Origin of the sequence: Brevundimonas sp., assembly GCF_046293315.1 — a bacterium.
Lineage (GTDB): Bacteria > Pseudomonadota > Alphaproteobacteria > Caulobacterales > Caulobacteraceae > Brevundimonas.
In genome coordinates this window covers 107,188-155,148 of record NZ_JBKBPF010000008.1, presented here as the reverse complement: position 1 = coordinate 155,148, position 47,961 = coordinate 107,188, and the positions used below count along the sequence as shown (strand labels likewise).

Below are 47,961 nucleotides of genomic sequence, written 5' to 3'. Positions count from 1 at the left end.
AGGCGGCGGGGGAGGCGGCGGCGGGGGAGGCGGCGGGGGCGGCGGGGGCGGCGGCGGCGGCGGCGGCGGCGGGGGAGCCGCCGTCGGGCCGAACGCATAACGCAGGCCCAGCGTCACCGTGTGGCTGAAATCGTAGTCGCCTGCGAAATTGCCGAGCGCGGGAGCGCCGGTGGTCGTCGTATCCCAGTCCGCTTCGCCGGTCAGGTAACGATAGGTCAGGTCGATGTTGGCGCGTTCACCCACAGCCCAGGCAAAGCCGGCAAGGCCCTGAAACGCTATGTCATAGGACCGGTCGTTGGCTTCGAGGGTCGCGCCACGATTGCCGCGCAGGCTGCCGAAGGTGTCGATGGAAACGCGGTTGACACCGACGCCCAGGCCCACGAACGGACGGAACGCCCAGTCAGACGAACCGAAATCATACAGAGCGTTGAGGAAAACGGTCCGCGATACGATGTCGCCTTCGGGCGAGTGGCACGGGCCGGCGGCCGGCGACAGGTTGCACAGACCGGACGGAACGGCGTCGGTGAACCGGCGAACGGTGCCGATGTCGCCCGAGCGATGCCCGGCCTCAAGCTCAACGCGCCAGTTGGGGTTCACCCGATAGCCGAGGCGAGCGAACGCGGCCCAGCCTTGATTGACTTCCCATTCCCAAGCCGGTCCGGCTTCGGAGCGGGCGTTGATGCCGTCTTCCATCCAGTGGCCGCCCACGTCGAGGGCGCCGTAGACCCCACTGGACTGAGCCGACACGCTGGTCGCGCCAAATGCAAGCGCAGCTGCTGCGCCCGTGGCCATCATAAGATTCTTGAAGCGCATGGGTGCTAGCCCTCTCCGCAGTTTCATCGGCGGTCCTGCCGCCCCGATTTGGTCATAACAGCGTTGACGGGGGAGGTCGATACCGGCGACCCCTCGCGAGGGCTGCAAGGTCGATACCGTGGCCGTAATGCGACAGGAGGTTGCGTCGCGCGGGCCGAAGCGGCCAACTGCGCGCTAATGAAGCGACATCAATGGTGACGACCGACAGCTTTACGCCCCTGATACATAAATCTTATGACGTAACCTGTTCGACGCGGACAGTCAGGATTCCGATGAGCATTGCCTTCATAGACCTTCAGGCCCAGCGGGCGCAGATCGCCGATCGACTGGATGCGGCGGTGCTTCGGGTCATCGCGGGCGGCGCCTATGTCATGGGCCCGGAGGTTCGCGCCCTGGAGCAGCAACTGGCCGAATTCGGCCATGCAGGGCATGCCGTGTCCTGCGCCAACGGAACCGATGCCCTGGCGCTGCCGCTGATGGCGTGGGGGGTTGGAGCCGGTGACGCCGTCTTCTGTCCTTCCTTCACCTTCGCCGCCACGGCCGAGATCATTCCGTGGTTCGACGCCAGCCCTGTCTTCGTCGACGTCGACCCCATTACCTACAACATGGACCCGGATCATCTCGAGGCGGCCATTGAGGCCGTGAAGGCCGAAGGCAAGCTGACGCCGAAAGTGGTGATCGCCGTCGACCTGTTCGGTCAGCCCGCAGATTATCCGCGGATCGCCGAAATCGCCCGCAGGCATGGTTTGAAGCTGATCGCGGATACCGCCCAGGGTTTCGGCTGCACCTTGGACGGGAAGCATCCCGTTTCATGGGCCGATGTGGCTACAACCAGCTTTTTCCCGGCCAAGCCGCTGGGTTGCTACGGCGACGGCGGGGCGGTGCTGACGAATGATGACGACCTGGCCCAGTTGCTGGATTCCCTTCGGGTGCATGGCAAGGCTGTGGCGCGGGATCTCGAAGGGCGCTCGTTCGAGCATGATCCCAAATATCTGAACATGCGCGTGGGCATGAACTCGCGCCTCGACACCATCCAGGCGGCCATACTGATCGAGAAGCTGGCCATCTTCGCCGACGAAATCGAACGGCGAAACAGGATTGCGGAGCGATACAACCGCCTGCTGGGACCTCATGTGGCCTCGATTCCCGGCGTCATGGACGGCGGGCTCTCGGTCTGGGCCCAGTACACCATCGAACATGACGACCGCGACGGTCTTGCCGCCCACCTCAAGGCCCAGGGGGTGCCCACGGCGGTCTATTACCCCATCCCTATGCATCGGCAGCCGGCCTATGCCCATTATCCAGTTGGCCCCGGCGGTCTGCCGGTGACGGAGACAAAGGCAGACCGCGTGATCAGCCTGCCCATGCACGCCTGGCTGGACGAAGAGACCCAGGATCGCATCGTGGGGGCGGTGGCGAGTTTCGCCGGCTGAACATCGTCCCTTTCGGCTGAGCTATAGGCGGGGACCAGAAAATATCGGCCGCATCCGGAGGCCCCAGGCGCTAGGTCGCGGTTCCGTTCGTCCGCCCGCGCGATATGTATGTGAATGCGCTCGAGCCCTTTCGCCAGGAGGCGACCCTGACTACCGGCCTCTCATCTCATCGCCTCACCCACCTTGACCGGCTGGAGGCCGAGAGCATCCACATCATCCGCGAGGTGGCGGCCGAGATCGAGCGACCGGTGATGCTGTACTCTGTGGGCAAGGACTCGGCGGTGATGCTGCATCTGGCGCGCAAGGCGTTCTATCCGGCGGCGGCGCCGTTCCCGCTGCTTCACGTGGACACGACCTGGAAGTTCCGGGACATGTACGCCCTGCGCGACCGCATGGCGGCTGAGGCGGGCATGGACCTTCTGGTCTTCCGCAACCCCGAGGCCGAAGCCCGGGGGATCAATCCGTTCGACCACGGCGCGACCGTGCACACGGACCTCTGGAAGACTGAGGGCCTGAAAATGGCTCTGGACCAGTATGGCTTCAACGCAGCCTTCGGCGGCGCGCGCCGCGACGAGGAGAAGAGCCGGGCCAAGGAGCGGGTGTTCTCTTTCCGCAATGCAGGCCATCGCTGGGATCCCAGATCGCAGCGCCCGGAGCTGTGGAGCCTCTACAACACACGCGTGAACACTGGGGAGTCGATCCGCGTCTTCCCGATCTCCAACTGGACCGAACTGGACGTGTGGCAGTACATCATGCGCGAGGCCATCCCCGTCGTGCCCCTGTATTTCGCCGCCGAGCGCCCGGTGGTGGAGAGGGACGGCGCGCTTATCATGGTGGATGACGACCGCATGCGACTGCGTCCCGGCGAGACGCCGGAGCTTGCCAGCGTCCGCTTCCGCACTTTGGGTTGCTATCCGCTGACGGGGGCGGTCCGCTCAGAAGCTTCCACCCTGGCGGACGTGGTGCAGGAGATGCTGCTGACCACCACATCCGAACGTCAGGGGCGGGCCATCGATCACGACCAGACCGCCTCCATGGAGAAGAAGAAGCAGGAGGGCTATTTTTGATGCCCCCCATCAGACCCGATACAGCCTACCGCCCTGCCGACCTCGCCAGCGAGGACATCGACGCCTTCCTGGCCGACCACGAAGCCAAGGGCTTGCTGCGCTTCATCACGTGTGGCTCGGTGGATGACGGCAAGTCCACCCTGATCGGCCGCCTGCTCTATGACTCGCGCATGGTCTTCGACGACCAGATGGCGGCGCTGGAGGCGGATTCGAAAAAAGTGGGCACGCAAGGCGGCGCCCTCGACTTCGCCCTGCTGGTGGACGGGCTGGCGGCCGAGCGCGAACAGGGCATCACCATCGACGTGGCCTACCGCTTCTTCGCCACGGCGAAGCGGAAATTCATCGTCGCCGATACGCCCGGCCACGAGCAGTACACCCGCAACATGGTCACCGGCGCCTCGACCGCCGATCTGGCCGTTGTGCTGATCGATGCGCGCAAGGGCGTGCTGACCCAGACCCGGCGGCACAGCTATCTGGTGTCGCTTCTGGGCATCCGGCACGTGGTGCTGGCGGTCAACAAGATGGATCTGGTCGGCTGGTCCCGCGAGATCTTCGACGGGATCGTCGCCGACTACCGCGCCTTCGCCGCCGAACTGGGCATCAAGGATGTGCTGTGCATCCCCATCTCGGGCCTGATGGGCGACAACATCACCGCACCCAGCGCCCACACGCCTTGGTACGAGGGCCCGTCACTGATCGCGCATCTGGAGACGGTCGAGGTCGACGACGAGCGCCTGGCCCGCCGCCCGTTCCGCATGCCGGTGCAGTGGGTGAACCGCCCGGACCTGAACTTCCGGGGCTTCGCCGGTCAGGTCGCGTCCGGCGTGGTGAAGCCGGGCGATCCCGTGCGCATCCTGCCGTCCGGCCGCACGACACAGGTCGCGCGCATCGTCACCATGGCCGGGGACCTTGATCAGGCCACGGCCGGGCAATCGATCACCCTGACCCTGGCCGACGAGGTGGACGTCTCGCGCGGCGACGTCATCGCGGCCGCCGACACCCCGCCTGAGACCTCGGACCAGTTCGAGACCACCATCGTCTGGATGGCCGAGGACGAACTGCTGGCCGGGCGCTCCTACTGGCTCAAGATCGGCGCCCGCACCGTCTCGGCCCAGATCACCGAGATCAAGCACCGCATCGACGTGAACACCCTTCAGGAGAGCGCGGCCAAGACCGTGGGCCTGAACGAGATTGCAGTCTGCAAGCTGTCCCTGACCCAGCCGGTGGCCTTCGAGCCCTATGAGATCGATCGCGGGCTGGGCGGCTTCATCCTGATGGACCGGATCACCAACGCCACGGTTGGCGCGGGCATGATCCGCTTCGCCCTGCGCCGGTCTCACAACATCCACTGGCAGGCCCTGGACGTGACCCGCGAATCCCGCGCCGCAGCCAAGGGCCAGAAGCCGGCTGTGGTCTGGTTCACCGGCCTGTCCGGATCGGGCAAATCCACCATCGCCAATCTGGTGGAGAAGCGCCTGCACGCGGAGGGCCGTCACGCCTGCATTCTGGACGGCGACAATGTCCGCCACGGGCTGAACCGCGACCTGGGCTTCACCGAAGCCGACCGGGTCGAGAACATCCGCCGCGTGGCGGAGGTGGCGCGGCTGATGACCGATGCGGGCCTGATCGTGCTGGTATCCTTCATCTCGCCCTTCAGGGCCGAGCGCCGCCTGGCGCGCGAGCGCATGGCCGAGGGCGAGTTCATCGAGGTGTTCATCGACACGCCGCTGGCCGAGGTCGAGGCGCGCGATCCCAAGGGCCTTTACGCCAAGGCCCGGCGTGGCGAGCTCAAGAACTTCACCGGCATCGACAGCCCCTATGAGCCGCCCGAGAACGCCGAGATTCACATCGACACCACGGTCATGAGCCCCGAGGGTGCCTGCGAGGCGATCATGGCCGCCCTGAAAGAGAGCGGCCGCCTGACGGGGTGATCCGGGCGTGCCTCCCAACGGCCGCCTGCAGCGGTCGGGAGGTTTCGCTTTCGCGTCAGGCCGGAATGCGTTGCTCGTATTGGGCCTTCAATGCCGTCCAGTGGTCCCAGAACGGGCCGGGCGCGCCGTCGCCCAGACGCGCGACCAGGACGTCAAGATGGGCGTGCCATCCAGCGCTGACGTTCACCAGGACCGAGCGATCGGGCGCCCGCTTGTGGGTGATGGTGAGCATGACCTCATCGCCCATGGGCTCGAGATCGAAGACGACCCCGGCGGACGCACCCCATTCGATGGCGAGGCGCTGCTGCGGGACCAGTTCCGTGATCCGGCTGGCCAGGCTGTGGCGGCCGTCGAATCCCTCGGGCGGGCGTCCCGGAGGGTCCGTCAGTTCGTTGTTGCGCCATTCCAGCTCAAAGGCCGAGCCGACCTTCATCTCCATGTCGCCGGAGGCGAGCCACTGACGGCGCAGTTCGCTCTCGGTCAGATAGGCCCACACCCGGTCGACGGGACCGGGCAGGAGACGCTGGATTCTGAGGGTGGTCGGCTCGATCAGGTCGGCATAGGCGTCGAGGGTGGCAGTGTCGGTCATTGGTCGTCTCCTTGCTTTTGGGGGGTGGTGGGGGCGTCGCGAAGGATCCGCTCCAGGTCATCCAGTCGCGCGGTCCAGAAGCGTTGGTAGACGCCCAGCCAGTCGTGGGCGTCGGCCAGAGGCCCGGGATCCAGTCGGCACAGGTGCACGCGGCCACGCACCTCGCGCCGGATCAGGCCGGCGGTCTCCAGCGTCCTGATGTGCTTGGATGCGGCGGCCAGCGAGATCGGATGGGGCGCCGCCAGCTGGCTCACCGTCCGCTCGCCCAGCGCAAGCTCGGCCAGCATGCCGCGGCGGGTGGGATCGCTGAGCGCGTGAAACACGCCGCTGAGTTCGGGGGAATTATATTCAACCATGTGATTGAATATAGATGTCGGTCAAAAATGGTCAACCGTGCGGTTGAATTTTTCTCTGAAGCCGATCACTCGCCTCGGCCGTATCTGTGCGACAAGACCGCAGAGGGAGCCTGCACATGAAAACCCCATCGGCCATCGCCAGCCTCGTCATGGCCTCGAGCCTGATGCTGGCGCCGCAACCGGTTTCAGCCCAGGTCGCGGACCTGAACCTGGAGCGGTTCTCGGGTCGCTGGTACGAGATCGCCCGCAACCCGAACCGTTTCCAGCGCGATTGCACCCGCCTGTCGGTGGACTTCACCGCGCGCGACGACCCGGGCCGTTACCGGGTGGTCCACACCTGCACCCGCCGCTCGGACGGCGAGATCGAGACCCTCAACGCCAATGCGCGGGTCACCGACTCCAACGCCAGGTTCCGCATGTCTCTGGCCGGAATCCCCTCGTTCGGCGGGCTGGCCAGCCAGAGCTACTGGGTCTGGCATCGGTCGGCCGACTACAGCTGGGCGATCATGGGCCTGCCGGACAAGAGCCATTTCTGGATATGGTCGCGGCGTGAAAACCCCTCCGCCGATGTCCGCCGCGCGGCCCTGTCCCGCGCGCGCGCCCTGGGTTTCGACACATCGGACGTGGTCAGCACGCCGGGTTGACGGCGGGAACACATGCGGAACATATGGCGGCATGCCATCCGCCGCCATTCATATCGAGCTGGTCTTCAGCCGGCCCGAGACCACCCAGTCCGTCACACGCGGCGCCGCACGGCTGATGGCGGACATGGGCTATGCGCCGCTGCTGGAGGTCTGCCTGCCCAACGGCCGCCGCGCCGACGTCATGGCGCTGGGCCCGCGCGGCGAGATCGCAATCTGCGAGGTGAAGTCCGGGGTCGAGGATTACCGGGTCGACCGCAAGTGGCATGAGTACGCCCCCTTCTGCGACGCCTTCTATTTCGCTGTGGCGCCGGAATTTCCCGATGGAATCCTGCCCGAGGAGCCCGGCCTCATCGTCGCCGACGGCTTCGGCGGCGCGGTGGTTCGCGAGGCTGCGACCACGCCTCTGGCGCCCGCCCGGCGCAAGGCCCTGACGCTGGCGTTCGCGCGGCTGGGGGCGATGAGGAGTCTGAGGGTGTAGCCTACCGCGGCGCGCGCTTGGCCAGGATCCGCTGCAGGGTGCGGCGGTGCATGCCCAGGCGGCGGGCGGTTTCCGAAACGTTGTGGTCGCACAGCTCATAGACCCGCTGGATGTGCTCCCAGCGCACGCGATCGGCGGACATGGGATTGTCCGGCGGCTCGGGGGCGTCGCCTTCCTCGCTCATCAGGGCCTTGACCACGTCGTCGGCGTCGGCGGGCTTGGACAGATAATCCACGGCGCCGGCCTTGACCGCCGCCACGGCGGTCGCGATGGCGCCGTAGCCGGTCAGCATGACCATACGGGCGTCGTCACGGCGGGCGCGGATGGCTTCCACGATCTTCAACCCGTTGCCGTCTTCCAGACGCATGTCCAGCACTGCAAAGGCCGGCAGGCCAGCGCGAAGGGCGTCCTGCGCCTCGGCGATGGAGCTCGCGGTCGTTACCTCGAAACCGCGCGACTCCAGCGCCCGGCCAAGGCGCGTCCTCAGCGCCTGGTCGTCGTCCAGCAGCAGCAGGGACTTGTCCTCAAGGGCGGCGATGCGGTCTTCCAGACTGGCCATATTTTCAAATACTCCTGAGTCCTCAAGTCGGATGCGGCGAGGCCGAGGTCAAGTCGGGTCGGCTTCCAGCGCCGCCCTGGGCCAGCGCACCGTGACCCGGGCGCCGCCGGTTTCTCCGGTTCCGGCCGACACCCGCGCGCCGGTCCGCTCCAGCAGGGTGCGGGCGATGAAGAAGCCCAGCCCCATGCCGCCGCCCACGCCCGTTCCCGCTGCCTGCTTGCCCTTGCGGGCGCGGCCCAGCGGCCGGCTGGTGACATAGGGTTCGCCGAGCCGCGCCAGGATCTCGGGCGAGAAGCCGGGGCCGTCGTCGGCGACGATCACCTCCACATGCCGTGCATCGACCCGGGCAATCACCTCGACCCGTTCGGCAGCGAAATCGGCGGCGTTCTCCACGATGGACGAAAGGCCATGGACGATCTCGGGCAACCGGCGCACGTGGGGCGCGTCGGTTTCTTCCACCCCTTCGATGCGGCAGTCCATGTCCAGATCGATGCCCCGGTGCGGCTGGACCACCTCCTCCAGCAGGGCCTTGAGGCCCACCTCTGCGTAGATGGCGTCCCCGTCCTCGGGCCGCTGGGACAGGCGCTTGAGGATTTCGCGGCAGCGGTCGGCCTGCTGGATCAACAGCCGCGCGTCCTCGGCCACGGCGGGGTCGCCGCTCTTGCGGTTGGCGGCGCGCAGCATCTCCTTGGCGACGACCTGGATGGTGGCCAGCGGCGTGCCCAGTTCGTGGGCGGCGGCGGCGGCCAGTCCGCCCAGGGCCGCCAGCCGTTGCTCGCGCTCCAGCACCTGCTGGGTCGCCGCCAGCGCCAGGGCCAGACGGTCGGCATCCTCGGCCACGCGCCAGGCGTAGCCGGCGGTGAAGATCACCCCCACGCCCACGGCCAGACCCATGCCTACCTTGTAGAGCGGCGGCAGGCTCAGGGTCGTGCCCTCGCTCCAGGGCAGGGGCATGGACCAAAGAAACAGCGCCATGGTGCAAAGCAGGGCCAACCCGCCCAGCATCATGGCCTTGCGGGCGGGCAGGGCTGCGGCGGCCACCGTCACCGGCGCGACCAGCAGCAGACAGAACGGGTTCTCCAGCCCGCCTGTCAGGCCCAGCAGCACCGACAACTGCACGATGTCGAAGCCCAGCTGGACCGTGGTCTCGCGCCCTGCGGATCGCCGGCCCTCGATGGTCTGGAGCCGCGCCATGGCGGTCATGTTCATCAGTGCGCTGGCCAGGATGACCACCAGGCAGGCGCCGATGGGCAAGCCCAGGTCCAGCACCAGAGACGCGGTCAGGACCGCCACCGTCTGACCGGCCACGGCCAGCCAGCGCAGGACGATCAGGGTGCGCAGCTCCAGCCCGCGCACCAGCCGCGGCAGGGCGGCGGCGTCCGGCGGATCAGACTGCGGCGACGGGTCGGCTTGGGACTGGCTCACGGGCCCTCTATAGACCGGGGTGACGCCTTCGTCTCGTCAGGGAGCCCACGCATAATGCCGCGCAAGTCCATCCTTCTGTTCGCCGGCGCCTGCATCGCCATCGCGGCGGCCCTCGCCGTCGTCACTGTGGTCGTGGTCGGCGGCCGTCAGCAGTCGGAAGCGGTCTCGACCGGTCAGGCCGATGTGGGCGGGCCGTTCCAACTGGTGGACCAGACCGGCCAGGCCGTGGATGAGTCCATGCTTGACGGGCAATGGACCGCTGTCTTCTTCGGCTTTACCCACTGCCCGGACTATTGCCCCACGACGCTGCAGTCCCTGAAGGCGGCCAAGGCGGCCATGGGCGAGCGGGGCGATGATCTTGAGATCGTGTTCATTTCCGTGGACCCGGAGCGGGACACGCCCGAACTGCTGGGCGACTACCTCCTGACCAACAGCTTCCCCGAAGGCGTCACCGGGCTGACTGGCACGCCCGAGCAGGTGGCCCAGGCCGCGCGGGCCTACCGGGCCTACTTCGAAAAGGTGGGAGATGGGCCCGGCTACACCATGAACCACACCCTGACGGTCTATCTGATGGGGCCCGATGGCCAGTTCCGCCGCGCCCTGACCCATGATCTGGCGCCGGACAACGCGGCGAGCGTCATCCTGAACGCCATGGAGCGCGGCTGATCCGCCTGCCTTCAGGGCCAGCCGTGTGCATGGCGCCCTCAGTGCAATTGGTGCAGTCCCCCCATCCGCTGCGCAGCGTGAAAATGCACGGTGCAATTAGTGCAATTGGTGCACTTCTCGCCTGAAGGGGTTCAGCTTCTCAGGGTCGCCCCGACCTTGCCGGCGGCCGTCACCACCTTGGCCGACAGGGCCTCGATTTCCTTGTCGGTCAGGGTCGTTTCGCGGGGCTGGATGACAACCTCGATGGCCACGGACTTGCGCCCGTCACCCACGCCCTGGCCGCGATAGACGTCGAACACGCGCACGTCCTGGATCAGGGCCTTGTCGGCGCCGGCCACAGCGCGGATCAGATCGCCCGCCGCTACGGCCTCGTCCACCACGAAGGCGAAGTCTCGGGTCAGGGGCATCAGGGCCGGCAGGTCGGCGGGACCGCGAGACTTGCCCGCCGTCTTGGCGGCGCGGGGCTCCGGCACGGACTCCAGCACGATCTCGAAGCCCAGCATCGGCCCGTCGGCGTCCAGCGCCTTGAGCACACGGGGGTGCAGGGCGCCGAAATGAGCGATCACGGTTCTGGGGCCGAGTTGCAGCCGGGCGGAGCGGCCGGGATGCCACCATTCCGGGTTCTGGCCCTGGACCATTTGCAGGGAAGTCACCGGTGCGCCCAGTTCGTCCAGCAGGGCCAGAAGGTCCCCCTTCAGCGCCAGCAGGGCGTCCTCGCCGGCGCTCGCCCAATGGCGGGGGCCGTGGGGCGCGATCAGGCCGGCGATCACCGTGCGCTGATCGTCGGGGCCGTCGCCCAGATAGATCGGGCCAATCTCGAACAGGGCCGCGTCCGGATGGCCGCGCGCGGCGTTGCGCGCCGCCGCCTCGATCAGATTGGGCAGGACCGCGGGCCGCATGCAGTCCAGGTCCGAGGCGATGGGATTTTCCAGCACCAGCCGCTCATCACCGCCGCCGAAGAGGGCGGCCTTGTCCCGGCGCATGAAGGACCAGGTCAGGGCCTCCGCATAGCCCATGGCGGCCAGGGCCCGGCGGGCAATGCGCACGCGCTTCTGGCGAGGATCCAGCACGCCGGACGCGGCGCGTGCCACCTCGGGCAGGGGGGTGGTTGGCAACTGGTCGTAACCGACGATGCGGGCCACTTCCTCCACCAGATCGGCGGGGCCTTCCACATCGCGGCGCCAGGACGGCGGCGTGACCCGCACGGTGACGCCATGGCCTTCCACGGTGAAGCCGAGACGGCACAGCACATCGACCACGCCCTCGCGGCCGATGGCCAGACCCGACAGGCGGCAGACCTGTTCCGGATCGAAGTCGAAGGCGGCGGGACTGGCCGGCGCCTCGCCCGCCATGGTGATGTCCGAAGCCTCGCCGCCGCACAGGTCCAGGATCAGGGCGGTGGCCAGCTCCAGCCCCGGAACCACGAAGGCCGGGTCCACGCCGCGCGCGAACCGGTACTGGGCGTCGGAGCCGATGGTCAGCATCCGCCCGGTCTGGGCGGTCGCCAGCGGGTCGAACCAGGCGCTCTCGATGAGGACGTCGGTGGTGGCCTCGTCGCAGCCGGTGGACTCTCCGCCCATGACGCCGCCGAGGCCGATGGGGCGTTCGCCGTTCGCATCGGCGATGACGCACATGCCGTGCGCCGCCGCATAGGTCTTGCCGTCCAGAGCGATCAGATGTTCGGGCTCGGCGGAATCCTTCGCCGCCTGACCATGGCGCGCCACGATCACATCGCCTGACAGCTTGGTCAGGTCATAGACGTGCAGCGGACGCGCCCGGTCGTAGGTGATCAGGTTGGTGACATCGACCAGGGCGTTGATGGGGCGCAGGCCGATGGCCTTGAGCCGATCCTGCAGCCATTGGGGCGAGGGACGGTTCCTGACGCCCCGGATCACGCGGCCGGCGAAGGCGGGGCACAGCTCGGGCGCTTCCAAGCGGATCGAGACCGGGCAAGGGAACGCGCCCTTTACCGGCGCGGGCGTGCGGTCGATGAAGCGGCCGATGCCGGTGGCGGCCAGGTCGCGGGCGATGCCGGACACGCCCAGCCAGTCGGGCCGGTTCGGGGTCACCTCGAAATCGATCACCGGCTCGGCGGCGAACACCGTGGCGGCTGGCGTCCCCACGGCCCAGTGTTCCGGCAGGTCCAGAATGCCGTCGCTGTCGCCAGCCTGCTCAAGCTCCGAGGCGGAGCACAGCATCCCGTTGGAGATCACGCCGCGCACCGGCTTCTCCACCAGGGTCACATCCAGTCCTGGCACATAGGCGCCGATGGGCGCGTAGATGGTGACGAGGCCCGCCCGCGCGTTAGGCGCGCCGCAGACGATCTCCTTGATCCCGTCGATGGTTTCGACCTGGCAGACCTGCAGGCGGTCTGCGTTGGGGTGACGCTCGGCAGAAACAATGCGCGCCACGCTGAACGCCGCCAAGGCGGCGCCGGAATCGAGAACCTCTTCCACCTCCAGCCCCGCCATCGTCATGGCGTCGGCCACGGCGTTGATGGAAGCGTCGGTCTCTAGGTGCTCCTTGAGCCAGGAGAGGGTGAATTTCATGAGCCGCTACCGCCCAGCACTTGAAGAAAGCTGTCGAGGAAGGTTGGACTGCCTGTAAAGCCGACAGCGTAGAATGAGCACTCGCGGAAGGTGCAGTCCTGAAAGGCGATCGTGCCGATCACTTTCTCGGGGCCGACGGGCCGCAGCAACAGATTGCGAGCGTCGCCCCCAGCATAACCCATATCGCAGGCGTCAAAGTGGACTCCGCCAGCCGCCAGCATGACTGCTGGGCCCTCCAGGCGGCAGCGCGTGAACGTCCTGCCCTTGATGGCCGCCGAGCCCGCAGCCATCGATTGCGCGATCAACTGGGGCAGCCAGATCTGCTGGTCTTCGTACTCGGGGCCGTCGCCGAGCGGCGGCAGGGTCATGGATTGGGCGGTCGCGGTCATGGAATTCTCAACTCAGGCCCGAGGCGGGGTTGGGGGCGACGAACGGTGAGAAGCCGTAGTGTGCCAACCACCGGGTATCGGCCTCGAACATGGGGCGCAGGTCGGTGATGCCGTATTTCAGCATGGCCAGACGATCGACGCCCATGCCGAAAGCGAAACCCTGCCATTCCTCCGGGTCAAGACCGCAGTTCCTGAGCACGTTGGGATGCACCATTCCGCAGCCCAGAATCTCCATCCAGTCATCACCCTCATTCAGCTTCAGAGAGCCGCCCGAGCGGTCGCAGCGGATGTCCATCTCCGCCGACGGCTCGGTGAACGGGAAGTGGTGCGGACGGAACCGCGCATGCACACCTGACAGTTCGAAGTAGCGCGCCACGAAGGTTTCCAATGTCCACTTCAGATGACCCATGTGAATGGCCCGGTCGATCACGAGACCCTCCACCTGGTGGAACATGGGGGTGTGGGTGGCGTCGGAGTCCTTACGGAAGGTCCGCCCCGGGGCGATAATGCGGATGGGCGGCTTTTCGCTCATCATGGTGCGCACCTGCACCGGGCTGGTGTGGGTGCGCAGCACCTTGCGCTCGCCGGTTTGCGGGTCCGCCTTCAGGAAGAAGGTGTCGTGCAATTCGCGCGCCGGATGCTTGGGCGGGAAGTTCAGGGCGGTGAAGTTGTGGAAATCGTCCTCGATGTCCGGACCTTCCGCCACGGCGAAGCCCATTTCGGCGAAGATGGCGATGATCTCGTCCATGGCCTGCATGGTGGGGTGCACCCCACCCTTGCGGCGCGGACGGGCCGGCAGGGTCAGATCGATGCGCTCGGCCTGAAGACGGCCGTCAAGCTCGGCAGCTTCCAGTTCGGCTTTCTTCGCGGCGAGGGCGCCGCCGACCCGGTCGCGCAGACCGTTGATCAGGGGGCCTTGTTCGCGCCGTTCGTCCGGGCTCATGGCGCCCAGCCCCTTGAGCAGGCCCGAGATGGAGCCGGATTTGCCCAGGGCGGCGACGCGGATGTCCTCGAGACCCGTCACGCTCTCGGCCGCGCCGATGGCGTTGATCAGGTCCAGTTCCAGTTGGTTCAGGTCGGTCATGACCGCGACCCTCTAGCCTCTGAGCGCGCGAGCGGGAACCCCATGGTGCGCGGTCGGGGGGCATTTCGGACGTTCAGTGTTTCGACGCGCTCAGAAAATGATCCGGCTACGGAGGTAACTATATGAAGATGTTGCAAAATCTTCTAAAACGGCAAAGCTGTCGTTAATCGCTCCGCGCCTAATGCCCTGTCCGGTCAGTAGGAGTTGTGCATGGCCCGGATCAGGGACTTTGTCGTGGGCGCCGCCCCGGTCGGGCCAGACGTCAGCGGCGCGGTCGTGTTCGACCGTTTCCAGAACGAACCGGACACCCTGGCCATTGCGGTGGTCGACGAGGGCATGCGGCCGCTGGGTCTGGTGGAGCGCAACGCGTTCACCCTGAAGATGGCCGCCGAGTTCGGTCGCGCCCTGTACGCTCGCCGCCCCATCTCGGCCCTCATGGACGCTTCCCCACTTGTCCTGGAAGGGGAAACCGTAGCCGAAGACCTTTTCCGCACTGTGGACGCCGCCGGACTGGGCGGTCTTCTGTCCGGGTTCATCGTCACCGAACAGGGCCGCTATGCGGGCGTCGGGTCGGGCGTGCAGGTGCTTCAGGCCGCCGGCGCCCTGGCGCGGCGCCGCGCCGACGAGATGGCGGCGCTGGCCAGCAATCTCTCCCGGGCCGAGGCGGAGGCCCGCGCCTCCAGCCGGGCCAAGTCGGAATTTCTGGCGGTCATGAGCCACGAGATTCGCACGCCCCTGAACGGCGTGCTGGGCGTCGCCGCCCTGATGGAGCGCCAGCTGGAGCAGGAATCCCTTCGACCTCATCTGCGCACCATCCTGGATTCCGGCAACAGCCTTTTGCGTTTGCTGACCGACGCCCTGGACATGTCGCGCGCCGAGGCGGGCATGCTGAGCCTCGAACCGGCGCCCATGCGCCTGACGAACCTGACCGACGATCTGCAGGCGCTGTGGCGGGCGCGGGCGGACGAGAAGGGCCTGGCCCTTCTCGTCGCCTGTGACGCCGGGGAGGCCGATTGGGTCGAGGCAGATGAAACGCGGCTGAAACAGTTGCTGAACAATCTGATCGGCAACGCGATCAAGTTCACCCCCGACGGCCGGGTCGAAGCGCGCATTACGGCGCGCCGCGAAGACGGGCGTGTGGCGCTGTCCGCCTGTGTGGACGACACGGGCCCCGGCGTGCCCCAGGAGCGGGCGGAAACAGTGTTCCAGCCCTTCAACACCGGAGATGCGATCCGGCAGGGGGCCGGCGCCGGTCTGGGTCTGGCCATATGTCGCCAGATCGTGGAGCGCATGGGCGGACGCATCGGCGCCGAAGCCTCCCCTCTGGGCGGCGCGCGATTCCGCTTCAACCTGTCGCTCACCCCGGCGAACCCGGAAGCCGAATCCGGGCGCCAGGCCATCGCCGCCCCGACCCCGCACGATACCCTTCACGTACTGGTGGCCGACGATCATCCCGCCAACCGGTTCCTCGCGGGCAAGCTGCTCGAAATGTTCGGCTGCAGCCATGACGCGGTCGAGAACGGTGCCGAGGCGGTCGAGGCCGTGCGGATGCGCGCCTACGATCTGGTGCTCATGGACATCAAGATGCCCATGATGGACGGGGTGGCGGCGACCCGCGCGATCCGCAGCCTGAACGGGGAGCGGGGGGGGCTGCCCATCCTCGCGCTGACCGCCAATGCGGACGAACGCGATGCGGCGGCCTATCTCGCCGCGGGCATGGACGGCGTGGTCCAGAAGCCTATTCAGCCCGATATCCTGCTCAACGCCATTCGACGGGCGGTGGCCGGGCGGATGCAAGCGGCGGCCTGAACGAAAAGAGCCCCCCGGCCTGGCCGGGGGGCTCTTTCAACAGTCAGGCTGCAAAGGCTTACGCCAGGGCGGCGCGAACCTTTTCAGCGACGGCCTTGAAGCCGGCGTCGTCGGCGGCGATGGCGGCCAGGACCTTGCGGTCCAGCTCGATGCCCGCCTTGCCCAGGCCGTGCATGAACTGCGAATAGGTGAAGCCTTCAGCGCGAGCCGCGGCGTTGATGCGCTGGATCCACAGGGCGCGGAACGAGCGCTTCTTGTTGCGGCGGTCACGATAGGCGTACTGACCGGCACGATCCACGGCGGCCTTGGCCGTGCGGATCGTGTTCTTGCGGCGGCCGTAGAAGCCCTTGGCCTGCTTCAGGACCTTCTTGTGCTTGGCGTGGGACGTTACGCCCCTTTTGACGCGAGCCATGATGATTTTCCCTTCGGGATGTCTCTAGCGCTCGGCCCGCGGGGCCTCGCTGCTTGAGGACATGATTTCAAACTGATGCGGTGGAGATCGAGGTTCGTGCCGACGCCGGTCAGGCGTAGGGCATGTAGGACTTGATCTTCTTGGCGTCCGCGGCGGCCATGACCTTGGTGCCGCGGTTCTGGCGGATGTACTTCGAGTTGTGGCTGATCAGACGGTGGCGCTTGCCTGCCACGCCTGCTTTGACCTTGCCCGTCGCCGTCAGTTTGAAGCGCTTCTTGGCGCCCGACTTCGTCTTCAGTTTCGGCATTTTCACTCTCTCTTTTTTGAGTGGTCTACCGCCTATCGGCTACGTGAGCCCATGGAAGCGACAGACCGTTGAGAACCGCCCAGGCATGCCTGTTAGCCCGGCGGTTCGGTACGCGAAGGCGGGGCTCATACGTCATGGCGCCGCCGCTGGCAATAGGAAGCGGCGAAGCGTCAGTCCGCAGGATTGTGGGTTTCGAGGAAGCGGACGGTCTCCGCCAGCATGCGCTGGCGAGTTTCGTTCGTGGACAGCCAGTGATCCTCGCCCTCCAGCTCGATCAGCTGATGAGGACGCCCGGCCCTCTCCAGGGCCGAGGCCATCATTCGGGACTGTTCGAAGGGCACCACAGTGTCGTCCAGTCCGTGCAGGAGCAGGACGGGCGCGTCGGCCTCGGCCGCGCGAAGCGCCGGCGACCGTTCGTTAAGCGAACGATCGCCGAGGCGCTCGGCCCCCATGAAGCGGTTCCAGTAGCGTACGGCCGAGTTGTCCCGCGAGCCTTGCCGATCTGCGGTCCACAGAACCATGCGGCGCAGGTCCGAGACGCCGGCGACCGAGACGGCGCAGCGATAGACGCCGCGCTCCAGCGTGACTCCGGCCAAGGCTGCATAACCGCCATAAGCTGGCGCCCACGATGCACACCCGTTCGGGGTCTATGAGGCCCTGTTCAGCCAGGTTGCGGACTCCGTCGGACAGGTCCGACTGCATCTTGCGGCCCCATTCCCCATAGCCGGCCTCCAGATGGGCCTGGCCCAGACCGTCCGAGCCCCGGAAGTTGGGCTGCAGCACCGCATAGCCGCGCGAAGCCAGGGCCTGGGCCCACCAGTCGAAGCCCAGGTAATCCCGGGCTGCGGGGCCGCCGTGGGGCAGAACCACCAGAGGAAGATCACGGGCCTCACGCCCCGGCGGCAATGTGAGGTAGCCCGGTATCGTCATGCCGTCGCCGGCCGCATAGCTGATGGGCCGCATCTCGGCCACCTGCTCGGGACGGATACCGGGATAGGCTTCGCCAATGACATCGGCTCGACGAGCGTCAAGATCCACCAGATGGTAGGTGCCGGGATCAGTCGGCCCCTGCGTGAGAATGACGGCCTTGCGCATGTCCGTGCTCCACCCCGACAGGCTCGGATTCCCATCCGGGTAAGCGCGGCTGATGGCTGACCATGCGCGATACGCCACGTCGTCAAAGAAGGTGTACCTGAACCCTTCGCCCTCGCGATGTCCGAAGCCGATCAGCAGGTGGGTTGCGGGATGGCGCAGGAGACCTTCCGGAGCCTGATCAAACAGTCTGGTGAACGCGCCCTGGGCGTCGACCTCATAGATCACCGGCTCACTGTCGCCTTCCAGCTGGGCGAATACGACGGTGGTGTCGGCGCTACGGCCCAGACCGCCCAGCCAGGGCGGATCAACCAGCGTATCAACAGACCATACGGTGCGCCAGGCCCCTCCTTGCTTTTACTGCAGGTCCCATCGACGCCGGCGCTCATCGTAGGGTGATCGCGCGACGGGTTCCGCCTCAGCGTTCAGGACATAATGGCGCACGTCGAAGTCGCCGCGCTCCACGGACACGCCCCGCCCGTTGCCGGGATCGATTCGAAAGAGATCGACCCGGTTGTTCTGGTCCGTCACCCAACCTTCCGTGAACAGGGTGGGCTCGCCGCCGAAGTTCCGAATGGTCACAGCGCCGAGGGCCATTGAAACATTGGAGTTGCGGGCGAAGACCGCGCTCAGCTCACGGGTCGACAAATCGTAGATATGTCCGATGCCATATTCGCCGCGAGAATCAGAAAAGTGGGTCAAGCGCCGGGTGATGGAAGCCACCGTGAGAATTCGGTCCTCGCCAAGCCAGTGCAGACTGCGAACCTTGACGTCGCCCACCTGTATTCTGCCGATCAGACTGACGGCCAGCGGGCTGCTCCGGTCCGCGCCATCACCTAATTCCGTCAGGAGCAGGGTGCGCGTCTCATCGACCACCGAGACGAACGCCAGACGGTCGCCGGAGGAAGATATCTCCACGAGGTCATAGGCGGGGAGGCGGCCATAGGCTTCCAACGGCGGCGGCTCGACCTGGGCGAACGCGTGGGTCGCAACAACCAGCCCAATGCACGCAAAAGCGATCAGAACTACAGATTTCATGTTTGCCCCCGACATCCTGAATAGGCGGCTCTGCCGGATTGTCTAGCCGCAAAGGAAAACGCCCCGGCGCGAACCGGGGCGTTTCAAGGGGCCCTAGCGCTGGATCAGCGGGGCGCCAGGATCATGATCATCTGGCGGCCCTCCATGCGGGGGGCGTACTCCACCTTGGCGATCTCGTCGAAGTCGGCCTGCACCTTGTTGAGCAGCTTCATGCCCAGTTCCGGGTGGGCCATCTCGCGACCGCGGAAACGCAAGGTCACCTTGACCTTGTCGCCCTCGTCGAAGAAGCGGTGCATCGCCTTGGCTTTCACCTCATAGTCATGGGTGTCGATGTTGGGTCGCAGCTTGATTTCCTTGAGCTCGACGACCTTCTGCCGCTTGCGCGCCTCGGCCTTTTTCTTCTGTTCCTGGAAACGGAACTTGCCGTAGTCCATGATCTTGCAGACGGGGGGATCGGCGTTGGGGACGATCTCCACCAGATCGAGGCCCGCCTCCTCGGCGGCCTCCATGGCGGAGGACGTCGGCATGACACCCTGTTTTTCCCCGCTCTGGTCGATCAGCAGCACCCGCGGGGCGCGGATGTCCTGGTTCATACGGGGCCCGTCTTTCACGGGCGGCGCTTGCATGGGACGGCGAATGGGCGTCGTTTCCTTGTGTGGTCAATAGGTGCACGGGTGAGCGCACGACCGCACGGTCGCGTTCCCTCCGTGGCGGATATATGACCCCGAAGGCCCGCAGAATCAAGCGGGACAAGCCTTTCAAGCCCACGGAGACCCCATGACTCACGACATCCTGCACCGTCCCGACGGCGAGCGGATCGCCTTCAAGCGCGTTGATGGGGCAGGGCCGACGGTGCTGTGGGTGGGCGGTTTCCGCTCGGACATGGAGGGGACCAAGGCCGTGGCCCTTGAACAGGCGGCGCGCGAGCGCGGTTGGGCCTGTGTGCGCTACGACCACTTCGCCCATGGCGCCTCGTCGGGCGCCTGGAAGACGGCCACGGTGGGCCGGTGGCGTGAGGACGCCATCGCCATGATCGATTCCATCGATGGGCCGGTGCTGCCGGTTGGCTCGTCCATGGGCGGCTGGGTGGCGTTGCTGGCGGCGCTGGCGCGGCCCGAAAAGCTGGCGGGGCTGGCGCTGATCGCCCCGGCGCCGGACTTCACCGAGCGGCTGATGTGGCCGTCGCTGCCGGACCATATCCGACAGGCCATCCTGCGGGATGGGGAGGTCGACATGCCCGACGAGGGGCTGGGCCCGTATGTGCTGACCCGCGCCATGTTCGAGGAGGCCCGAAACTGGTTGCTGCTGGACGGGCCCCTCCATTTGAGCGCGCCCGTGCATATCCTCCAGGGCAAGCAGGACGAGCCGGTGCCGTGGCGTCACGCCCTGGCCCTCGCCGAGCTGATCGAGGGGCCCGACGTGCGGCTGGATCTGATTCAGGACGGCGACCACCGCCTCTCCAGGCCGGCGGATCTGGAGCGGCTGATCGAGGCGGTGGCGCGGTTGCGATCGGCGCCCTGAACGGTCAGGCCAGCCAGAGCATCATGCGAGTGTCCACCTCGGCCTGACGGGCGCGGCTGAACTGGCGCCGGATTTCGCCGGTGTAGAGGAAGCCGGCCTTCTCCAGCACACGGCCTGATGCCGGATTGTCGGCGAAGTGCCCGGCGACGACCGCCTTCTTGCTCCAGCGCCACCTGGCCCACGCCAAGGCGCCCTGCGCCGCCTCGGTGGCCAGACCCCGGCCCCAGAAGGGCTTGCCGATCCAGTAGCCCATCTCCGGCGTCGGGTCCTTGTCGTGGAACAGGCCCAGCACCCCGACGGCGCCGTGGTCCTCGTGCTCGATGACGAAGGTGTTGGCCCGGCGCGGGTCCTGCATGGCGACGTTCATGACGAAGGCCTCGGCGTCCTCTGTGCGGAACGGCGAGGGCATGCGGCAGGTCATGCGGGCGATGTCGAGGTCACCGGCCAGCTGGGCGATGCGGGGGATGTCGTGAGCGACCGGCGCGCGCAGGGCCAGGCGCCGCGTCTCGATGACGGGGGAGGTTTCTATGACGCACATGGGCGTAGCCTCAACTCACGCCGGTCTCCTTGAAGGGCTCGGACCGGTCTCTCGAGGCGGGGAAACGAAAACGGGGAGCCTGTCGATCCAGACTCCCCGCGGAATATTTCCCTGGTCCGGATCGCTGCTGTTCTGGCCAGCGCGATCCGGGAGGTTCCTGGGTTCGCGCTATTCGGCGGCCATGGCCTGTTCGGCCGGAAGCACGGAGACGTAACAACGTCCGCCACGCTTGGTGGTGAATTTCACCGCACCCTGTACGAGGGCGAAAATGGTGTGGTCACGGCCCAGGCCGACGTTGTCGCCGGGGTGCCACTTGGTGCCACGCTGGCGGATGATGATGTTGCCGGCCAGCACGCGCTCGCCGCCGAACTTCTTCACGCCGAGGCGTTTGGCTTCAGAGTCGCGACCGTTGCTGGACGAGCCGCCGGATTTTTTGTGAGCCATGGGTCTGCTCCGTCATTCCTTGGGGCGCTATCGCTCGGGACCCGGTCCCTCGCTGCTTGAGCGCGTGATCTCTAGACTAATGCGCGAAAGGCCGGATGGCCAATCGAGCGGATTATTCCTTGTCGGCCTTGGGCGCGGCCTTCTTGGCGGGCGCCTTCTTGGCTTCGGTCTTGGCTTCAGCCTTGGGGGCGTCGGCCTTCTTGGCCGGAGCCTTCTTGGCGGGCGCTTCGGCCGTTTCGACCGGAGCGGCTTCAGCCTTGGCCTTGGGGGCCTTCTTCGGCTCGGCCTCGACGCGCGGGGCCAGGCCGCGGGCGCGGGCGTTCATCTCGGCCTTGGTCAGAACCTCGGCCTTGCCGTCCCACTTGGCCGACTGGCCGTCGCCTTCAATGCCGGTGATGCGCAGCACGCTTTCCATCTGACGATGGCCGTTGGTGCGGCGATAGCCCTGACGGCGAATCTTCTTGAAGATCTTGATCTTCTCGCCCTTGCGGGTTTCGACCAGGGTGGCGGCCACGGAGGCGCCTTCGATGAGGGGGGCGCCCAGGGTCACGCCCTTGTCGCCGCCTAGCATCATGACTTCGCCGAAGCTGACGTCAGAGCCCGCGTCGCCGTCGAGTTTCTCGACAACGATCACGTCACCCGGTTGGACCCGGTATTGCTTGCCGCCGGTTTTGATCACCGCGTACATATTAAGCCTCGGCTGGAACGCAAAAAGAGGTGCGCCCGCGAGGTGACCCTGCGGGCGAAGAGCGGCGACATATACGGACAGGCCGGTTTGAGTCAACGCGAAACCGGGGAAAGAGGCGGGTTTTTGCCATCGGGCAAGGGTGTCCGCCGCCGGTTCGTCCCGACTATGGCCTCTGGTGGACAGGCCGGGCAAGGTGTCGCCAGCCAGCCAGCAAGGAGCGCTTCATGTCACGCCGTCTTTCCGTTCTCGCCGCGACCGCCGCCGTCGTCATGACCGCCCAGCCGGCGGCGGCCGATCCCGTTGACGCCTACTGGTCGAACCTCAGCGCCCTGTGCGGCAAGGCGTTCGGCGGAACCCTGATACAGGCGCCGGAGGGCGATACGGCGTTCGAGGGCCAGGCCCTGGTCATGCATGTGCGGGACTGTTCGCCGCAGCGCATCCGTATTCCTTTCGTTGTGGGCGACAACCTGTCGCGCACCTGGGTGCTGACCCGCCATGAGGACGGCCGCGTCGAACTGCGCCACGACCACCGCCACGAGGACGGCTCCGAGGAGGACGCCACCCAGTATGGGGGCTTCACGCCCAATCCGGGCAACGACCGCATCAAGATGTTCCCGGCGGATCAGGCCACCTGGGGCCGCATGCCGAACTCGCACCCCAGCGTCTGGTTCATGGAGGTGCAGGACGACCGCTTCATCTATGCGGCCGTGCGCGTCGGCACGCCGCGCGCCTATCGGGTGGAGTTCGACCTGACCCGCGAGATCGACGCGCCGCCCGCCCCGTGGGGCTGGACGGACTAGGTCAAGCGCGCCTGATCAAGCGCCCCGTCGCGCCAGCAGGTCTCGCAAGTCAGCCATCTCGGCGCGCAGGGCCTTGAGTTCGTCGGTCATGGCCCGGGCCTCGGCCGCTGATTCTGTGCGGGCCTGTTCGCGCTCGGCGGCGGCCTGGCGCAGGTGGGCCTCCACCTCCTCGTGATCGGCCTTGAGCAGGTCGTCGTGCTCTTCCTGCATGGCCGAGACCACCACCCCGATGAACAGGTTCAGCATGGTGAAGGCGGTGGCCAGGATGAACGGCACGAAGAAGGCCCAGGCGTAGGGATAGACCTCCATCACCGGCCGCACGATGCCCATCGACCAGCTTTCCAGCGTCATGATCTGGAACAGGGAGTAGGCTGAGGCGCCGAGGCTGCCGAACCACTGGGGGAAGCTGTCGCCGAACAGCATGGTGGCCATCACCGCCGAGACATAGAACACCAGCGCCAGCAGCATGACGATGGCGCCCATGCCGGGCAGGGCCGAGATCAGGGCCGAGACCACCCGCTTCAGGGACGGCGCGACGGTGATCAGGCGCAGCACCCGCAGCACGCGCAGGGCCCGCAGCACCGAGAAGGCGCCGGTGGCCGGGACCAGCGCCACCCCCACCACCACGAAGTCGAACAGGCTCCACGGATCCCGGAAGAAGGCCAGGCGGTGCACCACCAGCCGAGCGCCGATCTCAATCACGAACACGGTCAGAAGGATGCTGTCGGCCCAGTGCAGCACGCCGCCGTACGCAGCCATGACCGTCGGGCTGGTCTCCAGCCCCAGGATGATGGCGTTCAACACGATCAGGGCGGTGATGACCTGTTCGGTGCGGCGGGAGGCGAGAAGGGCGCGCAACGATTGCAAAGGCGGCGTCCGTGGCTGGGGGGTTGGCGTGACGCCCCATGTGGCCCGCGTCGAAGCGGAAATCCAGCGGCCCGCGCGCCCTGCGGCGAGACGGTCGATGGATCAGGGGTCGTGCGTTACAGAATAACGCGCTATGGGGCGCGGCCATGACCGACCCCGCCGCCGCCGAAAGCCTGCTGGCGCCCCTGATCTGGGGCGGGTTCGTCGCCGCCTTCCTGCACGCTGCCCTGCCGACCCACTGGCTGCCTTTCGTGCTGGTGGGCCGGGCGCAGGGATGGCGGGCGCGCATGACGCTCGGCGCCGCAGCTCTTGCCGGCGTGGTCCATGTGATCTCCACCGCCGTCGTGGGCGGCCTGATTGTGGCGGCGGGTCTGGCGCTGGAGGAGCGGTTGGCCGGGGTCTTGCCGTGGCTGGCGGCGACCATGATGTTCTGCTTCGGGGCGTACTATCTGGTGCGGGCGTTCCGGGCGCGGGCCTCCGCGGCGAGGGACGAGCCGGGACGGGCGGTTTCGGACCGGGCCGCGTTCCTGGGCCTCATGGCCCTGCTGGCCCTGTCGCCGGGCGAGGTGCTGCTGCCGCTGTATCTGTCCGGCGCCCAGCATGGGTTGCACGGCCTGATCCTGCTGACCCTGGCGTTTGCGGGCGGTACGATCCTCGGCATGGTGATCCTGACCGGGGCGGCGTTCATGGGCGCGTCCCTGCTGCGGCTGGAGCGGCTGGCGCGGTTCGAGGGCGCCATTCTCGGCGCCGCCATGATCATTCTGGGCCTTCTCGTGGCGTTCGGTCCGCTCTAGCCTTCACAGATGGCGCACGACCATCATCAGCATCACGGGCATGGGCATGGGCATGGCCCGGTGGACACCGGCGACTGGCGCTATGTGGTCGCGCTGGGCCTGAACCTGGGCTTCGTGGTCGTGGAGTTCTGGGCCGGGGTGGTCAGCGGCTCCACCGCCCTGATGGCCGACGCCGGGCACAATCTGTCGGACGTGTTGGCCCTCGCCCTGGCGGGGGGCGCGGCGTGGCTGGCGCGCAAGCGGGCGCGGGCGTCGCTGACCTACGGCTATCGCAAGGGCACGGTGCTGGCGGCCCTGGCCAACGCCATGCTGCTGCTGGCCGCCTGCGGCTGGATCACCTGGGAGGCGTTCCAGCGGCTGATGAATCCGGTCGAGGTGGCGTCCGGCTTCATCGTCGTGGTGGCGGGCATCGGCTTTGTCATCAATCTGGGCACCGCCCTGCTGTTCCTGAAGGACCAGCACAAGGACCTGAACGTGCGCGGCGCCTATCTGCACATGATGGCCGATGCGGCGGTGTCCCTGGGCGTGGTGGCGGCGGGGCTGGTGATCATGTTCAGCGGCTGGACCATCATCGACCCGATGATCAGCCTGGTGATCGTGGCGGTGATCGTGTGGGCGACCTGGGGGCTGCTGAAGGATTCGGTGACCCTGGCGCTGGACGGAGCCCCGGCGGGCGTGGATGTCAGCGCCGTGCGGCAGGCGCTGCTGGACCTGCCCGGCGTGGCGGCGGTGCATGATCTGCACGTGTGGGGCCTGTCCACCACCGACGCCGCCCTGACCGCCCATCTGGTGCGCAGCGCGGACGCGCCCGGCGATCTGCTGGCCCGCGCCCAGAAGGCGGCCGCCGGGTTCGGCGTCGCCCACACCACCTTCCAGATCGAGGACGCGGCCCAGGCCGACTGCCCCGACTGCTGATCCTGCGCTTGATCGCGGCCTCCTTAGGCGCCATCTGGCCCCCATGACCGACAAGACACCCGTGACCGTGCTGACCGGCTACCTCGGCGCCGGCAAGACCACCCTGCTCAACCGCATCCTGACCGAGGACCACGGCAAGCGTTACGCCGTGATCGTCAACGAGTTCGGCGAGATCGGCATCGACAACGATCTGGTGGTCGGCGCCGACGAAGACGTGTTCGAGATGAACAACGGCTGCGTCTGCTGCACGGTGCGCGGCGACCTGATCCGGGTGGTCTCGGGTCTGATGAAGCGCCAGCGCCCCGGCAAGCCCGCCTTCGACGCCATCATCGTCGAGACCACCGGCCTGGCCGATCCCGGCCCGGTGGCCCAGACCTTCTTCGTGGACGACGAGGTGCGCGAGAAGACCCGGCTGGACAGCGTCACCGCCCTGGCCGACGCCCTGCACATCATGGCGCGGCTGGACGACTCCCGCGAGGCGCGCGAGCAGATCGCCGTCGCCGACCGCATCATCCTGAACAAGACCGACCTGGTGGACGAGGCGCAGCTCGAGGCCATCGAGGCCCGCCTGCGCGCCCTCAACCCCATCGCCCCGGTGATGCGGGCCGAGCGGGCCAATGTGCCGCTGGATCAGGTGCTGGGGCTGGGCGGCTTCGATCTGGACCGCATCACCGACATCCGCCCCGCCTTCGCCAACCCGGCCCATGGCGAGCCGGGCCATGTGCACGACGATCATTGCGACCACGATCATGCTCACGGCCACGACCACCACCATGATCATGACCATGGGCACGGGCCGCGCGGCCACGACCACGGCGACGACATTCGCGGCATCAGCCTGTCACTGGAACGGCCCATCGACGGCGGCAAGTTTACTCGCTGGCTGGACGAACTGCTGGCCAGCAAGGGCCAGGATATCCTGCGCGCCAAGGGCATCATCGAGGTGGCGGGCGAAGACCGGCGGCTGGTGTTCCAGGCCGTCCACATGATCCTCGAAGGCGACCTGCAGAAACCCTGGGGCGAAAAGGAGCGGCGCTGGAGCCGCGCGGTCTTCATCGGTCGCGACTTGGACGAGGCGGCGCTCCGGGCCGGGTTCGAGGCCTGCGCAGCCTGACGGCCGGGCGCTCCGTCAGAAATACGCGATCAGCCGGCCCAGAATAACCACTCCGATCCACAGGATCAGGGACCCGGCGGCCATGACCCGCATGGATAGGGTGGCCGGCAGCGCCAGCGCCGGCCGGCCGAGACGAAAGGCGACGGCGTTTGCCCCAGCCAGAGCGATCAGGACGAGCTTTGCAATAAACAGCGACGATCCGGCCAGCGCCCGGGCGTCGGCCGCGAACAGGATCGACCCGCTGATCACCATCACCGCAAAGCCGGCGAGGGCGAGCGGCGTCACCGCCCGCTCCAGCGCCGGGGCGCTGATGCCGCGCCCATAGCCGAGCAGCCGCAGGTCCAGCAGGCCAATGCCGCCGACCAGCAGGATCGCGCCGATCACATGGGCGGTGTTGGCCACCGGATAGACCAGGGCCGTTTCGCCGATCCACCGCGCAAGGGCGGAGGCTTCAATCGTCGCAATCAAGGCGGGCGTCGAACTCAGCGCAGTTCCACCGTCTGGCCGCCGGCGGTGATCCGTTCGGCGCGCAATTCCGGCGTGCCGTCGCGGCGCGGATAACCCTCGACCGTGACGGTTTCGCCCACCGCGATGTCGGCCTGCTCAAGACCCCGGGCCTGCATGCGGGATACGGGCGCGAGGACCACATCCCAGCGCTGGCCGTCCACGACGATGACGATGGAGCCATGGGGGCTGCCCCAGTGGGACTGCACCACCTCGGCGGTGGGTGTCATGGCGCGGGCGGCGTCGTAGGAACTCCAGCCGTGATGGGCGGCGGCTGCGGTGGCGATAAGGGCTGCGCCGGCGAGCGCGCCGCCGGCGAGTGTGGTGCGAAGGGTCATTCGTCAATCCTCCCTATTGGCTATGCCAACTCTAACGCCCCGGCGCGCAATTGTCTCCCGCGTGTCGACCGGCTCTTGCCAAGGGCCCCGCATATCGTGACATGACCCCATGACCGCATTCTCCTTTGACGCCCAGCCCACCGCCGCCCTGTTCGATGATCAAGGCGCAATCTTCGCCCTCGGCGACGGTGGGGTGCGGTTCGATACGGGCGAGCGCGCGGACGCCCACGACGGTCCGGTGCTTTCCGCCGCCGTCCACCCGTCCGGCGAGGGCGTGGTCACCGGGGGCGACGACGGGCGGCTGGTGTGGAGCCGGCGTGAGGACGCGGGTACGCTGGCGGCCGCCCAAGGCGCCTGGATCGATGCGGTGGCGACATCGCCCGCCTCGGGCCTGATCGCCTTTTCCGCCGGACGCAGGGTGACAGTTATGGACGTGAAGGACCCGACGTTCCTCCGCACCTTCGAGCATGAACGCACCGTCTCGGGCCTGGCGTTCGATCCCAAGGGACGCCGGCTGGCGGCGGCCACCTACGGCGGAGCGGCACTTTGGTTCGCACGCATAGAGAAGCAGAAGCCGACGATGCTCAAATGGGCGGGGTCGCACACCGGCGTAACCTTCTCGCCGGACGGCAACTTCGTCGTCACCACCATGCAGGACGCCCAGCTGCACGGCTGGCGGCTGAAGGACTCAAAGGACATGCGCATGGGCGGCTATCCGTCCAAGGTGCGGGCCATGGCCTTCCTGTCGAAGGGGGCGCTGCTGGCCACCTCGGGGGCGCAAGGAACCGTGCTGTGGCCGTTCATCGGATCGAACGGGCCCATGGGCAAGGAGGCCACCGAGATCGGCTACGACGCCGGATCTCAGGTGGTTCTGGTCACAGCCGCGCTTGACCACGCGAAGCTGGCCGCGGGCCTGTCAGACGGCCGGGTCTGGGTCGCCGAGCCCGCCGCCCAGGGCCTCAACTACATCCGCGCTGACCGGGGCGCGCCCATCGCCGCCCTCGCCATGAGCGCGGACGGGACCCGTGTGGCCTGGGCCGACGAAGACGGCGAGGCGGGCGTGGCGATCCTGTAGCGCCGGCGCAAGCCCGGCGCAGGCCTCACAGCAAGGGGTCGGCCCGGGTGATAGGCCGCGCCACCACGGCGGCGTCATCGGTTTCAAGGATCGGCCGCTCCACCAGAATGGGGTGCTGCACCATGGCGTGCAGGATCAGATCGTCCGGCGTGTCCTCGGGCAGCAGGCCCATGTCCTGGGCCAGGGTCTCGCGGCGGCGCAGGATGTCGCGCGGCCGCGCCCCGCCCATCTTGGCCAGCAGGTCCGTCAGTTGGTCCTCGGTCCAGCCGGCCTTCAGATATTCGACCACCGTCGGTTCGACGCCCCGCTCGGCCAGGGCGGTCAGAAGCTTGCGCGACGTGCCGCATCTGGGATTGTGGAAGACGGTGACGCTCATGTGGCGTGTCCTTCTGTCGGGACGGGTTCGATGATGCGAGCGCCCAGCGCCAGACCGGCCCCGGCGAACAAGGCGACGGCGGCCAGAACGGCCAGGATCTCCAGCCCGCGCCGCGAGGTGGGCGCCAGCGGCCGGGCCAGCATGGCGGCCAGCAGGGCGATCAGGGTCAGCACCCCCGGCAGGTCCATGCCCACGCCCAGGAAAGTCCAGTGTCCCAGGGCAAACAGCCAGCCGCCCAGCACGGCGGTGACGATGACGGCGGGCCACAGGGAGACGTGCCGCTCCAGCCGCGGGTCGATCAGCCCACCAGTGGCCGCGGCGAGGGCTGCGCCCAGCACCGGCCAGGCAATCAGGAAGGCGGCGGTGGGCGCCAGAGCCTGAACAACCACGCCCAGCACCAGCATCAGGGCGATCAGCCCGGTCCAGGCCGAGAACCGCGCCGCCTTCATCCAGCCGCTGTAGAGCGCGCCCCCCACGGCGATCAGGCCGAGAACGAAGGGGATCCAGCTGAACTCGTAAAGCGTCAGCGTGGCGATCGTGGTCAGGATCAGGGCGCCCGCCACCAGCCGCCGCCGGCCCTGCGCCGAGCCGAACAGGATCAGGGTCGCCGCCAGCAGGCTCAGCACCACCCCGGCCTCCAGCCAGGGCAGGCGGCGCAGCATGGCGTAGTACAGCTCCGGCGATCCCGAGCGGCTCATGGAGGGCCCGGCCAGCCCACGCATGGCGGTTGCCAGCACCACCCCCACGATCGCCAGCCACAGCCCGCCCAACGCGCCCAGGCCCATGCCCGCGAAGGTCACAGCGCCGACCGTGCGTCCGCGCCAGACCGCGATGATCAGGAAACCGCCCGCAGCCGCCAGCACCAGCCAGCCGACCCAGGGCGCGTACTGAACGAAGAACAGGCCCAGCAGGTCCGAATAGACCACATTGCGCGTGACCATGGGCAGGGCGTCGGCGCGAAGGAAATGATCGGCCGTCTCCAGCGCCTTTTCGCCGATGTGCTGAACGCTGCCCCGGTCCAACGCGTCGGGCGTGGAAGCGGGGTCATGATACTGGTGAGCCCGCCCGATGAAGGCCAGGTTCACCCCGGCGATGCCACGCTCCCGCGCCAGCGTATAGTCGGTGCCGTTGGGCATGTTCTCGTAGACCAGCACCGCCAGCGAGTTGCTGTTGGCGCCGCCCTCGACCCCGTCCATGGCGCGGGTGAAGGCGCGCACGGTCTGGCCGTTGCCCGGGCCGGTCTCAAACATGGATGCTCGCCCGCCCCCGCCGCGCGCCTCCAGATTCACCACCATGCCCACCCGCTGCGCCAGCGAATGCTCGTTCAGGAACAGCCGCATGCCGTCCAGTCCCAGCTCCTCGGCGTCGGTGAACAGGACGATCAGGTCCCGCTCTGCCGGCCCACGCGCCTGAATGGCCCGCACGGCTTCGAGGATCGCGGCGACTCCCGCTGAGTCATCCGCAGCGCCCGGCGAATCCCACACCGTGTCGTGGTGGGCCACCAGCAGCACAGCAGGGCCCTCCCGATCGCGGCCGGGCAGGACGCCAATCAGATTGGTGATCTGGCGTTCAGCGGCTTGTTCGTCGCCCCAGCGGCCAAGGCGCGCAACCGAGGCTTCGGGCAGGGGGCCGGTCTGTTCTGACGGATTCACGCCCAGCTCGGCCATGCGAGTCATTAGATAGGCGCGCACCCGGGCGTTCTCTTCCGATCCCGTGGGATGGGGCGCCTGCGCGATCGCTTCGACGTCGACCATCGCCCGCGTGGCCGAGAAGGCCGTGTCCGCCGCCGTGGCCGGGGCTGGATCCGGCGTGTGCGAAGCGGCGACCGCCACGGCCAGCGCCAGTCCCAGCGCTGCGACCAGCAGCACGATGCGATTCATGAAGGCCCCGGGTGTCATGGGGCCATTATTAGGCGCCCGGACGGCGGGCGTCGAGCGGGGAGGATCAGGCCGCGCGCCTCAGGGCGGCGGGCGACTTGACGAAGACCCCCGGACGGCCGGGCACAGGGCGGAAGGAGTCGGGCCGCTCGCCCGCGGTCTCGTCCAGGCCCAGAAACAGGCAGCCGTCGTCGGCCAGGGCCTGTTCCAGCACGTCCAGGGCGCGGGCGCGGCGCTCGGGCGCCATGTCGCCCAGCACGTAGCGGCAGAAGATCACGTCGAAGCGGCCGCCTTCGGGCGCCGCGTCCAGCAGGTTGGCGCGCGAGAAGCGGACCAGAGATCGCAACCGGGCACGGGCCTCCCACATGTCCTCGCTCTGCTCGAACCACGCCAGCAGCTGGCGCGCCGACAGGCCGCGCTGCACCTCGAACTGGGTGAAGATGCCGCTTCGCGCCTTCTCCAGCGCCCTTTGCGACAGGTCGGTGGCCTCGATCTCCACATTGGCCTGGGATTCGAGGGCGGGCATGGCCAGCGAGTAGGCTTCCTGGCCCGACGAGCAACCCGCCGACCAGATGCGCACGCGCCCTTCAGGCCGGACGCGGGCGATCGCGGGCAGGACCTCGCGGGCGAACGTGGTGAATGGTGTCCGGTCGCGGCGAAACCAGGTTTCTGAGTTCAGCACCGCTTCCATGGCCGACCACGCCAGCCCTGCCGGGGGCTGGCTGCGGATGGCGTCCATCAAGGGGTCGACTCCCGCGTATCCCTCCCGTCGCGCCACAGGGCCCAGTCGATGCTCGGCCAGATGCGCGCGGTCGGGCGCCAGCATGAAGCCGGTCCGGCTGACCAGGAGTCCCTGAAGATGGTGAAGGTTTTCAGGCGTCATGCGCGGTCAGACGATCCCCGCTTCGGCCAGCTTGGATTCCAGGATTTCGCCGTCGAAAGGCTTCATGACGTATTCGTCGGCGCCGGCCTCGAGGGCCTCCTTGATGCGGTCGGCCTCTGTCTCGATGGTGCAGAACAGCACCTTGGGCTGGTCGCCGCCGGGCTGGGCGCGCAGGCGGCGCAGGAAGGTCAGGCCGTCCATCACTGGCATGTTCCAGTCCAGCAGGATCACTTCCGGTGTGGCGGTAGCGCAATAGGCCAGGGCCTCGGCGCCGTCGGCGGCCTCGTCGACCTCGAATCCCAGTCCTTCGATGATGCGGCGCGCCACCTTTCGGATGATGCGGCTGTCATCGACGATCAGGCAGGTTCTGGCATCGACAGGGGGCTGCACGGTGCGGAATTCTCGACGCTTTGGGCGCAGGACGACGCCCTTGATGTCTTATCGTCCTTTGCAGTTAACGAGCTATTGGCGGACACCCTTAAGCCGCGTTCAGCATGTCCTCACATCGGCAGCCGCGCCGTCAGGGTGACGCGGTTCTCCCCCACGGTGAATCCCAGGGTGCCGCCGTGGTCGGTGACCGTGCGCCACAGCCAGTAGGACTGGATCCACTGTCCCGCCAAACCCTCGGTCAGGCGTTCGCCCGCCAGACCCTTCGCGGCCTCGGGTTTCAGTCGGGCGCGGGGGCCGTCGGCCTCGCCGCGCAGGGTCAGCCAGCCGTTCTGTTCGCGCGCGGTCACCGTGGCGGTTCCACCGCCGGGCAGGGCGGCGCCGGTCAGCTGGGCCAGGTTCAGCAGCGCCCGTGCCTGGGGCTTTGCGAACTCGCTCGTCTCCACCTGCCAGTCGAGAGAGGCCCGTGCGCCTTTGAATACGCTTTCCGCCAGAGGCTGCAGGGCGTCTGCGCTGAACCGCTCGGCGGTCGTGGCCGCGCCGTAGGCCACGCGGGCGAAGCTGATCAGGGCGATCAGTTTTTCCGAGCTGGTGGCGATCAGACCCATGGCCTCCTCGCGCATGTCCTGCGCCGAAGGATCATTGATCAGGTCAAGGCCGGAGGCGATGGCTCCGGCGGGGCTGATGAAATCATGGCAAAGCTTGCCGGTCAGGAAGGTGGCCAGGTCAGCGCCGTCCATCACAGCCTCGGTTTCGGTCGTCATCGTGCCCCGCAGCCCACAAATATCGTAACCGCGACAAGCTGACCTGATTTGCCGGTTCTTCAAACGCCCCACATGGGCTATTGACCGCCGCCTGATGACTCCCCTTTCCCCCAAGCTGAGCCGCGACCTGGAATCAGGCCGCCTGACAGAACACCTGGCCGAGATCGCCGAGGAGGCGTCCGTCCTGATCCTGCCCTACTGGCGCGCCGACACGGCCGTCACCACTAAGGCTGACGACAGCCCGGTGACCGAGGCTGATCAGAAGGCCGAGGCCCTGATTCTGGAGCGGCTGACCGCCCTTTATTCCGGCGTTCAGACCGTGGCTGAGGAAGCTTGCGCCGCGGACGGTGCGCCCGACGCCGAGAGCGCCTTCTTCCTGATCGATCCGCTGGACGGCACCAAGGCCTTCGTGGGCGAACGCGAGGCCTTCACGGTCAACATCGCGCTGGCCCATGGGGCGCGGGTGCTTGCGGGAGTCATTTCGGCCCCGGCCATGGGTCAGACCTGGCGCACGGGCGGAAGCGGCGACAAGGCCGGCGCCTTCACCCGTCGCTTCGGCGAGCCGGGCTGGCGTCAGGTGCGGGTGCGTGAAAAGCCCGACCGCGGCTTCGCCCTGATCAGCCATTCGCTGGGCGAGGACGAGGCCGAGCGCATCGCCGCCCGCTTCGGCTGCGCCGAATGGCAGGCGCTGGATTCGTCGGTCAAATTCTGCCTGATCGCCGAGGGACGCTACGACGTCTATCCGCGCACCGGCCCCACCTGCGAGTGGGACACCGGCGCCGGGCAGGCGATCCTTGAGGCCGCCGGCGGCCGCGTCATCACGCTCGAGGGCCAGCCCCTGACCTACGCCAAGCCCCAGTATCTGAACCCCGGCTTCGTCGCCCTGGGCGGCTAAGGCCGCCCCGCCCTTCGTCAGGCTGCGGACGCCACTCTGGCGGCCTGCACCGGCGTGGCCGTCTCTTGAGCGATCGCGTCCAGAACGCGCGACAGGTCGGCGATCAGATCGTTCTGATGCTCCAGACCCACCGACAGGCGAAGCAGGGTGTCGGTGATGCCCGCTGTCTGGCGCGCCTCGGGCGTCATGGCGGCGTGGGTCATGGTGGCCGGGTGGGCGATCAGGCTTTCGACGCCGCCCAGGGATTCCGCCAGGGTGAAAATCTCCAGTCCCTCGACCAGGGTGCGGACCGCGTCCACATCGCCGTTCAGCTCAAACGACAGCATGGCGCCGGGGCCGGTCTGCTGGCGCGCGGCCAGGGCGTGGCCGGGGTGGGACTTGAGCCCAGGCCAGTGGACCGCCTTGACCGCCGGGTGGGCGTCCAGAAAGTGGGCCACGGCGCTTGCGGTGGCCTGCTGCCGCTCGATGCGGGCGAACAGGGTGCGCACCCCGCGCAGGGTCAGATAGGCGTCGAACGGCGAGCCCGTCACGCCGGTGCAATTGGCCCACCAGCACAGGGCCTCGTGGTCCGCCGGATCGGCCGCGATCACCGCCCCGCCCACAACGTCAGAATGGCCGTTGATGTATTTGGTGGTGGAGTGGACGACGAAGTCGGCGCCCAGCTTGATGGGCTGTTGCAGGGCTGGCGACAGGAACGTGTTGTCGGCCACCACCTTGGCCCCGGCGGCGTGGGCGCGGCGGCAGATGTCGGCCACATCCACCACCCGCATCAGGGGGTTGGAGGGCGTCTCCACGAAGACCAGCTTGGGCTTCAGGGCCAGGGCCCGCTCCAGCGCCCCGGGGTCGCCCTGGTCGACGAAGGCCACCTCGAAATGGCCCTTTCGGGCGCGAGCGCACAGCAGGCGGTGGGTGCCGCCGTAACAGTCGTGGGGCGCGATCAGCAGGTCGCCCGGCTCCAGCGAGCAGAAGGCCAGGTCCACCGCCGCCATGCCGGTGGAGACCACCACGGCGCCCGCGCCGCCCTCCAGTTCGGCCAGGGTCTCGGCCAGCACGTCGCGGGTCGGGTTGCCCGAGCGGCTGTAGTCGTACTGTCGCTTCTGGTCGAAACCGGCGAAGGAATAGTTGGACGACAGGTACAGCGGCGGCATGACCGCGCCATGCGCCGAATCCTGGTCGACGCCGGTGCGCGCGGCGATGGTGCGGGGATCGGTGGGGCGGTGGGTCATTGTTCGATGTCTTTCAGGGCGGTGGTCAGCACGTCGGCGACGAAGGCGTCTTCCTTGAGGAAGGCGTCGTGGCCGTAGAGGGAGGGGGCCTCGACGAGGCGGAACAGGTTGGGCAGGCGGGCGGCCAGCTCGCGCATGTCGTCGACGGGCACCAGCCGGTCGCTGGTGAAGCCGATCAGGGTGGTGGGCGTGGTGATCGCCTCGGGCGTGACCGTGTGCCGGTCGATGGAGTCCGACAGGGTCAGCCAGCGCGAGGCGGTCATCACCGCCGGATAGGCCCGGCCCCGCGCACCCAGATAATCGCACACCGGATAGCGGCCGCCGGCGCGCTCGGGGGCGACGGTCTCGAAGCGAGCGTCCAGTTCTTCCGGCGTGCGGTAGGTGGTCATGGACAGTTCGCGCGCCAACGCGACCCCGTCCTCGGGCCGCCCGGCCTCCACCGCCAGCTGCAGGATGCGGCGCTGGACGCCGCGCCAGGCGGTGGCAAGGGGATGGGGGCGGTGGGCGGCGGAGATCACCACCAGCTGGCCCAGACGCTCAGGGAAGGCTTCGGCGAAGGCCAGGCCGACCATGCCGCCGTAGGAGCAGCCCACGAAGGCGGCGGCGCGCGGCGCCTCCAGATGGTCCAGCAGCACCGCCAGCAGCCGGGCCTGATCGCCGGTGGTGACGGTCAGAGGCGTCAAGGGCGCGGTGGGGCCTTCGGGGGCGAAATCGAAGGCCAGCACCTGAAGGCGGTCCAGATCGATGGGACCGCCGGCCGCCACGGCGCCGGACCACCAGCCTGACCCGTTGGTCTCGGTGCGATGCACGAACCGGCCGCTGGAGATGCCGCCGGCCACGATCACCAGCGGCGCGCCGGGGCGGCCCTGCAGACGGGCGCGGATGACCGGATCAGCCAAGGCTTCGCCGGAAGCCAGTCGAAAATCGGCGGGAATGGGAACGATGATGTCGCGTGCAGGCGGGATCGGCGCAAAGGATTTGCGCAGGGGGCGACACGCAGGTTCTGTGTCGAGGATCGTTTTTTTGGCCAGTGCGGTGGTCATTATCCCGGTCGTCTCGCAATCGTCCCGCTCATCGAGACTCTGCTGACAGACCGTGGACTCCCTTTAGAGCAGGGCTTCCACTCATCTCTCGCGAACCCGAAGGCTCTCGCAGGAGTTGGCACCTTTCGGGCGAAAGCCCGAGGTTGCCCCGGCGTCAAAGGGCCTATCCCTCGACCGGTCTTGATGAGCCCGGAAATCCTGCGGAAAGCTCAAGGCTTCGTCAAGCGAAATAATCATCCCCATTATGGAGCGATATCCACCGTCATGGAAAGTTCATTGCGCTCGAGTGGCTGGCAGCGCACTATTTCACCAATTCAGGGTTGACGATCGCTCGTCGCTCAGTCAGGTTCACGGTCAACCGAAGCTCGAAAGACCCATTCTGGTGTCCTGCGTCACGCCCCTGTCGATCGCCTCCCTGACCGTCTCCGGACGTCAGGGCGGACGCGTGTCCGGCGGCCTCGGTACCACCGGCATTATGACCACCACCATGCCCACCCGGGCGGGGAACGGTTAGCGCGCACCAGAGGCAAGGTTCGCATCAACCCACCACCCGCCCCGGTCGCCCGAGGCGGGTTTTCGCATTTCCGAGGTCCACACCATGTCCGTCGCCGTCCTTCTCAAACCCGAAGACAAGCTCAAACCGGCGCCCCGGCCCGCCCTCGCCGGCGGGCGCGACGTGGTGGTGCTGAAGTTCGGCAGCTCGGTGCTGCACGGCCCCGAGGACACGCCCGCCGCGGCGTCGGAGATCTACGGCCATGTGCGCCAGGGCCGCCGCGTGGTGGCGGTGGTTTCGGCCTTCGGCGGCGAGACGGACCGGCTGCTGGGCCACGCCCGCGAGCTGGGCCTGCCCCATGAAAACCTGCTGGCCCCGGCCTATGTTGTGCAGGGCGAGGAGCAGGCGGCGGCCCTGACCGCTCTCGCCTGCGACCGGGTCGGCCTGGACGCGGTCTCCCTGACGGTGCGCGAGCTTGGCCTCGTGGCCGAGGGCGAGCCGGAACACGCCCATCCCCGATCGCTGGACGATGCGCGCCTGCGCCAGGCGCTGGAGGCCCATGAGGTGGTGGTGGTCCCCGGCTTCGGCGCGGTGACGGGCGAGGGCCGGGTGGTGCTGCTGGGACGGGGTGGCACGGACCTGACCGCCGCCTTCCTGGCCGCCGAGCTGGGCCTGAAGACGGTGCGGTTGGTCAAGGACGTGGACGGTCTCTACGACCGCGACCCCAACAACGCCGACGGCGCCCTGCGCTATGACCGGGCGAGCTGGGAGACGGCGCGCCGGCTGGGCGGATCGCTGGTCCAGCGTGACGCCATCGACCTGGGTCAGGCCCGGGGCGTGGAGATCGAGGTGGCGGCCCTCGGCCGCGCCGCCGCCACGGTGGTGGGCGACGCCGAGGACGCGCCCCATCCGGCCAAACCCTATCAGCCCGTGCGTGTAGCCGTGGCCGGGGCCGGCGTGGTGGGCGGCGGCCTGCTCAAGCGGCTGCTGAACGACCCGCGTTTCGAGGTGGTCAGCGTGCTGGTGCGCGATCCGTCCAAGCCGCGCGATTTCGCCTGTCCGGCCGAGCTGTTCACCGCCGCGCAAGACGATCTTCTGGCCAGCAGGCCCCATGTGGTGCTTGAGGCCATGTCGGAGGGGCAGGCCGGGCACGACCTGATCCGCGCGGCCCTGGACAAGGGGCTGGACGTGGTCAGCGCCAACAAGCAGGCCATCAGCATCGACCCGTCAGGCCTCAACGACCTGGCCTGGGGCACCGGCGCGCGGCTGGCCTATTCGGCGGCGGTGGGCGGCGGATCGCCCATGATCGAGACCCTGCGTCTGGCCCGCGCGGCCGGGCCCGTGGCCGGGTTCGAGGCGGTGCTGAACGGCACGGTCAATTTCATGCTGGAGCGGCTGGCCGAGGGCGACGCCTTCGACGACGCCCTGTCGGCGGCCCGCGCGGCGGGCTTTGCGGAAGAGGATCCCTCGGCCGATCTGGAAGGTCTGGATTCGGCAGCCAAGGTGCGGCTGCTGGCCTATGAAGCGTTCGGCGAGGCGCCGGAGGATCTGCCGCTGGAAGCCTTGTCGCCCGACGCGCCGCTGGGCCGCCGGGGCGTGCGCCAGATCGGCGCCTGTCAGGCCCGGGGCGGCAAGCTCGAGGCGCGGGTGGCGCTGGAGTCCGACCTGGACCCGGTGTTCCACGACCTGAAGGGCGAGCGCAATGCGCTGAAGGTCTATGGCCAGGACGGGCGGGTGTGGACCTGCAAGGGACGCGGCGCCGGGCGCTGGGCCACCGCCGAAAGCGTGCTGGCGGACCTTTCCGACATCGTGCGAATTCGCCAGGGTCTCTAGATGGCCGTCTTCACCCCTGTCACGCCGGATCAGGCCCGCGCCTTCATCGCGGATTACGGGCTCGGCGCACTGAGCGAGATCGCGCCCATCGCTGAGGGGGTGGAGAACACCAACTATCGCATCGAGACGGCGGGCGGGCGCCATGTGCTGACCCTGTTCGAGCGGCGCACCGATGAGGGAGGCCTGCCGTTCTGCCTCGGCCTGACCGACCATCTGGCGGACGCGGGCTTCGCGGCGCCGAGGCCGGTGCGAGGCGTTTCGGGCGACTGGATCGGCCGGTTGAACGCACGCCCGGCGGCGGTGATCGAATGGCTACAGGGCGCCGGGCTGCAAGCGCCCACGGCCACCCAGGCCATGGCGGGCGGGCGGCTTCTGGCGGACCTCCATCTGAAGGCGGCGGACTTCGCCGGGCGGCGCGCCAATCCGGTGGGCCCGGCCCAGTGGCGGCTGCTGGCCGAGAGATGCGATCACCGCGCGGCGGGCGACAGCCGGCGGATGCTGGAGGCGCTGGTCGCCGAGCTGGATCGGCTGGAGCTGCTCTTGCCAGACGGGCTGCCGTCAGGCGCGATCCATGCGGACTATTTCCCGGACAATGTGCTGTACGAGGGCGACCGGCCCAGCGGGGTGATCGACTTCTATTTCGCCCATGTGGGGGCCTGGGTCTGGGACCTGGCGATCGCCCTGAACGCCTGGGGCTTTGACGCCGAAGGACGCCCGGACGAGGCGGTTCTGGGCGCGTTCCTGCGCGGCTATGAACAGGGTCGGCGGCTGGAGCGGGCGGAGGTCGAGGCCCTGCCGGTTCTGGGCGCGGCCTCGGCGGTGCGCTTCACCCTGACGCGGCTGCACGACCAGCTGTTCCACGATCCCGAGTGGCTGGTGACGCCCAAGGACCCCGCGCCGTTTTTCGCCCGCATCGCCTTCCACCGCACGGCGAGCCCGGCGGACTACGGGTTGGCGACGGCATAGAGGCCCTTCACCGCCGCCAGCGCCTGATCCAGATCGGCGTCGATGACGGTCAGGCGCTCCTTGCCCCCGGTGATGGCGGCCAGGGCGGGCGGAACCGGCGGCTCGAAGCCTAGCACCGGCGCGACGCTCTCGGGGAATTTGGCCGGGTGCGCGGTGGACAGGGCGACCACCGGCCCGCCCTCGCGCGCCATGTCGCGGGCGGCGGCCAGGGCCACGGCGGTGTGGGGGCAGATGACCCGGCCATACGCTTTCCACGCATGGGCGATCTCGGCGCGGGTCCGGTCCTCGTCGATGGACACGGCGGCTGCCTCCGCGCGCAGGGCGGCCAGCAGGTCGGGCGCGATATCCACCGCCCCGTCGCGGGCGAAGGTGTCGAAGAAAGCGCGCGTGGCCTTGGCGTCCCGGCCCGTAGCCTCGAACAGCAGCCGCTCGAAATTGGAGGGCGCCTGCACGTCCATGCTGACGCTGGCGGTCGGGTTGGCGGCGGTGCGCTCATAGCGGCCCTCGTTGAGGGCGCGGGCCAGGGCTTCGTTGCGGTTGACCGCGGCGGTCAGGGTCAGGGGGACCCCCATGGCGCGGGCCACCCAGCCGGCGAAGGCGTCGCCGAAATTGCCCGTGGGCACCACAAAGCGCGGCGTCACATGCGGGGCGCCCAGGGCCGAGGCGGCGGCGACATAATAGGGGACCTGCCCCGCCAGCCGGCCCCAGTTTATGGAGTTGACCGAACTGACCCGGCGACCCTCGCGCAGGGTCTCGTCGGCGAGGATCGCCTTCACCAGCCGCTGGCAGTCGTCGAAGTCGCCGCGCACCGCCAGATTCAGCACATTGGGCGCGTCCACCGTGGTCATCTGGCGGCGCTGGACCGGCGAGACCCGGTCCAGCGGATGCAGCACGGCCAGATCCACGGACGTGGCCCCGGCGAAGGCGCGCACGGCGGCGGCGCCGGTGTCGCCGCTGGTGGCCGTCAGCAGAAGCAATCTCTGCCCCGTGCCTTCCAGAGCGGCGTCGGTCAGGACCGCCATCATCTGCATGGCCAGATCCTTGAAGGCGGCGGTGGGGCCGTGGAACAGCTCCAGCACCCACAGGTTCGGCTCCAGCTGGACCAGCGGCGTGATCGCGGCGTGATGGAAGGTCCCGGTCAGGCGATCGGCGGCCGCGCGCACCGCTGCGGGGGGCAGGGAGTCGCCCGTAAACCTGCCGAGGATGTCAGCCGCCAGATTGGCATAGGGCAGTGCGGCGGCGGCGCGAATGTCACCCGCGCTCAGGGTCGGCCAGCTTTCGGGCATGTAGAGTCCGCCGTCGGGCGCCATGCCCCGCAGCAGCGCATCGCGGAAGGTGGTCGGGGCGGCTGCGCCCCGCGTGCTGACATAGTTCATGAAGGGCCTCATCCGCCGATCGGACAGGAGGAGTGGCGGAGGGCAAAGCCTAGAAAATTCATGCGTCAAAGGCCACCACCAAACCCGTCTGGAGGTGAAAAATTGGCACTTCGTCGAAAGCCTCCCGGGCGTGCTTGCGACGGCAAACCGCCCCGCCCATAGTGGCCGTGCTGTTACAGTATAGCTCCGGGAGTTCTCATGCGCCGTCTCGCTGTCTTCACCGCCCTGGCCAGCCTTGTGGTGGCCGTGCCAGCCGCCCAGGCCGAACGGCCCATCGCCTTCGCCGCCCAGCCCGCCGAACAAGGCGCGCTGGTGCTGCTGCTGGGCGCCGAGGGGGACCTGGCGGAACGCGGGGCCGCGCTGGGAGAGGCGGAGCGTGCGGCCGTGGCCCGGGCGCTGACGTCGGCGGCGTTCGGCTATGGCGTCCGCGACAGCCTGACCCTGCGCGGCATCGGCGAGTGGAGCCAGATCGTGGTGGTTGGCGCGCCGGGCGACATCAGCGAGGCGGACCAGTTCACCCTGGGCGCGACCCTCGCGCGCGCCCTGTCGGGCGAGACCGGCGCGGTGTCGATCATGGCCGAGGGTCTCGATCCGGCGGTGACCGCGCGGGTGGCCACCGGGGCCGGCGTGTCCGCCTATCGCTTCGCCGGCTATGGCCGCCGCAGCGCGGATCGCGCCGCGCCCTCGGCCCTGACCTTCATCGCCCCCGCCGCCCAGGCCGCTTTCGACGCGCAGGGCATGGGCGTGATCAACGGCATGGCCCTGGCGCGGGACCTGTCCAACGAACCGCCCAACGTCATCTATCCCGAGACCTTCGTGGAGCGCACACGCGAAGCCTTCGCCGGCGTTCGCGGCGTCCAGATCGAGGTGCTGGACGAGCGCCAGATGGAACAGCTGGGCATGGGGGCCATCATTTCGGTCGGGCAGGGATCGGAGCGGCCGCCGCGCATGATGATCGTGCGCTACCGCGGCGCCGGGTCTGCAGACCAGCCCATCGTACTGGCCGGCAAGGGCATCACCTTCGATACCGGCGGACTGAACATCAAGACCGGCGGCGGCATGGGCGCCATGAAGATGGACATGTCCGGCGCCGCCAGCGTCATGGGCGCGACCCTGGCCCTGGCTCAGCAAGGCGCGCCGGTGCACGTGGTGGCCATCGCCGCCCTGGCCGAGAACATGCCGGGGCCCAACGCCACGCGGCCCAGCGACGTGGTCACGGCCATGAACGGCCTGGCCATCGAGGTCACCAATACGGACGCTGAGGGCCGCATGGTGCTCGCGGACGCCCTGTCCTACGCCGAAGCGCGTCTGAATCCCGCCGTCATCGTGGACGTGGCGACCCTGACCGGGGCGGTCAGCGGGGCGCTGGGTCGGGATTATGCGGGCCTGTTCAGCCGCCACGACGCCCTGGCCGACCAACTCACGGCGGCGGGTCAGGCGTCGGGCGAGCCCCTGTGGCGCCTGCCGCTTCACCCCAGCTATGCGGAGGCGATGTCGTCCAACGTCGCAGACCTGCGCAACAGCGGAACCGGCGGGCCGGGTGCGGGCACGGGCGCGCACTTCATCAGCCGGTTCGTGAACCCCGAGACGCCCTGGGCGCACCTGGACATCGCGGGCGTGGCCTGGGACGGCTCGAGCGCCTCGACCGGTTATTCGGTGCGCCTGCTGGAGACCTTCGTGCGCAACTGGACGCCGGTGCCACACGGCGTCGGAGAAGGGGGACGCTAGACCGAAATCGGTCCAGCATACTGCGAGAGCCTGATTCACAGCATCGGCGAAATCGCGAAGCGATTTCACCTCAACCGATCAGGCTCTACGCCCGGCTCTCCAGCACGTCGAGAACGTCCTGAAGCGACAGGCCGCGCGACCTGAGCAGCACCAGCAGGTGATAGATCAGGTCGGCGGCTTCGCTGGCCAGTTCGGCCTCGTCGCCGGCGGCCCCGGCCAGCGCCGTTTCGACGCCTTCCTCGCCGACCTTCTGGGCGATGCGCTTGGGGCCGGACGCCAGTAGTCTGGCGGTCCAGCTTTCGGACGGATCGGCGGCCGAACGGGCGGCGATGGTCTGCTCCAGCCGGGCCAGGCGGCCCAGGCCCGGGGCGTCCTCGTCGCCGAAGCAGCTGACGCGATTCAGGTGGCAGGCATTGCCCACCGGCTCAACCCGCACCAGCACCGCGTCGCCGTCGCAGTCGGGGGTGACCGAGACCACCTTGAGCCGGTCGCCGGAGGTCTCGCCCTTCCTCCACCGCCCGCCACGCGAGCGGGAGAAGAAGGTGGCCTCGCCGCTGTCCAGCGTCTCGTCCAGCGCCGCCCGGTCCATGTAGGCCAGCATCAGCACCTGCAGGGTGGCGGCGTCCTGCACCACCGCCGCGATCAGTCCGCCGCCCTTGTCGAAATCGAGTTGAGACGGATCAAGCATTCAAAATCTCCGCTCATCCCGGCGAAGGCCGGGATCCAGATCGTAAGGCTGAACCTGGGTGAATTTGCACATACCAGTCTCGATCGTGATCAGGCGATGTGATCTTGCATCTGGATCCCGGCCTTCGCCGGGATGAGCGGAACGGAGAGTCACAACCGCACCTCTATGCCGTCGCTGTCCAAAGTCCGCTTCAGGTCGGGAATGCGGATGGCGCCGGAGTGAAAGACGCTGGCGGCCAGGGCGCCGGAGACGTCGGCCTCGGCGAACACCTGGCGGAAATGGTCGGGCGAACCGGCGCCGCCCGACGCCACCAGCGGGATGGTCAGGCGCGCGCGCGCGGCCTTCAACTGGGCCACGTCATAGCCGTTGCGAACGCCGTCCTGATCGATGCAGTTCAGCACGATCTCGCCGGCGCCGAGCGCCTGCGCCTCGGTGATCCAGTCCATGGTCAGGCGGCCGGCTCCGCGCCGGGCGTCCGGGTCGCCGGTGTATTTGTGCACCCGCCAGTCGCCATCCTGAAACTGGCTGTCCACGCCCACCACCACGCACTGGCCGCCCAGACGCTCGGCCATTTCGCCGATCAGCTCGGGCCGCTCCAGGGCGGGCGAATTGATGGAGACCTTGTCCGCGCCGTTGTCGAGACAGCGGGCGGCCTGATCCACCGAGCGGATGCCGCCGGCCACGCAGAACGGGATGTCCAGCAGCCGGGCGATGTCGCGCACCCAGCCGTAGTCGAGGGTGCGGCCCTGCGGCGAGGCGGTGATGTCGTAGAACACCAGTTCGTCGGCGCCCTCGTCCCGGTAGCGCGCGGCCAGTTCGGCGGCGTCGCCCATGTCGGTGTGGCCCACGAAGCGCACGCCCTTGACCACCCGCCCGTCCTTGACGTCCAGACAGGGGATGATGCGCCGCGCGGTCATCGCACCGCCGCCAGCGCGTCGGACAGGGTAAAGCGGCCTTCGTACAGCGCTCGACCGATGATGGCGCCGTCGCAGCCGATGGCCTTGAGAGCCGTCAGATCCTCCAGCGAGGAGACCCCGCCGGAGGCCTGCAGCTGAAGCTCGGGGCGGCGCTGCTTGACCTCGGCCAGCAGCTCCAGATTGGGGCCGGTCAGGGCGCCATCGCGGCCCACGTCGGTGACGAGGATGTGGTTCAGCGTCCCGGGGGCATAGGCGGACAGGGCGGCCCACAGGTCCACGCCCGCGCGCTGGGTCCAGCCCTTGAGGGCGGGGACGGGTACGCCGTCTTCCAGCTTCACGTCCAGCGCCAGGGTGATGCGGTCAGGGCCGAAATCGGCCAGCCAACTGGCGACGGTATCAGGCGCGGTGACGGCGAGGCTGCCGATCACAACCCGGGCGACCCCGGCCTCCAGCAGCAGGCGCACGTCATCGATGGATCGCACGCCGCCGCCGCTCTGGACCTTCACTTCCACCGCGCCGGCGAGTTCGCCGATCAGGGCGTGCTGACGCGCGGCGCCGGCCTCGGCGCCGTCCAGATCGACCACGTGCACCCAGGCCGCGCCCTCGCCCACGAACGATACCAGCCGCGCGGCGGGGACGTCGTCATAGCGGGTGACCGCGTCGAAACGGCCGTGCATCAGCCGGACGCAGACGCCGTCCTTCAGGTCGATGGCGGGGTACAGGATCACGCGGGCAGCTCCAGGAAGTTCTTCAGGATGCGGGCGCCGGGGGCGGCGGAGCGTTCCGGGTGGAACTGGCAGCCCCAGCGGTTGCCCGCCCGCACCACGGCCGGGACGGCCCCCCCATACTCGGCGCGGGCCAAGGTGGCGTTCCCGTCGGGGCACAGGAACGAATGAACGAAATAGGCGTGGTCGCCGGGCGCCACGCCCTCAAGCAGGGGATCGTCCCGGTCGATGCTCAGCGCGCTCCAGCCCATGTGCGGCACGGGCAGGGCCGGCCCGGGATCGAGCCGGGCGACCACGCCGGGGATGAAGCCCAGCAGATCGGCGCCGGCGCCCTCATCGCTGCGTTCGAACAGCAGCTGCTGGCCCAGACACACGCCCAGCAACGGACGCTCGAAGGCGCGGATCACCGGCGTCAGGCCCAGAGCGTCCAGCCGGCCCATGGCGTAGGCGGCGGCGCCGACGCCCGGCAGGATGACCCGTTCGGCTCCGGCGATCTCGGCCGGGTCGGACGTGACGCGCGCGTCGGCGCCCAGCCGCTCCAGCGCGAACTGGACCGAGGCCGTGTTGCCCGCGCCATACGCGATGATGGCGACGGTCACGACCGGCCTTCCTTCCCGCTCATCCCGGCGAAAGCCGGGACCCAGTTCTGTCCAGCTTGACGCCGACGCTTCAGGACTGGAGAGCGGCGATCGAACCTGATCCGCTGCGACACCCAAAGCACTGGGTCCCGACTTTCGCCGGGATGAGCGGGGAACACGCGCATCACAGCACCCCCTTGGTGGACGGCACCGCATCGCCCTCCACGCGGATGGCCTGTCTGAGCGCGCGACCCAAGCCCTTGAAACAAGCCTCGGTCATGTGGTGGTCGTCCTCGCCCGTCACCGAGACATGGATCGCCGCGCCTAGGTGTTCGGCCAGCGAGCGGAACACGTGGGCGGTCAGGTCGGTGCGGTATTCGCCGATGAAGGGCGAGGCGAACGCGCCCTCGAACACGCTGTAGGGACGGCCCGACAGATCGATGGAGACCTTGGCCTCCGCCTCGTCCATGGGCAGAACGAAGCCATAGCGGCCGATGCCGCGCCGTTCGCCGAGCGCCTGTTTCAGGGCTTGGCCAAGGGCGATGGCGGAGTCCTCGATGGTGTGGTGCGGGTCGATGTGCAGATCGCCCGCGCACGACAGGCGGATGGAGAAGCCGCCGTGGGCCGCCACCTGCTCGATCATGTGGTCGAAGAAGCCCACGCCGGTCTCGACGGCCACGGGCGCGGCGGCGTCCAGATCGACGGCGCAGACAATGCGCGTCTCTTTCGTGTCGCGCACGGCCTCGCCGCGCCGGGCGGGGCGGGCGCGGGGCGGGTTGAGGCCGAAGGCGGCCAGCAGGCGGTCGTTGACCTCCTGCTTGATGGAGACCGGCAAACGCAGCCGCTCGCCCGCCGGGGCCGAGGCGATCCCGTAGGCCTCCAGCGCGGCGCGGACGGCAGGAATGTCGTAGGGGCGGGCGATGATCACCGGGCCGAAGCCGGGCTCGACGACCGTGACCCGCTCCAGCTCACGCACCGTGCGCGCACGCTCGGCCTTCACGGTCTCGATGCGCTGGGCGGTCTCGATCATGCGCGAGGGGTCCAGCGCCTGCATGGCCAGCCGCACCAGCGGCGCGGGCAGGGCCCAGGGCTCCAGCATTGCCGCCAGCCGGGCCAGGGCCTCAGGCGCCGCGATGGCCGCGCCGACGCGGGCCCCGGCCAGCCCATATGCCAGCGACAGGCTGCGCAGCACGATCAGGTTGGGGTGTTCGGCGGTCAGGGCGGCGGCGGACTCGAAGGGCGCGAACTCGATCAGGCCCTCGTCGATGACCAGCAGGGCGGGCGCGGTGCGTGCGGCCATTTCCTCCACAGCCTCGGACGAGCCGAGGGCGCGCACCACCATGGCGGCGGTGTCCCCGTCGCGACCATAGATGGCGGCCAGTTGCGAATAGGGCTCAGCGGCCGGCGCTTGCACAGACCGGCCGTCTTTCGCAGCGAGGCGCCAGACCAGTTCCAGACCGTGGGTGACGCCACGCACGGGCAGGACGCGCTCGGCCGGGACGCTGTAAATTTGGGCCAGCCGTGCGGCGAGGGCGTCGGCGTCCGCCGGATAACGGTCCAGGCCGTCGCTGCCGGCGACCAGCGGCGGGAATGGGGCGGGCAGGCTCATAGGAAGGCCCTCAGATCAGCGGCGCGGGCGTGGGCCTCAAGACCCTCCAACCGGGCCAGACGGGCGGCCACGGGGCCGAGCACACGGGCGCCGTCACGGCTGACCTGCTGCACCGACATGGCGGTCATGAAGGCGCCCGTGGAGACGCCGGAGAACGCCCTCGCGGCGCCGTCGGTGGGCAGCACGTGGCTGGGCCCGGCGGCGTAGTCGCCCAGGGTCTCGGCGGCGTAGGTTCCCACAAACACGGCCCCGGCCGCGGTGATGCGGTCGACTAAATCTTCGGCGTCGGCGGTCTGGATGGACAGGTGCTCGGGGCCATAGAGGTTGGCGACCTCGGCCGCCTCGGCCGTGTCGCGCACCCGGATGACTCGCCCCTCGTTCAGGGACGCCCGGGCGATGGCGGCGCGGGGCAGGTCGGCCAGCTGCTTCTCGACTTCCTCAAGGATGTACGCGATGCGGCGGGCGTCGTCGCAGACCAGAATCACCTGGGCGTCCACGTCGTGTTCAGCCTGGCTGAGCAGGTCGGCTGCGGCGATGGTCGGGTTGGTCTGGCGGTCGGCGATGACCATCAGCTCGGACGGTCCGGCGGGCATGTCCAGCGCCGGGCCGCCGGGCAGGGCGGCGGCCTGCTTCTTGGCCTCGGCCACATAGGCGTTGCCGGGGCCGAACAGCTTGTCGGCCCTGGGCAGTCCGCCCACGCCGAAAGTCAGGGCGGCGATGGCCTGGGCCCCGCCGACGATCCAGAGCGCGTTCAGCCCGGCCAGATCGGCGGCCAGGATCATCATGGGGTGCGGCTGTCCGGTCGGGCCGGGCGGGGTGACGGCGGCGCGCACCGGCACCCCCGCCACGGAGGCGGGAATGGCCAGCATCAGCAGGGTCGAGAACAGGGGCGCGGTGCCGGCGGGCACATACAGCCCCGCCGCCTCGATGGGCCGCCAGACCCGGCGCGAGCGGACGCCCGGCGTGGTCTCGATCCAGTCGCTGTCGGCGGGCTTCGTCGCCTCGTGGAAGCGGCGCACGTTGTCGGCGGCGGTCTTCAGCGCGGCCTCGTCCTCGGACGCCACGGCGGCGCGGGCCTCTGCGACGGCTTCAGGGGTGATGGCGAGGCGCCGGGGCGGGGCGCGGTCCAGCTTGACGCACCAGTCGTTCAGCGCCCCTTCGCCACGATCCTGAATATCGTCGAAGATGCGGCGCACGGCGTCGCTGACGGCGGTGTCCGTCCGTCGCGCGGGACGGGCCAGGGCAGCGCGCCGCCCGGCCTCGTCAAGGGATGACCAGTCGAGGGTGCGCATCACATCATCTTCTCAATGGGCAGGACCAGAATGGCCGAGGCCCCGGCCGCCTTGAGCTTCTCCAGC

51 protein-coding genes, 1 pseudogene and 1 riboswitch (1 of these 53 only partly in view) are annotated in these 47,961 nt (G+C 68.5%); of the genes and pseudogenes, 17 read left to right on the top strand and 35 right to left on the bottom strand.

The window, feature by feature from the left end; all coding sequences use genetic code 11:
* The coding region (locus ACK4SE_RS09500) for an outer membrane protein (RefSeq protein WP_409691681.1) at positions 1 to 813 on the bottom strand (813 nt) is incomplete at its 3' end.
* A 272-nt stretch (positions 814 to 1,085) separates the two neighbouring features.
* On the opposite strand from ACK4SE_RS09500, the gene ACK4SE_RS09495 reads away from it, so the two are divergent.
* From ACK4SE_RS09495 to cysN, 3 genes are all read left to right on the top strand, one after another.
* A complete protein-coding gene (locus ACK4SE_RS09495) occupies positions 1,086 to 2,246 on the top strand; it encodes a DegT/DnrJ/EryC1/StrS family aminotransferase (RefSeq protein WP_409691678.1) in 1,161 nt (386 codons plus the stop codon).
* A gap of 110 nt (positions 2,247 to 2,356) precedes the next feature.
* Positions 2,357 to 3,313 carry a sulfate adenylyltransferase subunit CysD gene (gene cysD / locus ACK4SE_RS09490; protein ID WP_409691676.1) on the top strand — a complete coding sequence of 319 codons (957 nt, stop codon included), beginning with the start codon at positions 2,357 to 2,359 and terminating at the stop codon, positions 3,311 to 3,313.
* Entirely contained in the window at positions 3,313 to 5,244 is a 1,932-nt protein-coding gene (gene cysN / locus ACK4SE_RS09485) for a sulfate adenylyltransferase subunit CysN (protein WP_409691673.1), read from the top strand. The genes cysD and cysN overlap by 1 nt, the downstream gene beginning before the upstream one ends.
* Positions 5,245 to 5,299: 55 nt before the next feature.
* Here cysN and ACK4SE_RS09480 read toward each other — a convergent pair whose 3' ends face one another.
* Both ACK4SE_RS09480 and ACK4SE_RS09475 read right to left on the bottom strand, forming a co-directional pair.
* The gene (locus ACK4SE_RS09480; protein ID WP_409691671.1) at positions 5,300 to 5,833 is read right to left on the bottom strand and encodes an SRPBCC family protein; all 534 of its coding nucleotides are present in this window, start codon (positions 5,831 to 5,833) and stop codon (positions 5,300 to 5,302) included.
* Positions 5,830 to 6,189 (bottom strand): ArsR/SmtB family transcription factor, encoded by a 360-nt coding sequence (locus ACK4SE_RS09475; RefSeq protein WP_409691668.1) that lies wholly within the window; start codon positions 6,187 to 6,189, stop codon positions 5,830 to 5,832. The genes ACK4SE_RS09480 and ACK4SE_RS09475 overlap by 4 nt, the downstream gene beginning before the upstream one ends.
* 116 nt (positions 6,190 to 6,305) lie before the next feature.
* Here ACK4SE_RS09475 and ACK4SE_RS09470 point away from each other — a divergent pair, with 116 nt between their 5' ends.
* Complete coding sequence (locus tag ACK4SE_RS09470) at positions 6,306 to 6,833, top strand: lipocalin family protein (protein ID WP_409691665.1); 528 nt, start codon at positions 6,306 to 6,308, stop codon at positions 6,831 to 6,833.
* A gap of 31 nt (positions 6,834 to 6,864) precedes the next feature.
* A complete protein-coding gene (mmcB, locus tag ACK4SE_RS09465; RefSeq protein ID WP_409691662.1) occupies positions 6,865 to 7,311 on the top strand; it encodes a DNA repair putative endonuclease MmcB in 447 nt (148 codons plus the stop codon).
* A 1-nt stretch (position 7,312) separates the two neighbouring features.
* Here the strand turns inward: mmcB and ACK4SE_RS09460 are convergent, their stop codons facing one another.
* Both ACK4SE_RS09460 and ACK4SE_RS09455 read right to left on the bottom strand, forming a co-directional pair.
* The gene (locus ACK4SE_RS09460) at positions 7,313 to 7,870 is read right to left on the bottom strand and encodes an ActR/PrrA/RegA family redox response regulator transcription factor (RefSeq protein WP_409691659.1); all 558 of its coding nucleotides are present in this window, start codon (positions 7,868 to 7,870) and stop codon (positions 7,313 to 7,315) included.
* A 48-nt stretch (positions 7,871 to 7,918) separates the two neighbouring features.
* The gene (locus ACK4SE_RS09455; RefSeq protein WP_409691656.1) at positions 7,919 to 9,295 is read right to left on the bottom strand and encodes an ActS/PrrB/RegB family redox-sensitive histidine kinase; all 1,377 of its coding nucleotides are present in this window, start codon (positions 9,293 to 9,295) and stop codon (positions 7,919 to 7,921) included.
* Between the two features lie 54 nt (positions 9,296 to 9,349).
* Here ACK4SE_RS09455 and ACK4SE_RS09450 point away from each other — a divergent pair, with 54 nt between their 5' ends.
* Positions 9,350 to 9,961 (top strand): SCO family protein, encoded by a 612-nt coding sequence (locus ACK4SE_RS09450; protein WP_409691653.1) that lies wholly within the window; start codon positions 9,350 to 9,352, stop codon positions 9,959 to 9,961.
* A 131-nt stretch (positions 9,962 to 10,092) separates the two neighbouring features.
* On the opposite strand, the gene pheT is transcribed toward ACK4SE_RS09450, so the two are convergent.
* The 3 genes from pheT to pheS are packed head-to-tail and all read right to left on the bottom strand — an operon-like array spanning position 10,093 to position 13,983.
* Positions 10,093 to 12,510, bottom strand: coding sequence for a phenylalanine--tRNA ligase subunit beta (gene pheT / locus ACK4SE_RS09445; protein WP_409691650.1), 2,418 nt, complete (start codon positions 12,508 to 12,510; stop codon positions 10,093 to 10,095).
* Positions 12,507 to 12,899, bottom strand: coding sequence for a hypothetical protein (locus ACK4SE_RS09440; protein WP_409691647.1), 393 nt, complete (start codon positions 12,897 to 12,899; stop codon positions 12,507 to 12,509). Before ACK4SE_RS09440 ends, pheT begins: the two co-directional genes overlap by 4 nt.
* Before the next feature lie 7 nt (positions 12,900 to 12,906).
* Positions 12,907 to 13,983, bottom strand: coding sequence for a phenylalanine--tRNA ligase subunit alpha (pheS, locus tag ACK4SE_RS09435; RefSeq protein ID WP_409691644.1), 1,077 nt, complete (start codon positions 13,981 to 13,983; stop codon positions 12,907 to 12,909).
* A gap of 210 nt (positions 13,984 to 14,193) precedes the next feature.
* Here pheS and ACK4SE_RS09430 point away from each other — a divergent pair, with 210 nt between their 5' ends.
* On the top strand, positions 14,194 to 15,792 hold the full coding sequence (locus ACK4SE_RS09430) for a response regulator (RefSeq protein ID WP_409691641.1): 1,599 nt from the start codon (positions 14,194 to 14,196) through the stop codon (positions 15,790 to 15,792).
* A gap of 58 nt (positions 15,793 to 15,850) precedes the next feature.
* On the opposite strand, the gene rplT is transcribed toward ACK4SE_RS09430, so the two are convergent.
* The 6 genes and pseudogenes from rplT to infC form a co-directional block, all read right to left on the bottom strand.
* Positions 15,851 to 16,204 carry a 50S ribosomal protein L20 gene (rplT, locus tag ACK4SE_RS09425; protein ID WP_409691638.1) on the bottom strand — a complete coding sequence of 118 codons (354 nt, stop codon included), beginning with the start codon at positions 16,202 to 16,204 and terminating at the stop codon, positions 15,851 to 15,853.
* A gap of 109 nt (positions 16,205 to 16,313) precedes the next feature.
* Positions 16,314 to 16,511, bottom strand: coding sequence for a 50S ribosomal protein L35 (rpmI, locus tag ACK4SE_RS09420; RefSeq protein ID WP_409691635.1), 198 nt, complete (start codon positions 16,509 to 16,511; stop codon positions 16,314 to 16,316).
* 170 nt (positions 16,512 to 16,681) lie between these two features.
* Positions 16,682 to 17,107 carry an alpha/beta hydrolase family protein gene (locus ACK4SE_RS09415; RefSeq protein WP_409691632.1) on the bottom strand — a complete coding sequence of 142 codons (426 nt, stop codon included), beginning with the start codon at positions 17,105 to 17,107 and terminating at the stop codon, positions 16,682 to 16,684.
* Between the two features lie 82 nt (positions 17,108 to 17,189).
* Positions 17,190 to 17,441, bottom strand: a pseudogene (locus tag ACK4SE_RS09410) (alpha/beta hydrolase family protein); the annotation flags it as partial.
* Between the two features lie 519 nt (positions 17,442 to 17,960).
* Positions 17,961 to 18,656: a hypothetical protein gene (locus tag ACK4SE_RS09405; RefSeq protein WP_409691630.1), complete on the bottom strand. Its 696-nt coding sequence runs from the start codon at positions 18,654 to 18,656 to the stop codon at positions 17,961 to 17,963.
* 89 nt (positions 18,657 to 18,745) lie between these two features.
* Positions 18,746 to 19,267, bottom strand: a complete 522-nt coding sequence (gene infC / locus ACK4SE_RS09400) for a translation initiation factor IF-3 (protein ID WP_409691627.1) — start codon at positions 19,265 to 19,267, stop codon at positions 18,746 to 18,748.
* Between the two features lie 151 nt (positions 19,268 to 19,418).
* Here infC and ACK4SE_RS09395 point away from each other — a divergent pair, with 151 nt between their 5' ends.
* Positions 19,419 to 20,162 carry an alpha/beta fold hydrolase gene (locus ACK4SE_RS09395; protein WP_409691624.1) on the top strand — a complete coding sequence of 248 codons (744 nt, stop codon included), beginning with the start codon at positions 19,419 to 19,421 and terminating at the stop codon, positions 20,160 to 20,162.
* Between the two features lie 4 nt (positions 20,163 to 20,166).
* On the opposite strand, the gene ACK4SE_RS09390 is transcribed toward ACK4SE_RS09395, so the two are convergent.
* The 3 genes from ACK4SE_RS09390 to rplU form a co-directional block, all read right to left on the bottom strand.
* On the bottom strand, positions 20,167 to 20,700 hold the full coding sequence (locus tag ACK4SE_RS09390; RefSeq protein ID WP_409691621.1) for a GNAT family N-acetyltransferase: 534 nt from the start codon (positions 20,698 to 20,700) through the stop codon (positions 20,167 to 20,169).
* 168 nt (positions 20,701 to 20,868) lie between these two features.
* Complete coding sequence (gene rpmA, locus ACK4SE_RS09385; protein WP_409691619.1) at positions 20,869 to 21,144, bottom strand: 50S ribosomal protein L27; 276 nt, start codon at positions 21,142 to 21,144, stop codon at positions 20,869 to 20,871.
* A gap of 112 nt (positions 21,145 to 21,256) precedes the next feature.
* Positions 21,257 to 21,832, bottom strand: coding sequence for a 50S ribosomal protein L21 (gene rplU / locus ACK4SE_RS09380; protein WP_409691697.1), 576 nt, complete (start codon positions 21,830 to 21,832; stop codon positions 21,257 to 21,259).
* Between the two features lie 224 nt (positions 21,833 to 22,056).
* On the opposite strand from rplU, the gene ACK4SE_RS09375 reads away from it, so the two are divergent.
* On the top strand, positions 22,057 to 22,632 hold the full coding sequence (locus ACK4SE_RS09375) for a hypothetical protein (protein ID WP_409691616.1): 576 nt from the start codon (positions 22,057 to 22,059) through the stop codon (positions 22,630 to 22,632).
* Between the two features lie 15 nt (positions 22,633 to 22,647).
* Here the strand turns inward: ACK4SE_RS09375 and ACK4SE_RS09370 are convergent, their stop codons facing one another.
* Positions 22,648 to 23,499 (bottom strand): ion transporter, encoded by an 852-nt coding sequence (locus ACK4SE_RS09370; RefSeq protein WP_409691614.1) that lies wholly within the window; start codon positions 23,497 to 23,499, stop codon positions 22,648 to 22,650.
* A 146-nt stretch (positions 23,500 to 23,645) separates the two neighbouring features.
* Here ACK4SE_RS09370 and ACK4SE_RS09365 point away from each other — a divergent pair, with 146 nt between their 5' ends.
* From ACK4SE_RS09365 to ACK4SE_RS09355, 3 genes are read left to right on the top strand one after another with little or no spacing between them, the layout of a single operon-like run.
* Complete coding sequence (locus ACK4SE_RS09365; RefSeq protein WP_409691611.1) at positions 23,646 to 24,293, top strand: hypothetical protein; 648 nt, start codon at positions 23,646 to 23,648, stop codon at positions 24,291 to 24,293.
* Between the two features lie 9 nt (positions 24,294 to 24,302).
* Positions 24,303 to 25,208, top strand: a complete 906-nt coding sequence (locus tag ACK4SE_RS09360) for a cation diffusion facilitator family transporter (RefSeq protein WP_409691608.1) — start codon at positions 24,303 to 24,305, stop codon at positions 25,206 to 25,208.
* Positions 25,209 to 25,251: 43 nt separating this feature from the next.
* Complete coding sequence (locus ACK4SE_RS09355; protein ID WP_409691605.1) at positions 25,252 to 26,322, top strand: CobW family GTP-binding protein; 1,071 nt, start codon at positions 25,252 to 25,254, stop codon at positions 26,320 to 26,322.
* A gap of 15 nt (positions 26,323 to 26,337) precedes the next feature.
* Here ACK4SE_RS09355 and ACK4SE_RS09350 read toward each other — a convergent pair whose 3' ends face one another.
* Together ACK4SE_RS09350 and ACK4SE_RS09345 are read right to left on the bottom strand one after the other, a co-directional pair.
* Positions 26,338 to 26,790, bottom strand: a complete 453-nt coding sequence (locus tag ACK4SE_RS09350) for a hypothetical protein (RefSeq protein WP_409691602.1) — start codon at positions 26,788 to 26,790, stop codon at positions 26,338 to 26,340.
* Positions 26,791 to 26,804: 14 nt separating this feature from the next.
* Positions 26,805 to 27,164 (bottom strand): DUF6152 family protein, encoded by a 360-nt coding sequence (locus ACK4SE_RS09345; RefSeq protein WP_409691600.1) that lies wholly within the window; start codon positions 27,162 to 27,164, stop codon positions 26,805 to 26,807.
* 109 nt (positions 27,165 to 27,273) lie between these two features.
* Here ACK4SE_RS09345 and ACK4SE_RS09340 point away from each other — a divergent pair, with 109 nt between their 5' ends.
* Positions 27,274 to 28,239 carry a WD40 repeat domain-containing protein gene (locus ACK4SE_RS09340; RefSeq protein ID WP_409691597.1) on the top strand — a complete coding sequence of 322 codons (966 nt, stop codon included), beginning with the start codon at positions 27,274 to 27,276 and terminating at the stop codon, positions 28,237 to 28,239.
* A 25-nt stretch (positions 28,240 to 28,264) separates the two neighbouring features.
* On the opposite strand, the gene arsC is transcribed toward ACK4SE_RS09340, so the two are convergent.
* From arsC to chpT, 5 genes are all read right to left on the bottom strand, one after another.
* Positions 28,265 to 28,615 carry an arsenate reductase (glutaredoxin) gene (gene arsC, locus ACK4SE_RS09335; protein WP_409691594.1) on the bottom strand — a complete coding sequence of 117 codons (351 nt, stop codon included), beginning with the start codon at positions 28,613 to 28,615 and terminating at the stop codon, positions 28,265 to 28,267.
* Positions 28,612 to 30,495, bottom strand: coding sequence for a M20/M25/M40 family metallo-hydrolase (locus tag ACK4SE_RS09330; RefSeq protein WP_409691591.1), 1,884 nt, complete (start codon positions 30,493 to 30,495; stop codon positions 28,612 to 28,614). The genes arsC and ACK4SE_RS09330 overlap by 4 nt, the downstream gene beginning before the upstream one ends.
* Before the next feature lie 64 nt (positions 30,496 to 30,559).
* Complete coding sequence (locus ACK4SE_RS09325) at positions 30,560 to 31,375, bottom strand: CheR family methyltransferase (RefSeq protein ID WP_409691588.1); 816 nt, start codon at positions 31,373 to 31,375, stop codon at positions 30,560 to 30,562.
* Positions 31,376 to 31,381: 6 nt separating this feature from the next.
* The gene (locus ACK4SE_RS09320; protein WP_409691585.1) at positions 31,382 to 31,765 is read right to left on the bottom strand and encodes a response regulator; all 384 of its coding nucleotides are present in this window, start codon (positions 31,763 to 31,765) and stop codon (positions 31,382 to 31,384) included.
* Positions 31,766 to 31,875: 110 nt separating this feature from the next.
* Positions 31,876 to 32,526: a histidine phosphotransferase ChpT gene (chpT, locus tag ACK4SE_RS09315; protein WP_409691582.1), complete on the bottom strand. Its 651-nt coding sequence runs from the start codon at positions 32,524 to 32,526 to the stop codon at positions 31,876 to 31,878.
* Positions 32,527 to 32,620: 94 nt separating this feature from the next.
* On the opposite strand from chpT, the gene cysQ reads away from it, so the two are divergent.
* On the top strand, positions 32,621 to 33,421 hold the full coding sequence (gene cysQ / locus ACK4SE_RS09310; protein WP_409691579.1) for a 3'(2'),5'-bisphosphate nucleotidase CysQ: 801 nt from the start codon (positions 32,621 to 32,623) through the stop codon (positions 33,419 to 33,421).
* Between the two features lie 17 nt (positions 33,422 to 33,438).
* Here cysQ and metB read toward each other — a convergent pair whose 3' ends face one another.
* Together metB and ACK4SE_RS09300 are read right to left on the bottom strand one after the other, a co-directional pair.
* Positions 33,439 to 34,647: a cystathionine gamma-synthase gene (gene metB / locus ACK4SE_RS09305; protein ID WP_409691576.1), complete on the bottom strand. Its 1,209-nt coding sequence runs from the start codon at positions 34,645 to 34,647 to the stop codon at positions 33,439 to 33,441.
* On the bottom strand, positions 34,644 to 35,690 hold the full coding sequence (locus ACK4SE_RS09300) for a homoserine O-succinyltransferase (RefSeq protein WP_409691573.1): 1,047 nt from the start codon (positions 35,688 to 35,690) through the stop codon (positions 34,644 to 34,646). Before ACK4SE_RS09300 ends, metB begins: the two co-directional genes overlap by 4 nt.
* 78 nt (positions 35,691 to 35,768) lie before the next feature.
* A riboswitch (SAM riboswitch) is annotated at positions 35,769 to 35,880 on the bottom strand.
* A 408-nt stretch (positions 35,881 to 36,288) separates the two neighbouring features.
* Between ACK4SE_RS09300 and ACK4SE_RS09295 the strand changes: the two genes are divergently transcribed.
* Both ACK4SE_RS09295 and thrB read left to right on the top strand, forming a co-directional pair.
* On the top strand, positions 36,289 to 38,016 hold the full coding sequence (locus ACK4SE_RS09295; RefSeq protein ID WP_409691570.1) for a homoserine dehydrogenase: 1,728 nt from the start codon (positions 36,289 to 36,291) through the stop codon (positions 38,014 to 38,016).
* On the top strand, positions 38,017 to 38,982 hold the full coding sequence (gene thrB, locus ACK4SE_RS09290) for a homoserine kinase (RefSeq protein ID WP_409691567.1): 966 nt from the start codon (positions 38,017 to 38,019) through the stop codon (positions 38,980 to 38,982).
* On the opposite strand, the gene thrC is transcribed toward thrB, so the two are convergent.
* Positions 38,961 to 40,358: a threonine synthase gene (gene thrC / locus ACK4SE_RS09285; RefSeq protein WP_409691564.1), complete on the bottom strand. Its 1,398-nt coding sequence runs from the start codon at positions 40,356 to 40,358 to the stop codon at positions 38,961 to 38,963. The genes thrB and thrC overlap by 22 nt on opposite strands.
* A 198-nt stretch (positions 40,359 to 40,556) precedes the next feature.
* Between thrC and ACK4SE_RS09280 the strand changes: the two genes are divergently transcribed.
* Positions 40,557 to 42,086, top strand: coding sequence for a leucyl aminopeptidase family protein (locus ACK4SE_RS09280; protein WP_409691561.1), 1,530 nt, complete (start codon positions 40,557 to 40,559; stop codon positions 42,084 to 42,086).
* A gap of 85 nt (positions 42,087 to 42,171) precedes the next feature.
* On the opposite strand, the gene hisIE is transcribed toward ACK4SE_RS09280, so the two are convergent.
* From hisIE to hisG, 7 genes are all read right to left on the bottom strand, one after another.
* Positions 42,172 to 42,774, bottom strand: a complete 603-nt coding sequence (gene hisIE / locus ACK4SE_RS09275) for a bifunctional phosphoribosyl-AMP cyclohydrolase/phosphoribosyl-ATP diphosphatase HisIE (RefSeq protein WP_409691558.1) — start codon at positions 42,772 to 42,774, stop codon at positions 42,172 to 42,174.
* Positions 42,775 to 42,923: 149 nt separating this feature from the next.
* Positions 42,924 to 43,691 (bottom strand): imidazole glycerol phosphate synthase subunit HisF, encoded by a 768-nt coding sequence (gene hisF, locus ACK4SE_RS09270; RefSeq protein WP_409691555.1) that lies wholly within the window; start codon positions 43,689 to 43,691, stop codon positions 42,924 to 42,926.
* Entirely contained in the window at positions 43,688 to 44,419 is a 732-nt protein-coding gene (gene hisA, locus ACK4SE_RS09265) for a 1-(5-phosphoribosyl)-5-[(5-phosphoribosylamino)methylideneamino]imidazole-4-carboxamide isomerase (protein WP_409691552.1), read from the bottom strand. The genes hisF and hisA overlap by 4 nt, the downstream gene beginning before the upstream one ends.
* Complete coding sequence (gene hisH, locus ACK4SE_RS09260) at positions 44,416 to 45,015, bottom strand: imidazole glycerol phosphate synthase subunit HisH (RefSeq protein WP_409691549.1); 600 nt, start codon at positions 45,013 to 45,015, stop codon at positions 44,416 to 44,418. The genes hisA and hisH overlap by 4 nt, the downstream gene beginning before the upstream one ends.
* Positions 45,016 to 45,178: 163 nt before the next feature.
* Positions 45,179 to 46,603: an imidazoleglycerol-phosphate dehydratase HisB gene (hisB, locus tag ACK4SE_RS09255; protein ID WP_409691546.1), complete on the bottom strand. Its 1,425-nt coding sequence runs from the start codon at positions 46,601 to 46,603 to the stop codon at positions 45,179 to 45,181.
* Positions 46,600 to 47,895, bottom strand: coding sequence for a histidinol dehydrogenase (gene hisD, locus ACK4SE_RS09250; RefSeq protein ID WP_409691544.1), 1,296 nt, complete (start codon positions 47,893 to 47,895; stop codon positions 46,600 to 46,602). The genes hisB and hisD overlap by 4 nt, the downstream gene beginning before the upstream one ends.
* Positions 47,895 to 47,961, bottom strand: the 3' portion of a protein-coding gene (gene hisG / locus ACK4SE_RS09245) for an ATP phosphoribosyltransferase (RefSeq protein WP_409691541.1). Its footprint extends 815 nt past the window's final position; only the last 67 of its 882 coding nucleotides appear in the window; its start codon lies off the right edge, out of view; its stop codon occupies positions 47,895 to 47,897. The genes hisD and hisG overlap by 1 nt, the downstream gene beginning before the upstream one ends.

Coding starts and splice junctions, on each gene's coding strand:
- ACK4SE_RS09495 (WP_409691678.1), top strand. CDS start 1,086: ATGAGCATTGCCTTCATAGACCTTCAGGCCCAGCGGGCGCAGATCGCC.
- cysN (WP_409691673.1), top strand. CDS start 3,313: ATGCCCCCCATCAGACCCGATACAGCCTACCGCCCTGCCGACCTCGCC.
- ACK4SE_RS09480 (WP_409691671.1), bottom strand. CDS start 5,833: ATGACCGACACTGCCACCCTCGACGCCTATGCCGACCTGATCGAGCCG.
- ACK4SE_RS09475 (WP_409691668.1), bottom strand. CDS start 6,189: ATGGTTGAATATAATTCCCCCGAACTCAGCGGCGTGTTTCACGCGCTC.
- ACK4SE_RS09470 (WP_409691665.1), top strand. CDS start 6,306: ATGAAAACCCCATCGGCCATCGCCAGCCTCGTCATGGCCTCGAGCCTG.
- mmcB (WP_409691662.1), top strand. CDS start 6,865: ATGCCATCCGCCGCCATTCATATCGAGCTGGTCTTCAGCCGGCCCGAG.
- ACK4SE_RS09460 (WP_409691659.1), bottom strand. CDS start 7,870: ATGGCCAGTCTGGAAGACCGCATCGCCGCCCTTGAGGACAAGTCCCTG.
- ACK4SE_RS09450 (WP_409691653.1), top strand. CDS start 9,350: ATGCCGCGCAAGTCCATCCTTCTGTTCGCCGGCGCCTGCATCGCCATC.
- pheT (WP_409691650.1), bottom strand. CDS start 12,510: ATGAAATTCACCCTCTCCTGGCTCAAGGAGCACCTAGAGACCGACGCT.
- ACK4SE_RS09440 (WP_409691647.1), bottom strand. CDS start 12,899: ATGACCGCGACCGCCCAATCCATGACCCTGCCGCCGCTCGGCGACGGC.
- pheS (WP_409691644.1), bottom strand. CDS start 13,983: ATGACCGACCTGAACCAACTGGAACTGGACCTGATCAACGCCATCGGC.
- ACK4SE_RS09430 (WP_409691641.1), top strand. CDS start 14,194: ATGGCCCGGATCAGGGACTTTGTCGTGGGCGCCGCCCCGGTCGGGCCA.
- rplT (WP_409691638.1), bottom strand. CDS start 16,204: ATGGCTCGCGTCAAAAGGGGCGTAACGTCCCACGCCAAGCACAAGAAG.
- rpmI (WP_409691635.1), bottom strand. CDS start 16,511: ATGCCGAAACTGAAGACGAAGTCGGGCGCCAAGAAGCGCTTCAAACTG.
- ACK4SE_RS09405 (WP_409691630.1), bottom strand. CDS start 18,656: ATGTCGGGGGCAAACATGAAATCTGTAGTTCTGATCGCTTTTGCGTGC.
- infC (WP_409691627.1), bottom strand. CDS start 19,267: ATGCAAGCGCCGCCCGTGAAAGACGGGCCCCGTATGAACCAGGACATC.
- ACK4SE_RS09395 (WP_409691624.1), top strand. CDS start 19,419: ATGACTCACGACATCCTGCACCGTCCCGACGGCGAGCGGATCGCCTTC.
- ACK4SE_RS09390 (WP_409691621.1), bottom strand. CDS start 20,700: ATGTGCGTCATAGAAACCTCCCCCGTCATCGAGACGCGGCGCCTGGCC.
- rpmA (WP_409691619.1), bottom strand. CDS start 21,144: ATGGCTCACAAAAAATCCGGCGGCTCGTCCAGCAACGGTCGCGACTCT.
- rplU (WP_409691697.1), bottom strand. CDS start 21,832: ATGTACGCGGTGATCAAAACCGGCGGCAAGCAATACCGGGTCCAACCG.
- ACK4SE_RS09375 (WP_409691616.1), top strand. CDS start 22,057: ATGTCACGCCGTCTTTCCGTTCTCGCCGCGACCGCCGCCGTCGTCATG.
- ACK4SE_RS09365 (WP_409691611.1), top strand. CDS start 23,646: ATGACCGACCCCGCCGCCGCCGAAAGCCTGCTGGCGCCCCTGATCTGG.
- ACK4SE_RS09360 (WP_409691608.1), top strand. CDS start 24,303: ATGGCGCACGACCATCATCAGCATCACGGGCATGGGCATGGGCATGGC.
- ACK4SE_RS09355 (WP_409691605.1), top strand. CDS start 25,252: ATGACCGACAAGACACCCGTGACCGTGCTGACCGGCTACCTCGGCGCC.
- ACK4SE_RS09345 (WP_409691600.1), bottom strand. CDS start 27,164: ATGACCCTTCGCACCACACTCGCCGGCGGCGCGCTCGCCGGCGCAGCC.
- ACK4SE_RS09340 (WP_409691597.1), top strand. CDS start 27,274: ATGACCGCATTCTCCTTTGACGCCCAGCCCACCGCCGCCCTGTTCGAT.
- arsC (WP_409691594.1), bottom strand. CDS start 28,615: ATGAGCGTCACCGTCTTCCACAATCCCAGATGCGGCACGTCGCGCAAG.
- ACK4SE_RS09330 (WP_409691591.1), bottom strand. CDS start 30,495: ATGAATCGCATCGTGCTGCTGGTCGCAGCGCTGGGACTGGCGCTGGCC.
- ACK4SE_RS09325 (WP_409691588.1), bottom strand. CDS start 31,375: ATGACGCCTGAAAACCTTCACCATCTTCAGGGACTCCTGGTCAGCCGG.
- chpT (WP_409691582.1), bottom strand. CDS start 32,526: ATGACGACCGAAACCGAGGCTGTGATGGACGGCGCTGACCTGGCCACC.
- cysQ (WP_409691579.1), top strand. CDS start 32,621: ATGACTCCCCTTTCCCCCAAGCTGAGCCGCGACCTGGAATCAGGCCGC.
- metB (WP_409691576.1), bottom strand. CDS start 34,647: ATGACCCACCGCCCCACCGATCCCCGCACCATCGCCGCGCGCACCGGC.
- ACK4SE_RS09300 (WP_409691573.1), bottom strand. CDS start 35,690: ATGACCACCGCACTGGCCAAAAAAACGATCCTCGACACAGAACCTGCG.
- ACK4SE_RS09295 (WP_409691570.1), top strand. CDS start 36,289: ATGTCCGTCGCCGTCCTTCTCAAACCCGAAGACAAGCTCAAACCGGCG.
- thrB (WP_409691567.1), top strand. CDS start 38,017: ATGGCCGTCTTCACCCCTGTCACGCCGGATCAGGCCCGCGCCTTCATC.
- thrC (WP_409691564.1), bottom strand. CDS start 40,358: ATGAACTATGTCAGCACGCGGGGCGCAGCCGCCCCGACCACCTTCCGC.
- ACK4SE_RS09280 (WP_409691561.1), top strand. CDS start 40,557: ATGCGCCGTCTCGCTGTCTTCACCGCCCTGGCCAGCCTTGTGGTGGCC.
- hisIE (WP_409691558.1), bottom strand. CDS start 42,774: ATGCTTGATCCGTCTCAACTCGATTTCGACAAGGGCGGCGGACTGATC.
- hisF (WP_409691555.1), bottom strand. CDS start 43,691: ATGACCGCGCGGCGCATCATCCCCTGTCTGGACGTCAAGGACGGGCGG.
- hisB (WP_409691546.1), bottom strand. CDS start 46,603: ATGAGCCTGCCCGCCCCATTCCCGCCGCTGGTCGCCGGCAGCGACGGC.
- hisD (WP_409691544.1), bottom strand. CDS start 47,895: ATGCGCACCCTCGACTGGTCATCCCTTGACGAGGCCGGGCGGCGCGCT.